Here is a 49,863-nt window from a genome sequence, read left to right on the forward strand (position 1 = left end):
CAGAAGAAGCAGAAGAAATCGCAGAAGAAATGCGCGCCGCCGCAATGGCTGCCCGCGCAGCGTCTAAGAAGCGCTAAATTTCGGATCCCGCGCCGCCATCTGCCGCAGGGCTGCATGGCGGGCGAATTTATGGGTCATGACCTTACGACGCGCAGGGGCCAGCTTTGATTCGGGTCCCATGCGCACAACTTCGCCGCCATAGCTGTCAGCGATAATCAGACCTGTATCATCGGGTAAAAGGTCCGTTGGGAAATCGGCATCGACCGCCCAAAAGAACCGATCACACCATTCCAGATAGCCCTGCCATTTGTTGTCGGACTGAAAATCTGCGCGACTGGATTTGCATTCGACCACCCAAATTTCGCCTTTAGGCCCCAGCGCCATAACGTCGACGCGCAAACCGCGGGTCGGAACCAATTCCTCGACCGTGACGAAATCATAGGTCAGCAAATGCCGACAAACCCCACGGGCAAGCAATTGTCCGGGCATCATCAGGCGGTCATCTGGCATCTCTAGGGTCATGCCGGAAACATGAACAATAGGTGAACATTGGTCAAGTCATCTTGCGGGGCTTGATTGACGGAAGGCTGAGGACTATCTGCACCCTTGGCGAGTTTCTGCTCTTCACGTGCGCAAGCCCTTACATTCCAGTGGCCTTAAGCAAATCCGAGGGAGCTGGCTCTGTCCTTGCCCTGGCCTGGTTATCTGGCGCCCACCTGTAAAAACAGGTCCTCGGGAATAAAGGGTGCACGGTTGCTGTGGTTCTCGCCACTTTCCCCCACACAAAAAACTAAGGGCGCCCTAGCGGACGCCCCTTAAACTAATCGCAGCGGGATTTAGTGACGCAGATTGCGCGCACGGTAGGTGCGTTTCGCCTGAACGGGCACGCGGACCAAAGCAGGCTCACGGATCATGCTGTGCTGACGCAGACCACCACGTGGTTCGTCATCATCGTCATTCATATTCATGATGCGGATCGCAAACTGAACACCCGCAAAGACAATGCCGTTGAACAGCCACAGCAGGAATACGGCCAATAGGCCCTCTTTGGAGCTGGTGACGAGATGCGCGAGGTTCGCGATGTTGAACCAGAGGAGCAGACCCACAAACACCGCCGAGACGATGAAACCGATGATCACCTGAGTGATATACATCTTGATAAGTTTGGGCATGGTCGCACCTCCGTTACAATTCTGAACGTAGTCGCTTCCCCCCGCGCTGCAAGGGGATTCGCCAAAATGAGCAGAGTTGTCGCAGGAAACGGCGGTGAACCGCCTGTTAGAACGCCTCAGGGCGTGCTTCGCGGGCCATGTGGTCCAGAACAGCGTTTACGAATTTAGGTTCGCGACCTTCTGGAAAGAATGCCTCAGCAACCTGAACGTATTCCACGATGGCCACTTTGGGTGGGGTATCGCCAGCCACCAATTCAGAGCCAGCCGCACGGAACAACGCACGCAGGGTCGGGTCGATGCGATCAATCGGCCATTTCGCAACCAACGCGCGGTCGGTCATTTGGTCGATCTTGGCCTGTTCGTTCACAGCAACGTCGACAATCGAACGCAGGACTTCGATGTCGCCATCTTGCAGCGTGTCGCCCTCGATCGTTTCGCCGAACCGATAGTTCGCAAATTCACGCACGACCGCTTCGACAGTCTGGCCAGAAACTTCCATTTGGAACAGCGCCTGAACCGCGTAAAGACGCGAGGCTGATTTCATCTTGCGGCGTTCGTTATTGGAAACGTTCATGGCTTGCGCAGTCCTCAGGCCTTTTGGGCCAGCAATATATCGTTGGTGAAGCCGATCTTGCCGGCGCGGCCCCACTTACGGCCCAAGGCGATCAGGTGCAAGGCCGCAGCGGCAGCACCGCCTCCTTTGTTTTGATCTTTAGGATCTGACCGAACGGCAGCTTGCTCATAATTCTCGACTGTTAGGATGCCGTTCCCAATGCAGTGGCCCTGAAGCCCGAGCAAAGTGATGGCACGGCTCGAATCATTACAAACCGTATCGTAATGGGTGGTTTCCCCACGGATCACACAGCCCAGCGCGACATATCCATCAAAGTTCGACATGCGTGCGGCGATCCCGATCGCGGTCGGAATTTCGAGCGCACCTGGCACTTCGATTACCTCATAGGTGCCACCAGCGGCCTCAATCTCGGCCTTTGCGCCCGCGACCAGACCATCGGCGATGTCTTTGTAATAGGGTGCGACGACGATCAGCAGCTTGATCGGGTCGTCGAACTCAGGCCGATCAAGGATATAGTGCGATGCGCCAGCCATCAGTTTGCTCCGTCAATCATGCGAGTGCCGACAATCTCTAGACCATAGGCATCAAGGCCAACCACCTTGGGTTGGGGCGAATTCGATAGCAGTGTAATACGCGACAGGCCCAACGACGACAAAATTTGTGCACCCAGCCCATATTGGCGGAGCGTTTGCGGTGATTGGCCTTCCTCAGGAACCAGTTTCATTTGAAGATCACGCAGCAAAACAACGGCCCCACGCCCCTCAGCTGCAATGGTTTTCATCGCCTGCGAAAACTCGAACGCGCGACCCTCGTGGCCGACACCGACCATATCCAGCATCGGATCAAGCGAATGCATCCGCACCAAAACGGGCTCGTCACCGCTAATGTCGCCTTTGATCAGGGCGATATGCTCTGCACCTTGGGTCTGATCGGTGTAAATCCGCATGGTCCAATCGCCGCCGAACTCTGACGTGATTTGCTGTTCGTCCCGCAGTTTGACGAGGTTATCATGGCGACGACGATAGGCTATCAGATCGCTGATCGTCCCGATCTTGAGGTTATGCTTCTGCGCAAAAGCAACCAGATCAGGCAGACGGGCCATTTCGCCGTCTTCCTTCATGATCTCACAAATCACGCCCGAGGGGTTCAAACCAGCAAGGCGGGAAATGTCGGTGGCAGCCTCTGTGTGACCAGCACGCACCAACACACCGCCATCGCGCGCACGCAGCGGGAAAATGTGACCGGGGGTCGCGATATCGGCAGGACCTTTAGAGGCATCAATCGCCACAGAAATCGTCCGCGCACGGTCACCTGCGGAAATGCCCGTCGACACACCCTCTCGCGCTTCGATCGAGACAGTGAAGGCTGTTTCATGACGTGACGAATTGGTCGATGCCATGAGCGGCAGGCCAAGCTGCGCGATACGTTCGCTCGTCATGGTCAGGCAAATCAGGCCACGCCCGTGGGTCGCCATAAAGTTCACCGCATCAGGCGTTGCCATCTGCGCGGGGATCACCAGATCGCCTTCGTTCTCGCGATCTTCGTGATCGACAAGGATAAACATCCGACCGTTGCGGGCCTCATCAATGATCTCTTCAATGCTCGAAATGGCATCTTTGAGTTCCCGTTCTACTGGGCCTGCGGCTTCGAATTTGGTCGACATAGTACTTCCCGATCTTGTTAGGCGATCATAAGGGGTTAGGCTGGAAACAGAGGCCAGACTTTGCGGTAGGTCAAACGCGGGTCGGTTAGTCCCATTCCCGCAGACGCGCCACGTAGCGTGCCATCGTGTCGATCTCTAGGTTGATACGGTCTCCAACCTGAACATCGCCCCAAATCGTCACCTCTTTGGTATGCGGAATGACGTTGATCCCAAAGGTCGCGCCATCCACCTCGTTCACGGTGAGCGAAGTGCCGTTCAGGGCAACTGATCCTTTGGGCGCGATGAATTTCGCCAGCTCTTCAGGCGCGCGGAATGTCATTCGCGTGCTATCACCCTCGGTCGTCATGGCGATCAGGTCAGCCACGCCATCCACGTGCCCCGACACGATATGACCACCCAGTTCGTCACCGACCTTGAGCGCACGTTCGAGATTGATCCGTTTTCCAACGGCCCATCCACCAAGGTTCGTCTTAGCAACGCTTTCCGCGCTGATTTCAACGTCGAACCAGTTCTGTGGCTCACGCCCCAAAGCCACGACCGTCAAACAGCAGCCATTGCACGCAATCGAAGCGCCCAAGTCGATACCATCCACGTCATAAGATGTCCCAATCCGCGCACGCAAATCGCCGCGCTGTTCCAGTTCGAGAACTTTGCCAATATCCGTGATGATGCCAGTAAACATGGGTCTGCCTTTCCAAAGTTGGCCAAGTGGTATCGTTCCATCAGGCCCCAGACAAGGGCAAGGGTAGCCTCGTAAAACCATCGGACCAGCATCACCCATGGAAAAGGTCTTATTTATGCCTTATCCACAGGGTAATCTGCGCAGATGCAGGTAATTTTATAGAAGTGCACCCTTTTTCACGTGACCCAAAGACCGAACCGCCATTTCCTGTTTTTGCAGGGTCCTCACGGGCCCTTCTTCCATCGGCTTGGGCTCATGCTCCGTCGTGCGGGGGCAGAGGTGTGGCGGGTTGGCTTTAACGCAGGCGACCGCGCGTTTTCGTTCGGCGACCGTGGGTTTATTCCATTTACGGGCGCGCCATCTGACTGGCCTGATACCTTTGCAGCCCTCGTCGCTGAGCATCAGATCACCGATATCGTCCTTTATGGCGATGTGCGCCCCATCCACGCGCAGGCTGTGAAAGCCGCTCAGGATATGGGCCTCACTATTCATGTCTTCGAAGAGGGCTATATGCGGCCCTATTGGGTCACCTACGAACGCGGCGGGACCAATGGGAATTCGCGCCTCATGGACATGACCATCGACCAAATGCGTCAGGACCTTGAGCGCTCTGACATGGACGTTCCAGAACCGCCTGCGCATTGGGGTGACATGCGCCAGCACGTGTTTTATGGGGCGCTCTACCACTGGTTCGTGATTTTCCGAAACCGCCAGTTCCGCGAGTTTGCGCCCCATCGTGACCTTAGCCCGCTGCATGAAGCTATACTGTATACGCGCCGCTTGCTGCTCATGCCGTTCATTTCTCTCCATCGCATGCTTGCAACCGCGCATGTGCGATTTGGCGGCTTTCCATATCACCTTGTCCTGCTTCAGCTAGAGCACGACTCAAATTTCCTCCGCCATTCGCCCTTTGCATCAATGGAGGATTTCCTGCGCGTCGTGATCGAAGGTTTTGCCCAAGGCGCGGGACGGCACCACCACCTCGTGTTCAAAGCACACCCGCTGGAAAACGACCGCTCGCCCACGCGCAAGAACATCAACCGCATCGCCAAAGAATTCGGCGTTGGGGATCGCATTCACTACATTCGCGGTGGAAAGCTGGCAAAGCTCTTGGATCACGCTCGCACGGCTGTGACGGTCAATTCGACCGCCGCCCAGCAGGTGCTCTGGCGGTCGATCCCGCTCAAGGTTTTTGGCAACGCGGTCTATGACAAACCAGAGTTCGTCTCGACCCTGCCACTGCCTGATTTCTTTGCGCAACCGGGGCGTCCAGACAATCGGGCTTACCGTGATTATCGTCAGTTCTTACTTGAAACGAGCCAAATTCCCGGCGGGTTTTATTCGTCCCGCGGGCGCCGTCAGTTGCTACGGCAGGTTGTGGACATGATGCTCGACGACGAAGATCCTTATGATGCGCTTCGGTCTGGAAAGATCGCGCCGAGGCAGTCCTTGCGGATTGTGAACTAAACACTACTACCCCTAGTAGCCCGCCACCCACTCGCGGCAGGGTGGCAACAGGTTGCACGCTTTGGTGTTGCAGACTGGATTTTATTCACAGACTTCGGTAACTTACTCTCAAAACTTGAGGCAGATAATAATAGGTCGAGGAGACCGAGCAGTGAGCACCCTAAGTTTGCGCCTTGCCCGAGGTGCGGCACTTATCGCCGCATGTTCCCTTTTGGGAGCCTGTGGTTTGCCGCGTTCTGGCCCGAATAAAGCTGAAATTTTCGCGGGTTCCGTCATGCGCGAAGGCGATGCCTTTGTGTTGATCGTCGATGACCGCGTAAACCGCATTGCAAGCGTTTCGCCCGCGCTCGGATTTTCGAGCTCGCTTGAAAACGCCGCGATCCTAGGGTCCGACGTCATCAGCGCAGGCGATGTTCTCGGTCTGACGATCTGGGAAAACGTCGATGATGGCCTTTTGGTGCCCCAAGGACAGAACGCAACCGTTCTGAACGAGCTTCAAGTTGATGGCGCTGGGTTCATTTACGTGCCCTACGCGGGCCGCGTTCGCGCTGCTGGCAACTCGCCCGAGCGTATTCGCCAGATCATCACCGAAAAGCTCGCAGAGCAAACCCCCGAACCGCAAGTTCAGGTGCGTCGTTTGGCTGGTGACGGTGCAACTGTGACCGTTTCAGGCCGCATCGGTGGCCAAGGCGTCTATCCGATTGAACGCCCAACTCGCACCCTCTCATCGATGATCGCTGCCGCTGGCGGCGTAGCCATCGAACCAGAAATCGCGCAGATCACCGTGATCCGCGGCGAAGCGAGCGGAACCATCTGGTACGAAGACCTCTTTGATCACCCAGCTGCGGACATCGCGTTGCGCGCAGGCGATCAGATTTACGTCAAAGAAGACAGCCGAACCTTTACCGCACTTGGAGCAACTGGCGCGCAAAGCCGTGTTCCGTTCGAATCCAAAGCGATCTCTGCGATTGAGGCCTTGGCGACGGTTGGCGGCTTGCAAACTGCTGCAGCCGACCCAACTGGCGTCTTTGTGTTCCGCAACGAACCCGCCGAAATCGCGAACCAGCTTTTGGCTCGGACCGATTTGATCGGCACCCAGCGTGTCGTCTACGTGCTAGATCTGACACAACCGAATGGCATGTTCATGGCCCGCGACTTTGCGATCCGCGATGGCGACACCGTTTACGTCACCGAAGCGCCGTTCGTTCAGTTCAACAAGGCTATTGCGGCAGCGACTGGCTCGCTCACCGCAGCCGACACCGCGCGCTCTGCGTTCACGCAGTAATGCACGCGCCCGATTGGACACCCGCCGCCGCAGGGGACACCTTGCGGCGGCTTTTTGTCTACAACGGCGGGTTTCTCACCCAAAAACGCGTCAGGCGTATTCTGCAGTTGGCAGGTTACGACATCAGCCTCGGCAAACCGTCAGAGGGTGATCTGGTCGGCGTCTGGGGGCAAAGCCCAACTGCCCCGCGTGGCGAGGCCATTGCTGCCCGCACAGATACTCCCATCATCCGTGTTGAGGATGCGTTCCTGCGCTCAATCCACCCTGGTCGAGACGGCGAACCGCCGCTCGGCCTCTGCATTGATGACCTCGGAATTCACTTTGATCCCGAACAGCCTTCTCGGCTGGAACGGATTTTGGCGGAACATCCCCTCGATGACACGGCCTTATTGAACCGTGCAAGGGCGGGGATCGAGCGGATACGCGGGAATGAACTGTCGAAGTACAACGCTTTCGATGTAACACTCTCTGCGCCAGAGCCAGGCTATGTTCTGGTCATTGATCAGACCGCAGGCGACGCAAGTGTTACTGCCAGCCGCGCGAACCGTCACACGTTCCAAGAGATGTTGTTTCAGGCCCGCGAAGATCACCCCAACGCGCGCATCGTCATTAAGACCCACCCAGAAACTGCGGCAGGGCATCGGGGTGGACACTTCCGTCCCGACGATTGCCGGGACGGGATGGAGCTATACGACGCGCCCGTTTCGCCATGGGCGCTGCTGGATGGAGCGATCGCCGTTTACACTGTGTCCTCACAGCTTGGGTTCGAGGCGATCATGGCGGGTCACCGCCCGCAAGTCTTTGGTCAGCCGTTCTATGCAGGTTGGGGCCTGACAGACGATCACACGCCGCTGTATCGCAGGCAAAGGCGCCTCACGCGGGCACAGCTTTTTGCCGTGGCCATGATCCTTTATCCGATTTGGTTTGATCCCTACCGCAATCGGCTTTGTTCGTTTGAAGATGCCCTGACCACGCTGGAAGCCGAAGTTCGCGCCTATCGCGAAGATGGTCAAGGCTGGGTCGCGGCAGGTATGCGCCTATGGAAACGCGGGCCGCTGCAGAAGGCATTTGGTCTGCACAAGCCATTGATCTTCAATTCCAAAGCCCCTGTCCGTGCGGCACAAAAATCAGGCCGTCCGCTGATGGTCTGGGCAGGGAAAACCACTCCCGACTTAGACGCTGCAGGCGCTGTGCGTGTCGAGGATGGTTTCATTCGGTCCCGTGGACTGGGCGCGGCCCTTACCCCCCCGCTCAGCCTCGTTCTGGATGATCAGGGGATTTACTATGATCCGAGCCGTCCATCGCGGCTCGATGCCATTATTAATACGACCGCTCTAAATGACGACCAGCGCCGACGCGCTGACGCCCTCATCGCGCGGCTCACCTCTGACGGTGTCAGCAAATATAATTTGAACGGCACTGCGCTGCCCGCTGACCTACCCGCTGGACGGCGCATCCTTGTCCCTGGACAGGTCGAAGACGACGCATCAATTCGATTGGGCGCGGGCGACATCAACACCAATCGCGCTTTACTGAGCGCCGTGCGTGCTGCCAATCCTGACGCGGTGATCCTCTATAAACCGCATCCAGATGTGGAGGCGGGATTGCGCGTTGGGCAGGTTTCAGACGCCAAAGATTTTGCTGATGTGGTTCTATCTGGTATCGACGCCGTGACCGCGATTGAAGCCGTAGATGAGGTTTGGACCATGACCTCCACGCTCGGGTTCGAGGCATTGCTAAGAGGCAAACGCGTCGTCACATTTGGCCAGCCATTTTATGCAAGCTGGGGCCTTACCCAAGATCGCGGAATGCCTGTCGCGCACCGCATTGCGCGCCCCGACTTGGCAACCTTTGTCCATTGCTGCCTGATCGACTACCCCCGCTATTTCGATCCCGTGACAGGACGCCCCTGCCCTGTCGAGGTTGCCCTCGACCGCATCAAGGACGATACGGTCACGACCAGCAGCGCAGGTCTAAGGGCGTTATCGAAATTACAGGGGCTATTGGCGAGCTATGCGCATTTGTGGCGCTAAGCCCGACGCGACCAGCGACTCATGACGTCAGCGCCAACTTGGGTCACTTCGATCAAGTCAAAGCGCGGGGCATCTGACAGGCTATCAATACCCATTGCCGCCAAAGCTGGCATGCCTTCAGCACCGATGCCCATACCCGCAGAAAAGACGATTAACTCGTCGACCACATCCGCTAACAACAGCGACGCGGCCAAGGTGCCGCCCCCTTCGCAGAACACGCGGGTCAATCCGTTTTCGGCCAGTGCGGAAAGAGCCGACGTCACGGATACCCGCCCCTGTTCAACCTTGCACGGCAACATCTTCACGCCCGCATCATGCCACGGGGCAAGCCGCGATGTGGCGTCTTCTCCGTGGCACAGCCATACAGGAATATCCTTCGCGGTGCGGGTCAGGTCACAATCGTCTGGCAGATCCATACGTCGCGAAACCACGACGCGGACAGGCTGAACCGACACGCCCATATCCCGAACGGTCAAAGATGGATCATCAGCGCGGACCGTCCCTGCCCCAACCATCACCGCATCATGCCGCGCGCGTTGTGCATGCACCATCCGACGGGCCTCGGGACCAGTGATCCACTTACTCTCACCCGTTGCCGTCGCAATGCGTCCATCCAGCGTGCAGGCCAGTTTCAGCGTAACCCACGGTCTCGATTGAGTAATTCTGCTAAAGAACCCGGCATGATCACGGCGGGCCTCAGCCTCACAAATGCCCGTTGTGACGTCGATCCCAGCTGATTTTAGAATATCTATTCCGCGACCCGCGACACGAGGGTCAGGATCAGTGCAGGCAACGACAACTCGCGTGATCCCCGCCTCAACCAAGGCGTTCGCGCAAGGCGGCGTTTTACCGTGATGTGCGCAGGGCTCTAGGCTGACATAGGCGGTCGCGCCGCGTGCCCTGTGGCCCGCTTGGGCGATGGCAACGGTTTCTGCATGAGGCCGACCGCCATCAGCAGTGCGACCACGACCAACGATTATGCCGTCATTTACCAGAACGCATCCGACCGCGGGGTTCGGCCAGACACGCCCCATCCCACGCCGCCCCAAGGACAGCGCGAGACGCATGTATCTTTCGTCGTTATCTGGCGTCACTTTTCAGGCGAAGTCGCAGGACGCAGTTCGTCGATGAACTTGTCAAAGTCGTCCGCAGCCTGGAAGTTCTTGTAAACGCTAGCAAAACGCACGTAAGCGACCGTGTCGATCCGCGCGAGGCTTTCCATAACGATCTCGCCGATGATTTTCGACGAAATGTCTGTCTCGCCCATGCTCTCCAGTCGGCGCACGATGCCAGAGATCATCTGGTCCATACGTTCAGGCTCAACTGGGCGTTTCTGCAGCGCGATACGGATCGAACGTTCTAGTTTATCGCGATCAAAGTCCTCACGGCGACCGTTGGATTTGATGACGACGAGATCGCGCAGCTGCACGCGTTCATAGGTGGTAAAACGCCCGCCGCAGGCTGGGCAGAACCGCCGACGACGGATCGCAACGTGATCCTCTGCCGGTCGGCTATCTTTTACTTGAGTGTCGACGTTTCCACAAAACGGGCAACGCATGGGCCTGTCCTCTTACCGCTCATTCTAGGGTTAATCCCTAGTTATCCACAGGCACTATAGGACCGATAACTAGATTTGGGTAGAGTCAATTTGGACACACCAGATGATGTGGCGATTAGGACTCACCCAAGAATTGCGCAACAACGCGACGATCATGGGGCCGATCCCGATGCTCAAACAGATAAATCCCCTGCCACGTACCCAACATCGGCACGCCTGCGATAACTGGAATGCTGATCGAGACAGGCATCAAGGCCGCCTTGATATGCGCAGGCATGTCGTCGGGGCCCTCATAGGTATGCGTAAGGTAAGACATCGACGGATGAGTTGTCGGCGGCACCAAACGCGCGAAGAACGCTTTGAGGTCCGTTTGCACTTCGGGGTCGGCGTTCTCTTGGATCAAGAGCGAACAGGAGGTGTGCTGAACAAAGAGCGTCAGAAGCCCATCACCTTGACCATGGCACCAGCGCTTTACGTCCCGCGTGAATTCATAAAGGCCCTGCCCGCTGGTCGAAATCTGAAACAAAGTATGGCTCAACTATAGCCCCCTTTTAGACCACAGACTGCGCCCAAGCGCCGATCCCATAGGCAACAACCGTCAACGCCGTCCGTAGGCCATTTATCACGAAAAAGCGCCTATCGTAGGACTTAACGCCAATCGTGCAGATCGTCAGTAGAACCGCAGCAAACGGTAGAATGATCCACGGAGTCACGCCCATAAACCCAAGGATGCCCAGCGCAATCAGGATCAAACCGCCGATCATATCGCCCCCTTAGACGAAAAAGGCGCCCCGAAAGGCGCCTCGTTCTTATTGATCCAAGAAGCTGCGCAGCTTGCGCGAGCGGCTCGGGTGTTTGAGTTTCCGCAGCGCCTTGGCTTCGATCTGGCGGATACGTTCGCGGGTCACGCTGAACTGCTGACCAACCTCTTCGAGAGTGTGGTCGGTGTTCATACCGATACCGAAACGCATACGCAGAACACGCTCTTCGCGCGGGGTCAGCGATGCAAGAACGCGGGTGGTGGTCTCTTTCAGGTTTTCCTGAATAGCCGAGTCCAGCGGCAGGATCGCGTTCTTATCCTCAATGAAATCGCCGAGCTGCGAATCTTCTTCGTCACCAATTGGCGTTTCGAGCGAAATCGGTTCCTTAGCGATTTTCATCACTTTACGAACCTTATCGAGCGGCATTTGCAGCTTTTCGGCCAATTCTTCTGGCGTCGGTTCGCGACCAATTTCGTGCAGCATCTGACGACCCGTGCGGACCAGTTTGTTGATCGTTTCGATCATGTGAACTGGAATACGGATAGTGCGTGCTTGGTCTGCGATCGAGCGGGTGATCGCCTGACGGATCCACCATGTCGCATAGGTCGAGAACTTGTAACCACGGCGATATTCGAACTTATCGACCGCTTTCATCAGGCCGATGTTACCTTCCTGAATAAGGTCGAGGAACTGAAGACCACGGTTGGTATATTTCTTCGCGATCGAGATAACGAGACGGAGGTTCGCCTCGACCATTTCTTTTTTGGCCTGACGCGCTTCTTTTTCGCCCTTCTGAACCTGCTGAACGATGCGGCGGAATTCAGAGATATCAACACCAACATACTGGCCAACCTGCGCCATCTCAGCACGCAGTTCTTCAACCTTATCGGTGAATTTCTCAACGAACATTTGCCAGCCGCGACCCGGCTTTTCGTTCATACGATCCATCCAAGTCGGATCGAGTTCAGCGCCGCGATATTCGTCGATGAATTCGCGGCGGTTGATACGCGCTTGGTCGGCGAGTTTAACCATGTTCGAGTCGATCGACATAATGCGGCGGTTGATGCCGTAAAGCTGGTCGATCAGCGCTTCGATACGGTTGTTGTGAAGGTGAAGCGAGTTCACTAGTTCAACGATTTCCGAGCGAAGTTTCTGATACCGATCTTCGTCAGCCTCAGAGAACGATCCATCCTCGTTCAGGGTCGCCGACATACGGGCGTCTTGCATGTCGGACAGGTCAGCAAAGTCGCGTGCGATGATTTCCAACGTTTCGAGGACACGCGGTTTGAGCGCGGTTTCCATCGCGGCCAGCGACATGTTGGCCTGTTCATCATCATCGTCATCGTCGTCAGAGCGGATCGGGTTACCGTCCGCATCGTATTCTTCTTCTTTTTCTTTCGAACCAGCCTCGGACGACACAGTCGAGGTGTCGACAACAGGCTCATCGCCGTCTTCGTCGAGTTGGTTGCCAAATGTCGCCTCGAGGTCGATCACATCGCGCAGCAGAATGTCTTCGGACAGAAGTTCGTCGCGCCAAATGGTGATCGCCTGGAATGTCAACGGGCTTTCGCAGAGCCCGAGGATCATTGTGTTGCGACCAGCCTCGATCCGTTTTGCAATCGCGATCTCGCCCTCGCGGGACAGCAATTCAACACTGCCCATCTCGCGCAGATACATACGAACAGGATCGTCCGTGCGGTCCAACTTTTCGGTTTCACCACCCGAAAGAGCCACGTCACGATTGCCACCAACAGCAACCAGATCTGTGCCGCCTGCGTTGTCCTCTGACTCTTCTGATTCTTCTTCTTCGGTGACCTGAATCCCCATTTCAGAGAGCATCGACATCACGTCTTCGATCTGGTCAGAAGAAACCTGATCCGGCGGGAGCACAGCGTTCAACTGATCGTAGGTGATATACCCACGCTCGCGCGCCTCAGCGATCATCCGTTTAACCGCCGCCTGACTAACGTCCATGGAGATCTCGTCGTCCTTGTCGTCAACCTTGTTGTCGTCGGTATCTTTGGCGGCCATGAAATGCTCCTAAGCGGTTCAGCAAGTCTGTGCTGATTCGGTTAAAGTCGAATCAACGGTTTCGCGGGGTGATTCGCAACCTCTTGGCCACGATTTTTCACCCATTAATTAGGTTCTGGGCTTTTTACGACCCGATTTGGCAGGATCGAGCGATTCGAGCACCTTGAGGAAGTCGTTCCGTTCGTCCTTTGACAATGACAGCCCATTGTCTGCGGTCACCGTTTCCGTCGTGTCGTCCACATCACGCTGCGTTGTGGGATCAACTGCTAGCGCGGATACACCCAACCGCCACGTCAAATCCTCTCTATCTTCAGCTTCAGCGATCTCAACCTGCGCCTCCAAAATTTCCATGGAGTGCCCACGCAAGGCCTCAAGCTTCATGAACTCTTCCTTGACCGAGTTATACGCAAACTCGTTATCGCCAGCGCGTCGAATCGCGGGGGTGATCTTTACGTGGCGCTCGGCAAAGAGGCTTTCAAGGGGGCCAGCCCCAATTTGATCTTCGATGCGGTCGCGCAAATCATCTTCCCCGACTAACCGCAAAATAGCGTCCCGCAGGGTTCTGTTGCGCTGGTCCTGACATTCCATCCGTTCAAGCTGCATCTCGAATGCGGGCACTTCGGTCGGATTGGCGATCAGAATGGCGAGGATCACCGTCTCACGCAGGTGAATTTGATGATCGTCCCGTTGAACCAACTCTGAACGTTTTGCAGAAGCGCTCGGCGCGATGACGACCGATTTACCGGGCTGCCATGGTTTGCGCGGCTGGAACGCGGGCCGTCTGTTCGATCCAAACAACTCATACCGAAGCTCTTTGATCGCTTCGCCATAATGGTGACGGATCGACGGATCTTGGATCAGTTTAATCTTTTCACGGAGGGATTTATCCAAAGCCGCCCGACGTTCGGGACTATCGAATACCTTCCCATCCGTTTCGCGTTGCCAGAGCAAACGCACCATCGGCATGGCACCGTCCAGCACCTTTTGAACGGCCCCTGCCCCTTTGGCGCGGATCAGATCATCAGGGTCCATCCCGTCAGGCATCACGGCGAACCGCAGTGATTTACCCGCCTCAAGCACAGGAAGCGCAAGATCAATCACGCGCATCGCAGCACGAATACCTGCCGTATCACCATCAAGGGCAATGATCGGCTCGTCCGCCATGCGCCACATGAGTTGTAACTGGTGATCCGTCACAGCGGTGCCCAACGGGGCCACGGCCCCAGTGAAACCAGCCTCGGACAGCGCAATCACATCCATATAGCCTTCGGCAACGATCAGCGGCTGCCCCTTGCCCGAGGCCTCGCGGGCGTTCTTGTGGTTAAACAGATTGCGCCCTTTGTCGAACAAATCCGTCTCTGGACTGTTGAGGTATTTGGCGTTGTCGTTGGGGTCCATCGCCCGACCACCAAAGGCAATGGCACGCCCGCGCACATCGCGGATCGGGAACATGATCCGATGACGGAAAACGTCATAGGGCGCTTTGCCTTTGTCGGAGGGTTTGGCGAGCCCCGCGCCGATCAGCAAATCGGGCGAAATCCCTTTGGCGGACATCGCATCGAATAGGTTTTGCCACCCTTGCGGTGCAAAGCCTATTTCCCAACGCTCCTGTGCAGCCTCAGACAGCCCACGTTTCGTCAAATAGGCACGCGCCTCGGCGGCAGCACCCGTTCGTAATTGAAGGCGGTAGAACTTTACCGCTTCTTCCATGACCTCGGCCAATTGGGTTCGATGGTCCGCTTTTACCTGAGCACGCGGGTCACGTTCTGGCATCGGCAACCCAGCTTCACGGGCCAAAATCTCGATGGCCTCCATGAAGCTGACGTTTTCCGTTTCACGAACAAACGAAATCGCGTCGCCTTTGGCGTGGCACCCAAAGCAGTAGTAATAGCCCTTGCGGTCATCGACGTGAAACGACGCGCTCTTTTCTTGGTGAAAGGGACAGGGTGCCCACATGTCGCCCTTGCCTGGATTGGACTTCTTATTGTCCCACATCACTTTGCGGCCAACCACTTGGGTCAGCGACAGGCGTGTGCGCAATTCATCCAAAAAACCAGGGGGCAGACTCATAAGGCCAATATCGGCGCTGGACCCGCGCAAGTCCAGCGGTCGGACGCAGAAGGTTGGGGGTAAGTTTTCCGACGGCGTTATCCGTTTGTTTACGAATTTGCACAAATCTGGCCGCCACAAATGCCCGCTTTTGACGGGGATCGCACTCACCAGCCCGGTGACGCGACTCATTTATTGCGACTCACTCATATGAACTATCGACTAAACGCGCCTGCACTTAGCGCGCAGCACGTCGGTTTGCCCGCCGACCGCCGCATTTCCATCGATAATCAGGAAACAAAGGGCGTTCAGAGACCCAACCGTCCACCCTGACCACACAATAGGACCAAAAGTGGCCAGTTGCTGCCCAAATTCTGCCACTCTCTAAAGGATATAAAGAGAGCCAACGGAGGTGGTACTCCCACCAAAAAGCAGTGAAGCCCCCGAAAGGTCGGTCAATAATGAAGACATTGGAAACACAGACGCAGACGATTGCATCTCGCATCGCTCGCCACCTGCGTAAATTCCAAACCCGTGAAGATGGCACCATGGTCATTTTCGCGGTTTTCATGCTGATCTTGATGCTTCTCGTGACTGGCATGGCCGTAGACTTTATGCGTATTGAATCGACGCGCACCCGCATGCAGGGCACGCTTGACCGCGCGGTTCTGGCCGCTGCTGACCTCGGCCAAACTCTGCCGCGTGAACAAGTGGTCCAAGACTACATGGACAAGGCAGGTCTGGGTGACGCCCTTCAAGGCACGCCAACCGTGACCGAGGGACTGAACTTCCGCGAAGTGTCCGCCGTTGCGCAAGCGACGGTCCCGATGATGTTCTCTGGCCTTGCTAAGATTCTGGATGCCGACGCGACCGTGCATGAATCGATGACCGTTCCTGCCACTTCTGTCGCCGAAGAACGTGTATCCAAAGTAGAAATTTCGCTCGTCCTCGACATCTCGGGTTCGATGGAGAGCAACAACCGCATGACCAACTTGCACACGGCGGCGACTGAGTTCGTAAACACCGTTCTAAAGGACGGAAACGAAGACCTCGTATCCGTGTCGCTGATCCCCTATTCCGAACATGTGAACCCTGGGCCAGACCTGTTCAACTTGCTGAACGTCCGCAAGGTTCACAACTATTCGCACTGCATCGAATTCGACAACGACGAGTTCACCAGCACATCGCTGAGCCTGACTGAGCGTTATGATCAGATGCAGTATTTCCAGTGGAACTATAACGGCAGCTATCGCTACGGGAACGACCTCTCTGAAACCGTATGTCCGCGCTGGGACTACGAACGGATCAACCCATGGGAATCCAACCGCACCGAGCTGGTGACGCAGATTAACAACCTCAGAGGCCGCGCTGGTACGTCGATCTTTTTGGGCCTGAAATGGGGTGCTGCGCTGCTCGACCCATCGACCCGACCTTTGCTGACCAGCTTGGTGGGCAGCAACAAAGTAGACAGCAACTTTGCCGGTCGCCCAGCGTCTTACACCGACACCGAAACGGTTAAGTTCATCATTCTGATGACCGACGGCGAAAACTCAACATCCAGCCGTATCCAAAGCTGGGCCTATGACTCTGACAGCGATTACGCACACTGGAGCCGCTATAACTTTAACTGGTACCTCGACAACTACGTATCGAGCTGGAAACACGGTCAATATTCCTACCTGAAATACAACCGTTCGCTCGGCAACGAGTTGATGGACGACATCTGCGACGCCGCCAAAGCCCAAGGTATCGTGATCTGGACCATCGGCTTTGAGATCCCAGACCCCGTCGGCAATCAGGTCTTGGCCGATTGTGCGACCTCACCCAGCCACTTCTTTGACGTGGACGGCATCGAAATTTCGCACGCGTTCTCTGCAATCGCGACCCAAATCAACAACCTAAAGCTTACACACTAATGAAACAACTGCTTCAAAATCTCTGGTCTGGACTGATGCGCCCGCTTTCGCGGTTCGCACGGGATGACCGTGGGACAGCTACAGTTGAATTCGCGCTTATTTTTCCTGTCTATATCGTTCTTTTGTTATCAGCGTTTGAATCCGGCATGTTGATGACCCGCCAAGTCATGCTTGAACGTGGGCTAGAAATGGCCATGCGTGACGTGCGGATCGGGGCTATGTCGCCCGTCACCCACGACAGGTTGAAGAATGCGATTTGCAACAACGCGGGAATTATTCCGAACTGCGCCGATGCGTTGAAGATCGAGATGCGTCGCGTTGATCTGCTGAATTGGACCAACATTCCTGCCGCGGCGGATTGTATCGACCGCAATGACCCAGCCGCGCCTCTGGTTGCCTTCCAACAAGGTGGCGCCAACCAAATGGTCGTCGTTCGGGCCTGCGCTCTGTTTGATCCGGTATTCCCGACACTTGGCCTGGGCGCACAAATCCCACGCGAAACTGGCAATGAATACGCACTCGTGTCGCGCTCTGCATTCGTGAGGGAACCATGAACATGTCCCATATTTTCCGTCGGTTCCGCGATGACGAACGTGGCAGCATGGCGATCGAGACCGTCCTGATCTTTCCGATCCTGTGCTGGGCTTACCTTGCAACGTTTGTATATTTTGATGCCTTCCGCATTCAGAGCACAACGAACAAGGCCGCTTACACAATCAGCGATCAGGTGAGCCGTGAGACGGGCTATATCACACCTAACTACATGACTTCGTTGTATAATCTGCACGAGTTCTTAACCTCGTCTAACCACCCGTCAAAGCTAAGGTTGAGCGTTGTTCGATATACCGACGACAACGGCTATGACGTCCGTTGGTCCCAAGGTCGCGGTGGTGCAGGCACGCTCACCAATGCGGGTCTGGCTGACATTTTGGACAAATTGCCCGTGATGCCCAACAACGAGGTTATCATCGTCCTGCAGAACTGGCTTAGCTACGAGCCGATGTTCAGCGTTGGCCTCAGCGCTTTTGAGTTCGAGAACCTGATCGTGACACGTCCCCGTTTTAACTCAGCTCAGCTTTGCTGGAATTCCCAAGAGAACGGCGGCGTGACGACAGCGACCTGCTAATTGGCGCAGGGGGCCTGTGCAAAGCGGAGTGGCTCTGACAGATTGATGGATGCTCTGAGCGGGACTAACTCTTGCTCAAAGGAGATACATCATGTCCATCAGACCCACCCTCGAAGCCCGTCGCGCGACACCCCATATGGAAGGTGCGGGCGTTCGACTTCACCGCGCTTTTGGTTTCCAAGACCCGAGCGAGCTCGACCCGTTTTTGATGTTCGATGATTTTCGTGGCGATCATCCGGATGATTATATCCGCGGTTTTCCATGGCACCCCCACCGCGGCATCGAAACGATCACCTACGTTCTGAACGGCACCGTTGAACATGGCGACAGCCTCGGGAACACAGGCACTTTGGGCGCTGGTGATGTTCAATGGATGACCGCTGGATCGGGCATCCTCCACCAAGAGATGCCGAAGGGGAACATCGCGGGCCAAATGCATGGCTTCCAGCTTTGGGCGAACCTGCCGAGTCACCTCAAGATGACCGCGCCCCGCTATCAGGACGTTAAAGGCAAAGAAATCCCCGAAATCATCGACGACGATGGCACCCGCGTCAAAGTCATCATCGGTGAATTCTGGGGCAAACGCGGCCCTGTTGATGGCATCGCGGCTGACCCGCAGTATCTGGATATTTTTGTGCCCGCAGGTGTCCGCAAAACGTTTAAGGTCGACACCTATCGCCGCGCATTTGCCTATGTATTCCAAGGTGCTGGCGCGTTTGCGGATGCGTCAAAACCCGAAGGGGTCCTCCTCGAAAAAGAGGTGATGGGCGAGGAGGTGAACATCCGAGACATGTCAGGTAACCGCACCTTGATCCGCTTTGGCACTGGTGACGAAGTGACTGTGCAGGCAGGCGAAGAAGGTATTCGGTTCTTGCTGATCTCTGGCGCACCAATCGAAGAACCTGTCGCATGGCACGGCCCGATCGTGATGAACACCAAGGAAGAAATCCGTCAGGCCATCGCAGATTTGCGCAATGGCACCTTCATCAAACCCGCCCACTGATGCGGGGATGCGTCGGTCAGGCCGTTACTGACCGACGCACAATACCCCAATAAATCTCTTCGATCTCGCTCAGCGGCAAACGCCCGCCTTCGCGATACCATTGCGGGATTGCGGTCAACATGCCGATCAACGCGATAGAGGTAATACGCGGGTCGGTGATCATGAAATAACCGCTTTCCTTGCCCGCCTTCAGGATACCCGCGAGGATCTGTTCGTAGTCACGACGACGCCCTTCGATCACGGCAAAGTTGTCAGGATCGAGGTTCCGCAATTCCATGTAGGAAATGAAAACCTGCTCAACACGCGGAACGTGGAACAGGATGTGAAAACGAATAAACGCCTCGAGCGCGGCCCAAGGCGGCCCAGAAAGATCAACGTCTTTCAGCGCCTCCACCAGATCGTCCATGTGATCCAGCACGATATCGAACAAAAGGCTCTGTTTGTCGGCGGTGTAATTGTACAGTGCGCCAGCTTGCACACCGACCTCAGCTGCGATCTGGCGCATCGACACAGCCGCATAGCCATGCTGCGCGATCAGCTTGAGCGCCGCCTCCCGAACCTTGGGTCCAGTAATGTCTGAATGTGAGCCTTGTTTGCGCGCCATTCGCCAACATTAACTGAACAAATGTTCATTTGAAAAGCCTGATCTGACCTTGCCCCTCAAATGCAACCAGAGGTAAGGTTCGAAGATCACAAACCGTTGGATTGGTCATGCGCCTCGTACTCCTTTCGCTTTTGGTGCTTTTGCCTGCCTGCGCAACCTTTCCCGCGCTGGAAAAGGCCATCGATCCCGCCGCGGCCAAAGCGGCTTTCCCCGACTTTGTTCCGTTCGAGACATTTGGCACGATGGGCGATGACCAAACCGCCGCAGAAATGGCCGATGACCTAGCCCTTCGCGCAACCGTTCTGCAAAATCGGGCCGAACAATTGCGTAACAGCGCAGTTCAATAGCACCTGCGCGTTGCAGTGACCGCAAGGACGCGGTAACAGCGGGGTGTTCAAAATACAAAAAGCGGAATCCCATATGTCTGACACCCTTCGCCTTGGTATTGCCGGTCTCGGAACGGTCGGTGTTGGCGTCATCCGCATCGTCGAAAAACAGGCGGCACTTCTGGCCCAGCGCACTGGGAAAACGATTGTGATCAGCGCTGTAAGTGCAAGGTCCAAAGACAAAGATCGCGGCGTCGATCTATCAGGCTACGCGTGGGAAGACGATCCTGTCGCTCTCGCTACTCGCGACGACGTCGACGTTTATGTCGAACTCATGGGCGGTGAAAATGGTCCCGCAAAAGCATCCATTGAGGCAGCGATTGCCGCTGGCAAAGATGTCGTCACCGCCAACAAGGCGTTGCTGGCACATCACGGCCAGTCCATCGCAGAACAAGCCGAAGCCAATGGCTGCGTCGTGCGCTATGAGGCCGCCGTCGCAGGCGGCATCCCTGTGATTAAAGCCCTGACCGAAGGTTTGGCTGCAAACGGCGTGACCCGCGTGATGGGGGTCATGAACGGCACCTGCAACTACATTCTTACCCGCATGGAAGACGCCGGCCTCTCGTACGAAGAGGCCTTTGCCGAAGCGGATGGTCTGGGCTACCTCGAAGCCGATCCGAATTTGGACGTTGGCGGCATTGATGCGGGTCACAAACTGTCGATCCTTTCGGCCATCGCCTTTGGAACACAGGTTGATTTTGACGGTGTCGAACTCGAAGGGATCGGCGCGATCACCATCGAAGACATCCGCAATGCTGCCGACATGGGCTACAAGATCAAACTTCTGGGCGTTACCCAGATGACAGGTCGCGGCCTTGAACAACGCATGTCGCCTTGCCTCGTGCCCGCGACCTCGCCCTTGGGGCAGTTGGTTGGCGGCACGAATATGGTCGTACTCGAAGGTGACGCTGTTGGACAAATCGTCCTTCGCGGTGCTGGTGCTGGCGAAGGCCCGACTGCGAGCGCGGTAATGGGTGATGTTTGTGATATTGCACGTGGCCTGCGCCTCCCGACGTTTGGGCAACCTGCGAACACACTGCGCTGTGCGAAATCTGCACGCGCCGCGATCCCTGCGCCCTACTACCTCCGCCTGTCGCTCTTGGACAAACCTGGCGCGATGGCAAAAGTGGCGAGCGTATTGGGCGACGCGGGTGTATCTATCCACCGCATGCGCCAACACGACCATGATGGCACCCACGCTCCTGTCGTGATTGTCACCCACAAAACCACCCGTCAGGCTGTCGATCAGGCGATCGAAGGCTTTGCCGCGACAGGCGTCGTTTCGGGGGCACCCGTCGCCCTACGGATCGAACAGGTCTGATCCCTAATTTCAGTGCAAAATGTCAAAGGCAGGGTGAAAACCCTGCCTTTTTGGTATCAGAGAAAAGAAATTTTGAACCAAAGCGATTTTAGGGAAAAACTGTTAGCGCCCACAGCCTTGCCCCCATAGGCTTGCCCTGCGTAGATGCACCCGAATGTTACTTGAGGACTTTTGACATGTCGCAGACCACTGAATTCCACGACCGTATGCTTTCGCTCGGGCTTGCCCGCGTATCTGAGGCTGCGGCTCTCGCATCGGCGAAACTGATCGGGCGTGGTGACGAAAAAGCTGCCGACCAAGCTGCCGTAAACGCGATGCGGGATCAGCTGAACAAACTCGACATCAAAGGCGTCGTCGTCATCGGTGAAGGCGAACGTGACGAAGCGCCAATGCTCTACATCGGCGAGGAAGTGGGCACGGGCGAAGGCCCCGCTGTAGATATCGCGCTTGACCCACTCGAAGGCACGACCCTTACGGCAAAAGATATGCCCAATGCCCTGACCGTCATTGCGATGGGTCCGCGCGGCTCGATGCTGCACGCCCCTGACGTCTACATGGAAAAGCTCGCCATTGGACCGGGTTACAAAGCGGGCGTCGTGACCATGGACATGTCCCCATCCGAGCGCGTTTCCGCACTGGCCGCCGCCAAAGGCTGTTCGACCGAAGACATCACCGTTTGCGTTCTCGAACGTCCGCGCCATGACGAAATGATTGCTGAACTGCGCACTACAGGCGCAGCGATCCGCCTGATCACCGATGGTGACGTTGCGGGCGTTATGCACTGTGCCGAACCTGAAAAAACAGGCATCGACATGTATATGGGTTCTGGCGGCGCACCCGAGGGAGTTCTCGCTGCTGCGGCGCTGAAATGCATGGGCGGCCAGTTCTTTGGCAAACTGTTGTTCCGCAATGACGACGAACGTGGCCGCGCTGCCAAAGCTGGCATCACCAACTTTGACCGCGTCTATACCCGCGATGATCTGGTCAAAGGCGACGTGATCTTTGCAGCGACAGGTGTGACCGACGGCAGCCTCTTGGCTGGGATCAAACGCGAACCAGGGTATCTGACTGCTGAAACGATCTTGATGCGGTCCAAAACGGGTTCGATGCGTCGGATGACCTACACCAACCCCATCTAAATCCTGATCGGGCCAGAGCATCGCTCTGGCCCTTTTCATATCATTGCGCCGCTTTGCTCTCTGGGCGATAAGCGAGGCATGAAAGCATTTCTCAACGTCGAACAATCCGCAACGGGCCGCCGCTGGATTGGCCCGAGCATCGAAGAAGATCGCCTTGCCGAAGCGATGGAACAGGCGACAGGCCTGCCCGCGCCGGTTTGTCGGACATTGGCACGCCGTGGCGTTGAACCGCATGAAGCTGACAGTTTTCTTGCGCCGACGTTGCGGGATCTTCTCCCCGATCCGCTGACCTTGCTCGACATGGAAAAGGCGTCCGAACGCTTTATCACCGCGCTTGACCGCCGCGAAAAGATTGCCGTTTTTGCGGATTACGACGTGGATGGCGGCACCTCTGCCGCGCTTCTGCTAACATGGCTAAAGGCTATGGGACACCGAGCGACGCTCTATATTCCCGACCGCATTGATGAGGGCTATGGCCCTAATGAGCCCGCAATGGAAGCGCTCGCCAAAGATCACGACCTGATCATTTGCGTTGACTGCGGCACCCTCTCGCATGGTCCCATTGCCGCCGCAAAGGGCGCGGATGTGATGGTCCTCGACCATCACTTGGGCGCTGAAACTCTGCCCGACTGCGTTGCCGTCGTGAACCCCAACCGCCAAGATGAAACAGGCGAACTCGCCCATCTCTGTGCGGCGGGCGTCGTCTTTATGATGCTCGTCGATGTGAACCGCCGTCTACGGGCAAAGGGCGTGACTGGGCCAAACCTGATGTCATTCCTAGACCTCGTCGCATTGGCAACGGTTGCGGACGTGGCCCCGCTGATCGGCGTGAACCGTGCGTTCGTGCGTCAAGGCCTCTCCGTCATGGCGCAACGCGACCGCATCGGCCTAACAGCATTGGCGGATGTCGCTGGTATGGACAGCGCGCCGACGTCCTATCACCTCGGTTTTCTTCTCGGCCCTCGCGTCAACGCGGGCGGTCGCATTGGTGCTGCTGATTTGGGCGCGCGCCTTTTGGCGACAGATGACCCACGTGAGGCCGAAAGCCTTGCCAAACAACTGGACCAGTTGAACCGCGAACGCCGCGAAATCGAAAACGAAGTGCGTGATCTGGCGCTTTTGCAGGCCGAAGAGCGAGGGTTTGATAGCCCTCTGGTTTGGGCCGCGGGCGAAGGTTGGCATCCGGGCGTCGTCGGCATCGTGGCAAGCCGTCTCAAGGAAACCACCAACCGGCCGTCCATCGTGATTGGTTTTGACGGCGACATTGGCAAAGGTTCAGGCCGTTCGGTGACGGGTATCGACCTCGGTGCGTCGATCCAGAAGCTCGCGATGGAAGGGCTACTGATCAAGGGCGGCGGTCACAAAATGGCGGCGGGCCTGACGGTGCATCGGGATAAACTCGACGCCGCGATGGAACGGCTGGCCGAACTTATGGCGCGCCAAGGTGCTGACCGTTTGGGGCCCGCTGACCTACGGCTAGATGGGATCCTCATGCCCGGTGCTGCCACGGTTGAATTGGTTGAACAGATCGAAAAGGCTGGACCGTTCGGCGCATCGGCCTCTGCCCCTCGGTTCGTTTTCCCAGACGTTCAAATCCATTTCGCGAAACGAGTCGGCGCAAATCACCTAAAGGCCACATTCGGCGACGGGCTTGGCGCACGAATCGATGCGATTGCCTTTGGTGCGTTTGATGGCCCGATCGGACCGATGATCGAGGGACACAACGGCGCACGGTTCCACCTTGCTGGGCGGTTAGAAATCAATATTTGGCAAGGCAGACAGAGCGTTCAGCTACGTCTCGAAGATGCGGCACCCGCTGGGAAATAATTTTTTACAAAAGCCTCTTGCGGGCGGTTCACACAATACGTAAAAGCCGCCTCACGCACAGAGTGGCCCGTTCGTCTATCGGTTAGGACGCCAGGTTTTCAACCTGGAAAGAGGGGTTCGATTCCCCTACGGGCTGCCACTTTTCCCCCAACATTACGATTAGACGACAGACGGAACGATCCGCCTGCCTCTCGTTTTGCGTTACAGCCCCAGAATAGCTTTGATCGGTGCGACGAGCGCGTCACCAATGGCCGCTGTGTTTGCTGCATCCAGATGCACCCCATCAATCGGCGACGCCTGCGCGACCGTGCCCGCGTCAAAGAACGCGACGCCCAGTTCCTCGGCAGCGGCTTTATACATCGGAGCAAGCAGTCGGGTTTCCGCGACATCGCGGCCGCTGCCCGTTTTGCCATCTGGCCCAATCACGCAGGGCGGAGGTGCCACGAATAGAATTTTCGGAACAGAGCCAGACGCGCCATAGGGATAATGCTGGATGATTTGCGCCAAGCGTTTCATCCCCGCAGTGGCCCCAGTTGCGGATCCGCAGACGTCGGTTTTTAGGTCATTCGTGCCGAGCATAATTACGACGAGGTCCAGCGGCGAATGGCTCTGCAACAGGATCGGCAGCACCACAGCCCCGTTGCGATCACAAGGACCCGTGTGATCATCAAATGCCGTCGTTCGACCGCCCAGCGCCTCAGAGATCACTTCGACTCCAAGGCGTCCTGCAACGATGTTAGGCCACAGATACTCTGGCGCATGTCGTGCGGCATCTTCGGGGCGGTGCCCCCACGTGAGACTATCCCCAAACGCTAAAACCCGTGTCATCGGCTCCCCCTGTAGACTGTTCGCACTAGGTGCCGATTACTCCAGCTTTTCGAAGTAGATGCCAGCAATATGTTCGGGGCTTAGAGAATTGGGAGAGCCGCGGGATGGATCAGCCGACGCGCTGACCCTTTACCCAAACACCGTGGATGGTGCCTGTTCCATCAACCCGTTTTACTCGGATCACGTCAGCGCGTTTCCCAACCTCAATGCGACCACGATCGGTTAGACCGACGGCCTTGGCCGGTGCGGCGGTAACAGTGCGAACACCACGCGCAACATCGCCCCAAAGATCACCCAGCAACAAAGCCGAAGATAAAAGCGCACCAGGGACATAATCCGATGACACAATGTCCAAGAGGTCTGCCTCGGCCAACACATGCGCAGCCACGTTGCCAGAGTGCGACCCACCACGGATCAAGTTCGGAGCCCCCATCATCACGGCGATTCCGTGATCGTTGCAGGCCTGCGCTGCCTCAATCGTTGTCGGAAACTCTGCAAAGGTCACACCGTATTGCTTTGACGTCACAACGTGTTCGGCAAGGGTATCATCATGGCTCGCCAGTACGGCCCCCAAACGACGTGCGCCTTCAACGGACGCTGCCTCATGCGCGGTGCCGAATTTCTCTTTCAGTGCCAACTGATGGGACACGTGAACATCAAACTCATCATCCGACATGCCATGCTTGCCCTGATAATATTCTTTCAGCTTATCAAGGTTCCGAAACTGTCGTGCGCCCGGTGTGTGGTCCATCAGGCTGACGATCCCGACGCGGTCTTCGGCGGTGAAACTGTCCAACTCTTCGATGAGCGTCTCAGAACAGGTTTCCGCACGCAGGTGAATATAGTGCGAAATGCGCAAGGCATTGCGGGACCGCATATCCAAAAGCTCGGTCGCAACCTCGCGCGCGTATTTTTTGTAGTCACCCGACTTCTTCGTCACCGACCCAACCCGCAAGGCGTCGAACACGGTGGTGATCCCGACCGAGCATAGCTCCGCATCGTGAGCGATGATCGCGGCCTTATGGGGCCAGTCGACCTTGGGCCGTGGCTCGAGGTGGCGTTCGAGGTTGTCGGTGTGCAGCTCGATCAAACCTGGCATCACGAGGTCACCCTCGCAGTTGATCGCTCCCGTCGGGACCGAGCGCCCTTCGCTAATATCAGCGATTTCGCCATCACGGATCACAACGGTGCCCGCCACCACAGTTTCGGGCAGAACAACAGTTGCGTTTGCAAGGATTGTTTCGGTCATTTGGAAGATCCTAGAATTCGGGTGTCGACGTAGACAGGTCACATCCCATCGGTGCGTCACAGCCATATGACACGCGGGAAATTTTCATTTGAAATCGGCAAGAGCCGCGAGGAAGCGCGTAATGCCTTCGGCCTCGGTGCCGTCATTGACGACGACCGTTGCATCAATCCCCTCGGGCAATTCGAACGTTGCGCGTTTGAGACGGTTTTCGATATCGGCACGGGTTTCACGGCCACGGGCCGAAAGGCGGTCAGCGAGAATATGATCAGGGGCTGTCACGACGATGACCCGTAGATCAGGGAAAACAGACGTTGCGAGGCCCAGCGCCTGACGCGATCCGTTGAACATCACGAGGGGAGCCGTCGTCTGATCCTTTGGGATGCCGTAGCATAGGCCATGCGCATCCCAATCGAGGGCGAACTCTCCGTCAGCCTTCCGCGCAGCAAATTCATCAAAGGTCACGCCTTCGAAATCTTCGCTTCCCGCTTCAGTCGGGCGGGTAATCACTCGACGCACGAATTGGATATCAGGCCGCGCAGACAGAGCACCCGAGATCAACGTATCTTTGCCCGCGCCAGATGGCCCTACGACAGCGATGATCATGCGGCCGCCTTTGGCGTAAAACCCGTAACGTCCACCACACGATCGCAAACTTGGTTCCGCGCACCCTCATCGTGGAAAATCCCGATGATGGCAGCGCCCCGCGCCTTTGCCCCCTCGATCAACGACAGAACCACATCACGGTTCCGCGCATCCAAACTGGCCGTCGGTTCATCAAGGAGCATCGCAGGATATTCATGGGCAAAGCCACGTGCGATATTTACGCGCTGCTGTTCCCCCCCCGAAAACGTCGTGGGCGAGAGTGACCAGAGCCGTTCGGGGATATTGAGCATCGTGAGCAACTCCTCAGCCCGTGCATGTGCCTCACCTTCGGGTTTGCCCAAGGCCAACAACGGCTCTGCGACCACCGTGCGGGTCGGCACACGAGGTACCACGCGAAGGAACTGGCTGACATATCCTAGCGTTTCACGGCGCAGGCGAATGATCTCGCGCGGGGTGGCGGTGGCCACATCAACGCCTCCAATACGGATCGAACCAGAGGCTGCGAGGTAGTTCCCGTAAATCATCCGCATAAGCGTAGATTTACCAGCGCCCGATTGACCCGTGAGCGCCACACATTCCCCAGGTTCGACCCGCAGGTGAGCACCAGCCATGACAGGAATGACTGCGCCCCCTTGATTATGCAGGGTGAAGCTTTTTGAGAGGTTTTCGATCTCGATCATGGTCACACCTGCAAGACGGAAGAAACAAGAAGTTGGGTATAGGCGGCCTGCGGATCATCGAGCACCTGATCGGTCAGCCCGTGTTCGATCACGTGGCCATCCTTCATTACCATCAAACGGTCGGCCAAAAGGCGGGCTACCGCAAGGTCATGGGTCACGATAATCACAGAAAGCCCCATGTCACGCACGAGCCCCCGCAGAAGGTCCAAGAGACGCGCCTGCACAGACACATCCAGACCACCTGTTGGTTCATCCATGAACACCAGTCGGGGCGAAGTAACGAGGTTCCGTGCGATCTGCAAACGCTGCTGCATCCCGCCCGAGAATTGGCGCGGACGGTCGTCAATGCGTTCGCCTGCAATCTCAACGCGGCCCAGCCAATCGGTCGCGGTTTCGCGGATATCACCGTAGTTCCGCGCACCAATTGCCATCAGACGTTCGCCAACATTGCCGCCAGCAGAAACACCCATCCGCAAACCATCGCGCGGGTTCTGGTGAACAAAAGCCCATTCGGTGCGGGACAGCACGCGACGTTCAGGTTCTGGCATAGTCAGCGTATTGCGCCCACGGTAGAGGATCTTTCCCTCGTCCGCCTGCATATGCCCCGCCAAACATCCCAAGAGCGTCGACTTACCCGACCCAGACTCCCCCACAATGCCGAGCACTTCACCCGGCCAGAGGTCGAAACTAACGTCGGCACAGCCGATCCGCTGACCATAGCGTTTGGTTAGGCCATCAACGCGGAACAACGGCTGATCGAGCGATACATCATGCATGGTCATGCCGCTTCTCCTTCTGGTGACAGGCGGCCTGTGTGACCCTCGTCCTGACGGGTGGTGCAATAGCTGGTGTCGGAACACACAAACATGCGGCTGCCTTTGTCATCGGTGATCACTTCGTCGAGGTAGCTGACCTCTGATCCGCAAAGATCACAGGCGTGATCCGCCTTGCTCGGGTCAAAGGGGTGATCCTCGAAATCAAGGCTCACGACATCGGTATAGGGTGGAAGCGCATAAATGCGTTGTTCACGCCCAGCGCCGAACAATTGGATCGCAGCATTGCCACCCAGTTTCGGGTTATCGAATTTCGGGATCGGCGACGGGTCCATGACATAGCGACCCTCGACCTTCACGGGATAAGCGTAGGAGGTCGCAATCGCGCCGTGGCGGGCGATATCCTCGTAGAGCTTCACATGCATCAACCCGTATTCTTCGAGCGCATGCATACGACGTGTTTCGCTTTCGCGCGGTTCTAGGAAGCGGAGCGGCTCTGGGATCGGCACCTGATACACGAGGATTTGTCCCTCGGTCAGTGCGACCTCTGGAATGCGGTGACGGGTCTGAATGACGGTCGCCTCTGCCGTGGTTTCCGAGGTTTGAACCTGCGCTGTCCGTTCAAAGAACTTGCGGATCGATACGGCGTTCGTCGTATCGTCAGCCCCTTGGTCGATTACCTTCAGAGTATCCTCTGGCGTCAGGCACGCTGCAGTGACCTGAACACCGCCCGTGCCCCAGCCATAAGGCATCGGCATTTCTCTGCTTGCGAACGGCACCTGATAGCCAGGGATCGCGAGGCCCTTGAGAAGCGCGCGGCGGATCATCCGCTTTGTCGCTTCGTCCAGATAGGCAAAGTTATAGGCCTGATCGGTCATTCTGCGGCCTCCTTGACCTGAGCATCCGCAGCTTCGCGGCGGAGTTTTCGGATGAGTTCCAGTTCGGATTGGAAGTCCACATAGTGCGGCAGCTTGATATGCTCGAGGAAGCCCGTCGCCTGAATGTTGTCGCAGTGATAAAGGACGAATTCCGCGTCTTGGGCAGGTGCACCGACGTTGTCTTCGCCCAGTTCTTCCCAACGGAGTGCACGATCCACGAGGCTCATCGAGATCGACTTGCGCTCTGATTGACCCATGACCAAACCGTAGCCCCGCGTGAATTGCGGTGGTTCGGATTTGGAACCCGTGAATTGGTTCACCGTCTCACATTCAGTCAGTTCGATCTCTCCGATCTCAACGGCAAAACCAAGTTCGGGGATTTCCATCTCGACCGCACAAGTACCGATCCGCAATTCGCCGACAAAGGCGTGCGTGCGCCCGTAACCACGCTGGGTCGAATAGGCCATCGACAGGACAAACCCTTCATCGCCACGCGCCAAAGCCTGCAAACGCAGCGGGCGATCCGCTGGCATTTCGAGAGGTTCGCGAGTGAGGTCAGGCGGTGTTTCAACGCCATCGGACAATGGTTCCATCAGCCCATCTTGGTCGAGGAGCTGCAGGATATGCGGCGCGACAACGGCCTCCGCCTCTTTGCGCAGCGCTTCTGGTGCCTCGCCATCCGCCATTAGTTTGAAATCGAGCAAACGGTGCGTGTAATCGAAGGTCGGCCCGAGTATTTGACCACCCGGCGCGTCCTTAAACGTCGCCGAAATGCGGCGAATGATATCCATGCGATCCGTCTCAACCGGAACAGACGCCCCAAAGCGCGGCAGGGTCGTGCGGTAGGCGCGGATCAGGAACACCGCCTCAATCAAATCGCCCCGCGCCTGTTTGATCGCCAGTGCAGCCAGGTCGGGATCGTATAGCGAGCCTTCGGCCATCACACGGTTTACGGCTAGCGCCATCTGCTCGCGGATTTGGGCGACGCTCAGTTCAGGAACCGAACGATCCCCACGACGTTCATCGGAAAGCCACTGGTGCGCCGCATCAATCGCGCGTTCACCGCCTTTGGTTGCAACATACATCAGAGAGCCTCCACTTTCGTGCTACGCGGAAGGGCCGACAATTGGCTGCCCGCAGTGAAGTAACAGTCAAAACCCAACGGGAATTGCGCACTATTGGTGACAACGGTATCGATGTTGGGCAGATAGGCCGCCTGTGTCGTCTCGATCCCAGGTCCAGTCAGTGTGGCCGTCGGTGCCGATATATCCTCGCATTCAACGATCAATGTTGCGGACCGATCTGGATATTCTGCGGTGCCGATTGCGAACTGCGATACGGGCTGCAGCGCGTCCCACGTGCCAATCGCGAAATCGGCATCACCCGCCGCGACGAATGGGGCCGAGCAGTGAAACGCGATCCATTTGCGGACGGCTTCAGTATCGTGGCTTTGAGCGATGAAAATCGGTGTCGTCGCATCCGCGAGTGTCAAAAGGATCGCGCCAGCGGCGGGCGACAATGGTGCGGGCGGGACCGCGCCTGCGATTTGCTGAATACGCCCCGGACGGGCCATCGCTTCGAGGCAGGCACGAAACGCATGGGCGCTGTCTTGGGCTGGGTTAGAAAATCCACCCGATAGAACTTCGGCTTCGAACATCAGTCTTCTCCCCGAACCATTGTGAAGAACTCGACCTTGGTCGCTGCGGCTTTCTCTGCGCGAGAGGTGCGTTTCTCAGCCTCTTCCGCACGAAGCGGCGCGAGGATGGTCACATCGACTTGCTCCACGCCTTCGGTTTGCATCAGCGCATCAACAATCGCCGCGCGTGTCGCGTGGCCCTGATCGCGCCCTTGGACATAGGCGTGCCCAACCGTGCCATCCGACAGTTTGAGCGCACAGCGCGTCACGGTCATCTCACCGAGGTTAAACGGCGCACCTGTCGCGCCGATCCGACCGCGCACCATCGTAGTGCCAATCTCGGGACGGCGCAGCCAATCGTGCGCAGGAAGATCGGGCAACAACTGTTCGAGCCGCTCTGGGCGAGCACGCGCTAGTAGGCCCATGTATGATTTGCGGGTGTCTGTGGTCAGTGTGGACATCTTGACGATTTGTCTACCTATCTATACAACTAGACAAATATTGCTAGATTCGTCGCCATTTCGCAAATGAAGGTTTCATGACACGCAAAAATCCTGTGTGGCTGTCGATTGCCCAAACTCTCAAAGATGAAATTGGCGAAGGCCTTTATCCCGCGGGAGCAAAGCTCCCGACTGAGGCGCAATTATCGGCGCGGTTCGGCGTCAATCGTCACACCGTGCGCCATGCCCTCGCATCACTGAACGAAGACGGTATAACGGTGTCTCAGCGCGGGTCTGGCGTGTTCGTCGCTTCAAACCCGCCTGCCGACTACCAGCTCGGCGCACGTGTGCGGTTTCACCAGAACATCGCAGCGACGGGGCGTGCTCCGTCACGGCAAGTTATCCGCATCGAAACGCGCCCCGCTAAGGCCGAAGAACGCGAGGCTTTGGGCGTTGATATGGTCCATGTGGTCGAAGGGATTTCGTCGGGCGATGCTCTGCCCATCTGTCACTTTATCTCTGCCCTGCCCGCCCAACGGTTTGCAGACCTGCCCCAGATCATGGAGACCGAACGGTCGATTTCCAAAACGCTCGAACAGCTAGGGGTGACCGACTACACCCGCCATTCAACCCGCATTACCGCGACCGTCGCCAAAGGGCCGCGCGCCGGCATGTTAAAGGTCAGCGAAGGTTCACCACTTTTGCGGACCGAAGCGATCAACGTCGACCGCGACGGTGCGCCGATAGAATATGGGTTAAGCTGGTTTGTCGGGGACCGCGTCGCGCTAACCGTTGCGAACGACGGGCATTAGCCCTCGTAACGCTCTAGGAACTCTTCGGCCCGCAAACGACGGAAATCGTTCAATGCGTCTTTGAGCCGATCATGGGGCCAATCCCACCACGCGAGGTCCAAGAGCCGATCCGCGACGGACTGTTCAAACCGCATTTTCACTGGCTGTGCGGGAACGCCAGCCACGATCATAAAGGGCGACACGTCCTTGGTCACGACCGCGCCTGATGCGACGACAGCACCGATGCCGATGGTGATCTCTGGCTTGATGATCGCCCCATGCCCAATCCAGCAATCCGCGCCCAACGAGCTCCGCCGTGATGCGCGGTGTTCAAAGAACGCAGGATCATCCTCGACGCCGTCGAAATAATAGGACGACCGATAGAGGAAATGGTGCTGCGCCGCATTCCGATACGGGTGATCCGTCGGCCCAATTCGCGTGAAGGCCGCGATATTCGCGAATTTACCAACCGTCGTGTTCGCCACGTCAGCATAGCGATCACAGTAGGAATAATCCTCGAACGTCGAATTCAGAACGCGGCTGCCTTTGCCGATTTCAACATAGGCCCCAAAGGTGGAATTGCCTATCTCGCAGTCGGGATGAACAAACGGTTCGGTCGCAGAGAGTTTCGGCATAATTACCCTTTGATGAATTTCTTACGGATCCAGCCCGAGATCGTGTCCATGATCATCACCGTCAGCACGACGAGGATCATGTAATAGCACACCTCTTCCCAGTCCTTTTGGGTGATGATCGCCTGCGTCAGCAAAAGACCGATACCGCCGCCGACAAGCGCACCAATGACAGTGGCCGAACGGGTGTTCGATTCAAAGTAATAGAGCAGCTGCGACAGGATCAGCGGGAGGACTTGCGGGATCACGCCAAAACGCATCCGTTGGATCATATTCGCGCCCGTGGACTGGATACCTTCAACCTGTTTGTTGTCGATGTTTTCCAGCGCCTCAGAGAAGGTTTTCCCGAAGGTCCCCGTATCCGTGAGAAGGATCGCCAAGGAACCCGTCATCGGACCCGGACCGAACGCACGGGACAGAATGACCGTCCAAATCAGACCATCAACCCCACGCAAGAAGTCGAACAGACGGCGGCATGTAAGGCGTAGCCAGACCGCAGGCGCAAAGTTCGACGCCGCGAAAAAGGCCAGCGGGAACGCGATCATCCCAGCCCCCATCGTGCCGATGAACGCCATCAGAACCGTTTCGCCCATTGCCCAGAACACATCGCCATGGCGCCACATTTTGTTGTTCCAAAAGCCGTCGATCATCGCGACAATGTTGGAATGTTCTGCGGTCACACGCGGTTCCCAAATGGCGAGCGCGATCAATTCTCCAACCGACTTGCCATAGAACGGACTGTCGAGGGTAAAGAAGAACAGCTCCCAGCCTGCTTGATAGCGGAACACTTCGGTCCGCGCAGGGGTCATAGAAAAGCGCCACTTGCCTTGATCGATGGACACGCGATTGCGAGAGACGCTCATCCACTCAGGAATATCTTTGCCATCAGGGAGCGTGAGCACCACAGCGCGCCCGTTCACTTGGGTCGTGATTTCACCAAAGTCGGGAAGATTGATGACGGCCATATTGTCGGGAAGATACTGAACAGACGCATCACCGTAGAGCGAAATAGTCGTGGTTTCACCCATCGCCACCCATTCTGGGCCTTCGCCTGCAGGGTATGTCCCTTTGCGTTCGCCCTCGACCGAGGCCACGACCTCACCAGACCGATTATCGCGCGTGATGTGGGTCTTGTAGGACCAAAAGTCACCAAGGAGGACCGCCGCGTTTTCAGGACGCGCACGTGACGCGAGGCCCGCGACGTCAAACGCGAAGAACACGTAGATCAGGTAGCCGAGGATCGCGAAGGGCACTGCAATGCTGCGCCATTTACGGAACCGAAAGGTGCCCTCGATGGACTGCTTCAAACCGACGGTATCGAAATTTTCAGATGCGGTGGTCATACCAATGCCCCTCCCTTTACCAGACGTTGACGGGCACGGTCAGACAAGTGGTCAACGATCATGATGGTCAGGAATAGGATCGCGAAAATCGCGACCACTTGATCGTATTTCCCCTGCCCCCACTGGAGCGCGGTTTTCAGGTCGTAGCCCAAACCACCAGCCCCAACGAAGCCAAGGATCGCAGATGCACGAATGTTAATCTCGAACCGCAAAAGTGCGTAGGAAGACCAGTTCGGCGCGACCTGAGGCATCACGCCGAACCAGATGCGCTGGAACCAATTGCCACCGACCGACGCCAGGCCTTCAACGGGTTTCAAATCCACGTTTTCTGCCGCTTCGGAAAACAGTTTGCCCAATGCGCCCGCCGTGTGGAACGCAATCGCGATCATCGCGGGGACAGGTCCGACGCCCAAGAGGAAGATCAAAACCAGTGCGATAACGATCTCAGGCACAGCGCGCATGGTATCCATGATGCGGCGGAAAACGGGTGTCAGGCGCGGCCAAAGGGCCAGACCACGCGTCGACAAAAAGGCCAGAACCATCCCCAAGAGTCCGCCGAACAAGGTCGCAATCGCTGCGATATTCAGGGTCTCGATTAGGGACGGAATAGCGGCCACGAATAGACGCGGCAGGTTCTGCCAGTTCGTGAAGGCCTCAGCGAAAATCTCTTTTGGGAAATCAAAAATGCGGTGCAAACCGGCTAGAAATCCGCCTGCATTGCGATCTTCGGCAACGGTGAACCCGCTCGCAAAAAGCACAAAGAAGAGCGCGACCAGAATGGCCCCATAAAGGCGGCGGCGGCGGACCAGAGCGAGATACTCTGCCGTGCCAGATACGGTGTGTGCCGTCATTAGTATGTCCCGGATATGAAAAACCCGAAGACAGACGAATGCTGCCTTCGGGTCATGGTTTGATTAGGAACCGTTAGCGATCTGCTGACGACGTACTTCGATGATGGTTTCGTAGTAGTCGTGAGTGATCGGAACGAAACCAGAGGTATCGCCAGCAGCAACGCCGTATGCGCAATCTGGGTCAGCAGCTTGCAGACCTTCGACCAGCGCGGTCATGGTTGTTTTTACGTCTTCCGGCAGTGCGTTGCGGAGAACAACAGGGCCTTCTGGGATCGGTTTAGACATCCAGATCTGAACGAGGTCGTTCATGTCAACGAGGCCAGCGTCAACTGCTTTGCGCAGAGCGCCCGAGTTGTAGCCGTCTTCCCAGTTGCCCTGACCGTCAGCCCACGTCACGCCAGCGTCGATGTCACCGTTGTTAACTGCAACGATGGTTTGCTCGTGGCCGCCGGTGAAGCGAACTTCGCCGAAGTAATCGCCGGATTCCATCGAGTGGCCAGTTGCCTGCGGAATTTCTACCGACGGGATCAGGAAGCCAGAGGTGGAGTTCGGGTCACCGAAGCCGAATACTTTGCCCTGAACGTCTTCGAGCGAGGTGATGCCGCTGTCAGCGCGTGCGAAACCGATCGAGTGGTAGGTGTAGGAACCGTCGAGGTTCGCTTTGACCAGAACTGGCGAAACAGCTTCAGGGTCGGTCAGGTAAACTTTTGCGTAACCCGAAGCACCGAGCCAAGCCATGTCGATGGTGCCGCCCAGAAGACCCTGGATAACGCCGTCGTAGTCAGCAGGAGCGAAGAGTTTAACGTCAACGCCGAGTGCTTCAGATGCGTAGTTCTGAAGGCAAGCGTAGGAGTTCATACGGTCCTGCGCGTTTTCACCGCCGAGGATACCGATGTTGAATTCAGTGATTTCCTGAGCGGCAGCAGCGCCAGCCAGAACGGTAGTTGCGAGTGCAACGGAAAGGATCTTTTTCATGGTCGTCTCCAAAGGGAACATATCATTCGAATTGGCGCGGCCATCACGCGGCCTTTGCCTGTGGCTACTCAGTCGCTCAATAGTGCGGCTGCGTATTCTGTTGCGGGAGCCAGCGACCCGATCTCTGTCGAGGTTGCGCTCTCGGAAAAGCTTTCGTCTGCCCCATAGATGTCGCGAGCAACGTCTTGGGTCAGTTGACTAGGGGTGCCATCAAACACGATGCGTCCGTCCCGCATCCCGATCACGCGGTCGCAATACCGACGCGCCGTATCGAGGGTATGAAGGTTCGCCATCACCATGCGGCCGTCTTCGACGTTGATGCGCTTGAGCGTGTCCATCACGATCTGCGCGTTCATCGGGTCGAGCGAGGCAATCGGTTCGTCGGCGAGGATGATCTTGGGGTCTTGCATCAGCGCACGGGCAATCGCGACACGCTGTTGTTGACCACCAGATAGCGCCTCGGCCCGCTTTGCGGCCTGTTCAGCGATACCCAAACGGTCGAGAATTTCGAGGGCGCGGGTGATGTCTTGGCTCGACCAAAGGTTTAGAACACTGGTCAGCGTAGAACGGCGCCCCAAAAGGCCATGCAGTACGTTCGACACAACATCCATACGCGGGACAAGGTTGAACTGCTGGAACACCATCGCGCATTGGCTCTGCCAGTCGCGTTTATCTTTGCCCTGCAGAGCCAACACATCAACGCCATCAACGACGATCTGACCCTCGGTCGCATCAGTCAGGCGGTTCATCATACGCAGATACGTCGATTTACCCGCACCAGAGCGGCCAATAATGCCTACGAACTGCGCGCCTTCGACAGAAAAAGAAATGTTGTCGACTGCCGCTTTGTCACCGAAGCGCTTGGTCACGCTGTTTACGTTGAGTTGCATACCATCCCCTGTGTTGCTTCGACGGGGGATACGCATGGTTTGTGACAGGAAATTCTCATGCCTATGAACCTTTAGCGACAGCAAAGATTCAGTTTTACGACACCTCAGCGCGTGGCCGCTGACTGCAAAACAGCGCGTGGGTCGTGATTTTACAGGAGTGTTACCGTTGCTTTAATCAGGGGTTACACAGGCCCTTCATGCGAATTCTGTCTTTCAATTTCCGACAGAGAGTTTCGCATGACCTTTAAATCCGTCTGCCTTACGTCGATCCTCGCTTTGGCTACTGGCCAAGCATCGGCAGAGATGAACTTTAACCGCATCGCATCGTTTGCGACGCCGCATAACAACGCCGATGCCTCTGCAGAATCCTCTGCCGAAATCATCGCCGCGTCTGACGATGGCATGACATTAATCTATACCGACAGCCCGCTGGGCGTTGTTGGTCTGATCGACATCACTGACGCGACAAACCCGCAGGCCAAAGGCAACGTGGACATGGGCGGCGAACCGACCTCTGTGACCGTCGTCGGCAACATTGCTTACGTTGCGGTGAACACTTCTGAATCTTATACCAATCCGTCGGGCAAGCTGGTTTCTGTAAACCTCGCTGACGGTTCAGTCACTGGTGAATGTGACCTCGGTGGTCAGCCTGACTCGACTGCGCACACCCACGCTGGCGATATGGTAACGGTCGCTATCGAGAACGAACGTGACGAAGACCTCGGCGACGGTCGCGTTGGCCAGATGCCTGCCGGCTACATGGTCACCGTTGGTCTTTCTGGCGATGCATTGGCTTGCGATAGCCTCGTAAAAATCGACGTCTCTGGCCTCAGCGACATCGCACCCGAAGATCCAGAGCCCGAGTTCGTCGACGTCAATAGCCTCGGCGAAATCGCAGTCACCATGCAGGAAAACAACTCGATCGTTATCCTGAACGCTGACGGTTCGGTTCAGAACGAATTCTCGGCTGGTTCTGTAGATCTGGTCAATATCGACGCAACCGACGAACGCGGCGCGCTGATCTTTAACGAAAGCCAGCCTGGTCGCCTACGCGAGCCGGACGGCCTTCAGTGGATCGACGATAACCACGTCATGATCGCAAACGAAGGCGACATGGACGGCGGTTCGCGTTCGGTTACAGTGTTCCACAAAGACGGCACTTTGGTTTGGGAATCTGGCAACGCCTTCGAAACCCCGATCATCCACGCAGGCCATTACCCTGACAAACGGTCCGACGCCAAAGGCGTTGAGCCAGAGGGCATGGAAGTCGCAACTTTCGGCGACACCACCTACGCCTTTATCCTGTCGGAACGCGCATCGACCATCACCGTCTACGACGTGACCGACGCAACCAACCCTGTCTTTAAACAGGTTCTGCCGTCGGGCATTTCGCCTGAGGGCGCGATTGCAATCCCAGAGCGCGGCCTGCTTGCCACCGCAAACGAAGTAGACCTTGGCGAAGACGGCGCAGCACGTGCACACGTCATGATCTACGAACTTCAGGACGCACCAGCAGCTTACCCGCAGCTGACCTCTGAAGGCGCTGACGAACTGATCGGTTGGGGTGCAATCTCTGGCATGGTCGCTGACGAAGACGGGATGATCTACGCCGTCAATGACAGCTTCTATGGCTACCAGCCGCGCATCTTCACCATCGACCCGAGCCAAACACCTGCTCGTATCATCGCAGCAACCGACGTGACCCGCGCAGGCTATCCGGCACAGAAGATGGACATGGAAGGTATCACGCTGGACGGCGAAGGCGGTTTCTGGATCGCATCCGAAGGCCGCACCGACCGTCTGGTTCCCCACGCGATCTACCACGTGAAGGCCAACGGCCAGATCAAAGAAGAAATCGCACTTCCAGCAGAGCTTCTGGCTGTTGAAAAACGCTTTGGTTTTGAAGGCATCACGCTGGTCGGCGACACCCTCTGGATGGCCGTTCAGCGCGAGTGGGCTGACGACGACAAAGGCTTTGTGAAACTGGTGTCGTATAACACCACCACCGAAGAATGGGGCGCAGTTCGTTATCCGCTGGACGCGGTTGAAACGGGTTGGATTGGCCTGTCGGAAATTCAGGCTCACGGAGACTACGTCTACCTGATCGAACGCGACAACCAGATCGGCGAAAACGCAGCCGTGAAACAAGTGACCCGCGTTGCTTTGTCCGAAATGGTGCCTGCGCCACTGGGCGGCGACCTACCCGTTGTCACCAAAGAAGTCGTCTACGACCTAATCCCTGATCTGGCATCGAACGGCGGCTACGTTGTCGACAAGATCGAAGGCATGGCAATCATGCAAGACGGCACCACATGGATGTCGACCGACAACGATGGCGTTGATGATAGCTCGGGCGAGACGTTCTTCTGGTCGATCGGCCAGTTCTAAGATCGCCATACCCAGAAACACGAAAAGGGGCGCAACCGCGCCCCTTTTTGCTACATCTGTGTGCCGTTATCGCGGCGGCAGACGTGTCGCCCCATCTAGGCGAATAACTTCACCGTTCAGATATGGGTTCTCGATGATCTGGCTCACCAAGAGGCCAAACTCGTCCGGCTGACCCAAACGCGCTGGGTGCGGCACGTTTTTAATGATCGCGTCGGTAACCTCTGTCGGTAGGCTCATCATCATTGGCGTGCCGAACAGACCCGGTGCGATCGCCATGACACGCACGGCCGATTGGGCCAGCTCACGCGCCAGAGGCAGACACATCGACGCCACGCCACCCTTTGACGCCGAATAGGCCGCCTGCCCCACTTGACCGTCCTGATAGGCTGCGGACGAGGTGTTGATGATCACGCCACGCTCACCATTTTCCAGCAACGGCAGGTCCATCATGGCACGCGTCGCATAGGACATCACGTTGAAAGTGCCGATCAGGTTGACGCGGATCACACGCTCAAACAGGTCAACGGCTAGCTTGCCTTCACGCCCCACCATGCGAGCAGCATTCGCAATGCCAGCGCAATTCACAACGACACGCGGTGCGCCAAGCTGAGATACGATGGTATCAATGGCGGCTTCGACCTGCGCCGCATCGCCCACGTCGACCTGAACTGATAGACCTCCCACCTCGGACGCGACCGCTGCCCCTGCAGCACTGTCAAAGTCCAGAATCCCGACCTTTGCGCCTTTGGATGCCAAATACCGCGCCGTTGCCGCACCTAGACCACTGCCGCCGCCAGTTACGATGGCCACCTGCCCCGAAATATCCATAAAGTCCTCCCTTAAACGTCCCGCGCATTAGGTCGCCCAAGCATTTGAGGTTCAATAGTTTCCTAACGTGACGGAAAGGAAACCTTGGCGGTCAAATCGACGCACCGATCGTAAGAGAAATCGGATCTAGCCCGTCGATCCCACCGCTAATCACATCTCCTGGGACAACGGGACCGACACCTTCTGGCGTGCCAGTTAGGATCACATCGCCAGCACGAAGGTGATAATATTTAGACAGATCAGCAACTATGTCTGCCACCTTGTGAACAAGCAGGGAGAGCGACGAGTCCTGTTTAAGGTCGCCGTTAACCGACAAATGGATGCGCTGATCGGTTGGCGTAAAATCAGTTGCCTTGGTGATGGTGGAAAACACCGCAGACTGTTCAACGTCCTTGCCCAAGTCCCAAGGCCGCTGTTTCACCCGTTCTTTTAGCTGCAAATCGCGGCGCGTCATGTCGAGCGCACAGCAATACCCATATATCGCAGCAACCGCTTCATCAGGCGTTGCTCGAGCAACGTCCGACCCGATGACCAAGGCCAATTCCATTTCATAATGGTAATTTTCGGTGCCCAGCGGATAAGCCGCCGTCGTACCCGACAGGATCGCAGCAGAGGACGACTTTGTGAAATAGAACGGAGCCTCGCGATCAACCTCATACCCCATCTCTTTGGCATGAGCGGCATAATTGCGCCCGACACAGAAGATACGGCCCACAGGATACTGCGCCGTTTCACCCTTTACGGGGACCGTGAGAGCCTCGGGCAACTGAAACAAGTGAGCGGTCATGGGAGGTCCTGATCTAGAAGGTAAAGGAACGGTGATAGCCTTAGACGTTCAATGTAAAATGATCCTGTGAGAACAGGTACATATTTTAGGCCGAAAGAGTGACTCTGGAATGAATATTTAAAACGAAACTGACGAGCAAAGGCGGTCCAGCCGAGTTACTGCAGCTTTCGATGGGCCAAACTTCATTTTCCCCCTTTTTGGGTCTACAAGATGCTGATATTGTTAATGAATTTTTTTTGGTTGCGGGGGAGCGCACGCTTTGTAGCCTACCCATATTATCTTGCTGTATTTGACGAAAAATGACCATCCAAAAAAGATCGCCTTCGACGCAAAGGAAGAGTTCCTATCTGAGGTCCACAATCAAATGTAAAAGCCAGCATTACTTGACTACCATTTCAATTTAGAACTGGTGACCTGCCCCCCGCGAAATCCCTCACGATGATGTAGAGTCTGCTTAAGCTTGAAGGAGCAGACGAATGCGAAAGAGCCGTTTTACCGAGGCGCAGATTATCGGGATGATCAAAGAGCAGGAGGCAGGGATGCCGACTGTGGAGGTATGCCGTCGCCACGGCCTGAGCCCAGCCACGTTCTACAAGCTGAAGTCCAAGTATGGCGGCATGGAAGTTTCTGACGCCGCCAGGCTGAAAGCGCTTGAGGATGAGAACGTCAAGCTCAAGCGCCTGTTGGCCGACACGATGCTCGACAACGTGGTTCTGAAAGATCTTCTGAGAAAGAACTGACGACGCTGAGCAAGCGACGAGAGGCAGCGCTCAAAGCTCTGCGAGATCATGACATCTCGCAGCGTCGGGCCTGCCGGCTTGTCGGTGTCGACCCAAAGACGGTCCGGCGCGAACGCCCGCCGGATTGCCCGGAGATCCGCAAGGAGATCCAGGAGATTGCCAGTAAGCGGCGTCGGTTCGGGTATCGCCGGATCGGGGTCCTGCTCGAACGAAAGGGCATGATCATGACCCACAAGAAACTGTATCGGGTCTACCGGGAGGAAGGTCTTTCGGTGAAGCGACGGCGTGGCCGCAAGCGAGCCCGCGGAACACGCACACCGATGCCGGAGGCGGCGCGCCCAAATGCGCGGTGGTCGCTGGACTTCGTGTCAGACAGCTTTGGTGCATCCCGCAAATTCCGCATCTTGGCAGTGATCGACGATTTCTGCCGCGAGAACCTGTGTCTCATGGCTGACACAAGCATCTCGGGAGCTCGTGTTGCCCGCGAGCTGGATGCGGTGGTGCGGGTGTATGGAAAGCCTGCCTGCATTGTCAGTGATAACGGCACAGAGTTCACAAGTCGGGCGATCCTAAAATGGGCGGATCAGAACGAGGTGCCGTGGCATTACATCGACCCCGAAAAACCACAGCAGAACGCCTTTATCGAGTCTTTCAACGGCAGCCTGCGCGACGAGCTGCTGAATGAGGAGATATTTGACAGTCTGGACGATGCCCGACGGAAGCTGGCGCTCTGGCGATATGACTACAATGCCGTCAGGCCACACTCGTCGCTCGGAAACCAGACGCCGCTGCAAGCGAGCCGGACGCTTGAGCAATTTGAGGGCTCCGCGCCCGACGCGCTTGCCCACAACGAAACCCTCGACTATCAAAATCAATCCCGCAGACTCTCGTTATGAACGAGGGACAGGTGGGGGGGCAGGTCACAGATGCAAAACGAATGCCTTCTTATCGCCAAATCAACAGGCAGCCTGAGCGAATGAAGCTGTAAAATAAAGGGGCGGCGGGAAGCGGTCATTCGCTGCAGGTGAATTTAAGAGAGGAGCGAATAAATTTCGCCTCAGTTATTAAAATTTTACCACTCAGCAGTTCGAGAAATTCAACGAACGAATGCCCCATAAAGACATATTAAAAATATATGTTTAATCACTTTTTTGACCTACATCAAATCATCCACGCCCAATTATATGCCATAAAATTGATGTATAATTTGGAGTACCAGATGACCAATTCTCTAAACCCTTCCATAGGCCGTCGCGGTTTTCTCGGACTTGCGGCAGGCGGAGCGGCTCTTGTTGTTTCGACCGCTGAAACACAAGCGGCGCCAATACCAACCAACGCAAAAATCGTGATTATCGGCGCTGGGGCTGGCGGTACTGCGCTTGCCAACCGACTTGTTGAACGGTTGGACGGAGCGCAAATCACCATCATCGATCCCCGCCCGCAGCATCTTTACCAACCTGGTCTATCGCTTGTCGCGGCAGGACTAAAACCCGCCGACTATGTTGTATCCCAAACGACGGATTGGTTGCCGTCTGGTGTCACCCTCATCGCAGAGAAAGCCGCCGCAATCGATCCTGATCTCAAAACGGTTGCAACAGAGAGCGGGCAGGTTCTGACCTATGATTTCCTAGTTGTCGCACCGGGTCTGGTTTTGGATCACGATGCCATAGACGGGTTCAGTCTCGATATGGTCGGCACCAACGGAATCGGCTCTCTCTACGCAGGCCCAGAGTATGCAGCCAAGACATGGCAAGCGGCCTCCAAATTTACCGAAGAAGGCGGCGTCGGCCTCTTCACCCGCCCTGCGACGGAAATGAAATGCGCGGGCGCTCCGCTCAAACATACGTTCTTGATTGACGACATCGCTCGCCGCGCGGGCAATGCAGGAAAAATGGATGTCCACTACATGGCGAATAACAACAGCCTGTTTGGTGTGCCCATCGTCTCAGAAAAGGTCCGAATGCTGTTTGGGGATCGCGGTATCACGCCGAACTATTCGCACGTCCTCAAATCGATTGATGCAGGCGCAAAGCGCGCGACCTTCACAACCGAAAATGGTGAAGTCGAGCTCGACTACGATTATCTGCATGTGATCCCGCCACAGCGCGCACCCGAGGTTATTCGGCAGTCTGGGCTCTCTTGGGCTGACAAATGGACCGACCAAGGCTGGGTTGAATGTGACAAGACAACCTTACGCCACCTACGCTATCCCGACATTTGGGCCCTCGGCGATGTTGCGGGCGTTCCAAAAGGGAAAACAGCAGCCTCAGTCAAATGGCAGGTCGTTGTTGTCGAGGACCAGATCGTGTCGACCATTGCAGGCGCTGATCCCACAGAGACCTACAATGGCTACACCTCTTGCCCCATGATCACGCGCGTCGGTCGGGCGATGCTGATCGAATTCGATTACGAAAACAACCTCACGCCGTCCTTCCCCGGCATCATCGCCCCGCTAGAAGAGCTTTGGATTTCGTGGCTGATGAAGGAGGTCGCACTCAAAGCAACCTATAACGCCATGCTTCGTGGCAAAGCCTAAGGAGACGTCAGATGAAAGAGATGACCCTTTCCACCTTTCTCGCAGTATTCGAGGAAATCTTTGGTCGAGGCTTGTTCTGGGCAATGGTTGCAGCCGCAGTCATCGTGACTGCGCTCTACCTCTTTGTTTTGATCCGCGATCGCTCGGTCTCTTGGACAAAGTTCCTCTACGCTCAAATCTCTATGCCATTTGGATTTGTCGGGGCAATTTGGTTCGTAATGGCCATGACCCATTCGCACCTGACAGACCTCGGCGGTCCCGTCGATTTGATTGTCTTTTTGATGGTTGGCGTCGGAGGTGCAATCGGAGCAGCAGTCCTCGTTTACACGCTTGAATCCCTGGTATCACCTCCTAAAAAACCTGAATAATTGGTTCCCAATTCACGCCCCCGAGCAGATTTTCTCGGGGGCTTTTTTGTGCCAACAGCACATATATCAACATTCTCCGCATTAGTTTGGCACACGATTTTTCGACGATGTGCCATTCCACATAAGCAAGATCACTGAAAAGACGAACGGCGGTCCATTGATCGCCAAAATCACTTGATCGAACATATCTCCGGGTCTCTGCCGATTGCGAATAGACTACGCCCTATGCGGCAATAAAAATGGAGGCGAGTGAACCCGCCTCCATAGAGCGCCACAGGGAACGCGTGACGATTATGCGTCGTCTGCCAACCGTTTATCCTCACGCAGTTCGAGCCACATGGCGTTCATAACTGCAAAGATAGCGGCGAGCGGAAGTCCGAGGATCCAAGCGAAATACCACATAAAGATATCCTTTCCCTAGTAGAGAGAGTCACCGTGTTCGATCACATCTTTCTCGGTGACTTTGCCCCAAAGCACTTTGTAGACCCATGCTGTATAGGCGAGGATCAGGGGCATGAAGATCAATGTCACAACCAACATGATGAACAAGGTCATGTGAGATGAAGATGCATCCCAAACGGTCAGCGATGATCTTGGATCAGTCGATGACGGTAGGATGAACGGAAACATGGTTAGGCCGACACTCGAAATCATGCCAAAGATTGCCAGTTTGGAGGTGAGAAGCGTCGAAATTTCGTGACCCGAGCGAAGACCACGGATTGTCAACAAACCGCCAGCCATACCCATGATTGGGGCGATCATGATCCATGGGCGATCGTTATATGCATTCAACCAACTTCCACCCTTAGCCACTTCGGACAAAAGTGGGTTCGAAGGGCCTGCCGGATCAATCGTATTTACGAAGCTGTATCCGTCAATCCCAAAGGCCAGCCAAAGGCCTGCAATGACAAAGCCTATACCTGCAACAGTTGCCCCATATACACCGTAAGTACGAGCACGTTCTACAATCACCCCCTCTGATTTAAGAGAGAGCCATGCAGAGCCATGCATAACCAACATGCCGACAGAGACAACGCCAGTGAGAAGTGCAAAAGGGTTCAAAAGTCCAAAGAACTTCCCTGCAACACCGCCCTCATAAATGGAATGAAGGTCAGGGGTTAAGTGAAATGGAACACCCTGAAGGACGTTACCGACCGCTACGCCGAAAATCAGCGCAGGGACGAAACCGCCAGCGAACAAGGCCCAATCCCAAGCGGAACGCCAAGAAGTAGATTCCCGTTTAGATCGGTATTTAAAGGCAACAGGGCGTACAATGAGCGCCGCCAAAACGACCCACATTGCGAGGTAAAAGCCTGAGAAGCTAACTGCGTAAAGAGGTGGCCAAGCAGCAAAGATTGCTCCACCACCGAGAATGAACCAGACTTGGTTGCCTTCCCAGACCGGTCCGACGGTATTGATAACCATACGTCGTTCCGTGTCAGACTTAGCTACGAATGGAAGCAACGCCCCCACACCCATGTCAAATCCATCAGTTAACGCAAACCCGATCAGGAGCACTCCAAGAAGCACCCACCATATCAGGCGCAGGATATCAAAGCTGATAAGTTCATGCAGGATCATAGCTATTACTCCGCAGGGGTTGCGATTGCATCTGGCTCACCGACGGTGATCATGCGACGACGATGAACATCCATCCATTCATCCGTTTCCTTCACGTCCATATACGGGCCTTTTTTGATGTATTTGATCATCAGGCCCATCTCGACGATGAAGAGGACGGTGTAGAAAAGAACAAAGCCTGCAAGCGTCATTGCAACTTCAGTTACCGAAAGAGAGCTAACGGACAATGCAGTTGGCAAAACGCCATCTACTGTCCAAGGCTGGCGACCAAACTCCGCAACAAACCATCCCAACTCGGCCGCAATCCAAGGCGCTGGGATCATAATCACAGCCAAACGAAGCGCCAATTTCGGGAATTTCATGCCTTTAAACGACGCAAGGTAGAAGAAGTAGAGCATCAATCCGATAAAACTGAACCCAAGTGCCACCATGATCCGGAAAGCCCAGAACAGAGGCCAAACTGTCGGAACAGTATCATCTGCCGCCATCAAGATCTGCTCTTCGGTCGCTTCGCGTGGATCATCAACATAGCGTTTTAGAAGAAGTGCAAAACCAAGATCATCGGAGTGTTCTTCAAACTGGGCGCGAGCTTCGTCACTGACATTATTAAGGTCAGCACGAATTTCCATCAAAGCATCATATGCTATGATGCCAGAACGGATACGTTCTTCTGCTTGGTGAACAAGATCCTCGATCCCAGGAATTTCAGTTGTCAGTGAACGAGTCCCAATCAGCCCCATGACCCACGGAATCTCAATGGCATACTTCGTTTCGCGTGCCTCTTGATCGGGAAGGCCAAACGCAGTGAATGGCGCTGGAGCTGGATGGGTTTCCCACATTGCTTCGATCGCAGCCAATTTCATTTTCTGTGTGTGGCTGGCCGAATATCCAGATTCATCGCCCAAGACGACAACAGACAATGCTGCAGCAAGACCAAAGGACGCTGCAACTGCAATTGATCGCCGAGCCAATTCAGTATGTCGGCCCTTCAGCAAATACCAAGCAGAAACACCCAAGACGAACACGGCAGCGGTGACATAACCAGCGGATACTGTGTGAACGAAGCACGTCACCGATTTCTTGTCTAAGTAGTACCAACGGTTTTCCTCCTGGCCAATAACCTATCGGCTCAATGCGACAAATTTACCTTCAGTGTCTGAAAGTTTCCTGATTAACAACCAGATAGCCGCTGGATTTCTTCCACTAACGCTTCAAGGGCCACCGAAGTAGCTTGCTGTCTAACCGCAGCACGATCGCCTTCAAAATGGAGGGAGAGCACTTTGATCCCGAGGTTCGAAGCAACTCCGATGAACACCGTTCCTGCAGGATTTGGTCCGACCGGATCAGGCCCTGCGGCGCCGGTAGTCGAGATGCCAATCACAGAGTTGACGTCCTTTGCGCACTTCAAAGCCAGCTTCCCTCTGACGCCCTCTGCCATTTGTGCCGCAACCTCAGCATCCACCGCGGTTTGGGTGGCAATTAGCTGCGGGCTAACCCCCAGCAACTGTTCTTTGAGTTCACCTTGGTAAGCGACCAAACCACCAAGAACTACATCTGATGCACCTGGGGTGTCGATCAAGCTGGCCGTCAGTTGACCCCCGGTTAGCGACTCAGCCACGGCGAGAAATAGACCGCAGTCTCTGGCCGCGTCGATGATGTTCACTTTACGGGCCTCAGATAGTGAATACCGGTCCACACCGTGAGTGCGACTGCCACGTAGATGACTATGTCTGTCAGCACAAACCACCAGTCACCCAAGAATCCAAACGGTGCGACAGCCATGCAGACACCGACGATCTGAATTACCGTTTTGAGTTTGCCTCCGCCAGAGGCAGCGATTACGCGCTTTTTCGCAACCACCAAGCGGAAAACGGTGATTCCGAATTCACGGACCAGAATGACAATCGTTGCCCACCAGGGAACGGCATCCTGGATCGAGAGAACGATCAGGGCGCCTGACAAGAGAGCCTTGTCGGCAATTGGGTCAAGGATCTTCCCGAGATTTGTAATCAAATTACGTTTGCGGGCAATTGCACCATCTATGCCATCTGTTGAGGCAGCAAGAATCAAGATGATGAGTGCAACGAGTCGGTCAACCGCCGAATCCCAGCCGACCATCATCAACCACAGCACCAACGGCACCATCAAGATGCGGGCTGAGGTAATCAGGTTTGGGGTCTGACGGTACAGAAACGATCTAGAAGTCATCACGTCTTCCAGTCAGTTGCCAGGCATCCTCGTCACCATCGTCTTCGTCCGCAGCATCACCGTCGAACACGGCGGTGGTTTGGCCGCTCAGTCGAGCAAGGAGCTGAGGTAGTTCGTCCGGCTTCACAAGAACATCGCGAGCCTTGGAGCCTTCAGAAGGGCCGACCACTCCCCTGGACTCTAAAAGATCCATCAGGCGGCCAGCCTTTGCAAAACCAACACGTAATTTGCGCTGCAGCATCGAGGTCGAGCCGAACTGCGAGTTCACAATCAAGTTTGCCGCTTGCAGCATAAGGTCAAGATCGTCGCCAACTTCAGAGTCGATGACCCGGTTGGCCTGAACTGCCGTTACATCGTTGCGGTACTCAGGTTCCATCTGCTGCTTGACGTGTGCTACGACCCTGTGAAGCTCATCTTCTGCAACCCAGGCACCCTGAACACGCACTGGCTTGTTCGAACCCATCGGAGCGAAGAGTGCATCACCTTGGCCGACCAACTTCTCGGCGCCAGGCTGATCCAAAATAACTCGGGAATCGGTAACCGAGGAAACCGAGAAGGCCAGCCTGGATGGCACGTTGGCCTTAATCAAACCGGTGACAACGTCCACAGATGGGCGTTGGGTTGCAAGCACCAAGTGAATTCCTGATGCACGAGCAAGCTGAGTGATGCGAACAATCGAATCCTCAACATCTCTTGGGGCCACAATCATCAGATCGGCAAGCTCATCAACCACGACAAGCAGGTATGGGTAAGGTTGCAGCTCGCGCTTCGAACCTTCTGGCAGCGAGACCTCACCGGCAACAATTGCGCGGTTGAAATCATCGATGTGCTTAAAGCCAAAGCTCGCTAAGTCGTCGTAGCGAGAATCCATCTCCTTCACTACCCACTGCAGCGCCTCGGCCGCCTTCTTGGGGTTGGTAATAATCGGGGTGACCAGGTGCGGAACGCCCTGATAGGCGCTGAGTTCAACGCGCTGGGGGTCGATCAGCACCATCCGCACCTCCGCGGGAGTGGAGCGCATCAGGATGGACGTGATCATGGAGTTTACGAAGCTGGACTTACCGGCACCGGTGGCTCCCGCAACCAGCAGGTGCGGCATCTTGGCTAGGTTTGCTACCAGGTAGCCGCCCTCAACGTCCTTACCGACACCAATGGTGAGCGGGTGGGCACTGGCGGCGGCGTTCTTGCTGCGCAGCACATCGCCCAGCGAAACCGTCTCGCGGTCGGTGTTCGGGATCTCAATACCAATAAGGCTCTTGCC

General features: G+C 56.1%; 52 protein-coding genes and 1 tRNA gene (1 of these 53 running past the window's edge). 18 read left to right on the forward strand and 35 right to left on the reverse strand.

Going from position 1 to position 49,863, the window contains the following annotated elements:
• Positions 1-77 carry the 3' end of a DUF6324 family protein gene (locus AC1QQ2_RS03420; protein ID WP_067551101.1) on the forward strand. It extends 118 nt beyond the left edge of the window, so only the last 77 of its 195 coding nucleotides appear in the window; the start codon falls outside the window, past its left edge; the stop codon is at positions 75-77.
• Here the strand turns inward: AC1QQ2_RS03420 and AC1QQ2_RS03425 are convergent.
• The 6 genes from AC1QQ2_RS03425 to AC1QQ2_RS03450 form a co-directional block, all read right to left on the reverse strand.
• Positions 64-510 (reverse strand): MmcB family DNA repair protein, encoded by a 447-nt coding sequence (locus AC1QQ2_RS03425; RefSeq protein WP_105234508.1) that lies wholly within the window; start codon positions 508-510, stop codon positions 64-66. The genes AC1QQ2_RS03420 and AC1QQ2_RS03425 overlap by 14 nt on opposite strands.
• Before the next feature lie 326 nt (positions 511-836).
• Positions 837-1,172, reverse strand: coding sequence for a hypothetical protein (locus tag AC1QQ2_RS03430; RefSeq protein WP_105234507.1), 336 nt, complete (start codon positions 1,170-1,172; stop codon positions 837-839).
• A 106-nt stretch (positions 1,173-1,278) separates the two neighbouring features.
• Positions 1,279-1,746 (reverse strand): transcription antitermination factor NusB, encoded by a 468-nt coding sequence (gene nusB / locus AC1QQ2_RS03435; protein ID WP_067551110.1) that lies wholly within the window; start codon positions 1,744-1,746, stop codon positions 1,279-1,281.
• Between the two features lie 14 nt (positions 1,747-1,760).
• Entirely contained in the window at positions 1,761-2,279 is a 519-nt protein-coding gene (locus AC1QQ2_RS03440; protein WP_105234506.1) for a 6,7-dimethyl-8-ribityllumazine synthase, read from the reverse strand.
• On the reverse strand, positions 2,279-3,409 hold the full coding sequence (ribB, locus tag AC1QQ2_RS03445; protein ID WP_479712080.1) for a 3,4-dihydroxy-2-butanone-4-phosphate synthase: 1,131 nt from the start codon (positions 3,407-3,409) through the stop codon (positions 2,279-2,281). The genes AC1QQ2_RS03440 and ribB overlap by 1 nt, the downstream gene beginning before the upstream one ends.
• Positions 3,410-3,494: 85 nt before the next feature.
• Positions 3,495-4,091, reverse strand: coding sequence for a riboflavin synthase (locus AC1QQ2_RS03450; protein WP_479712081.1), 597 nt, complete (start codon positions 4,089-4,091; stop codon positions 3,495-3,497).
• A 255-nt stretch (positions 4,092-4,346) separates the two neighbouring features.
• Here AC1QQ2_RS03450 and AC1QQ2_RS03455 point away from each other — a divergent pair, with 255 nt between their 5' ends.
• The 3 genes from AC1QQ2_RS03455 (at position 4,347) to AC1QQ2_RS03465 (ending at position 8,876) form a co-directional block, all read left to right on the forward strand.
• Complete coding sequence (locus AC1QQ2_RS03455; RefSeq protein WP_479712082.1) at positions 4,347-5,558, forward strand: capsule biosynthesis protein; 1,212 nt, start codon at positions 4,347-4,349, stop codon at positions 5,556-5,558.
• Between the two features lie 151 nt (positions 5,559-5,709).
• Complete coding sequence (locus AC1QQ2_RS03460) at positions 5,710-6,843, forward strand: polysaccharide biosynthesis/export family protein (RefSeq protein WP_479712083.1); 1,134 nt, start codon at positions 5,710-5,712, stop codon at positions 6,841-6,843.
• Positions 6,843-8,876, forward strand: coding sequence for a capsular polysaccharide biosynthesis protein (locus tag AC1QQ2_RS03465; RefSeq protein ID WP_479712084.1), 2,034 nt, complete (start codon positions 6,843-6,845; stop codon positions 8,874-8,876). Before AC1QQ2_RS03460 ends, AC1QQ2_RS03465 begins: the two co-directional genes overlap by 1 nt.
• On the opposite strand, the gene ribD is transcribed toward AC1QQ2_RS03465, so the two are convergent.
• The 6 genes from ribD to dnaG all read right to left on the reverse strand — a co-directional run bounded on the left by ribD (position 8,873) and on the right by dnaG (position 15,296).
• On the reverse strand, positions 8,873-9,943 hold the full coding sequence (gene ribD / locus AC1QQ2_RS03470) for a bifunctional diaminohydroxyphosphoribosylaminopyrimidine deaminase/5-amino-6-(5-phosphoribosylamino)uracil reductase RibD (RefSeq protein WP_479712122.1): 1,071 nt from the start codon (positions 9,941-9,943) through the stop codon (positions 8,873-8,875). The genes AC1QQ2_RS03465 and ribD overlap by 4 nt on opposite strands.
• 23 nt (positions 9,944-9,966) lie before the next feature.
• Entirely contained in the window at positions 9,967-10,434 is a 468-nt protein-coding gene (gene nrdR, locus AC1QQ2_RS03475; RefSeq protein WP_067551134.1) for a transcriptional regulator NrdR, read from the reverse strand.
• Positions 10,435-10,549: 115 nt separating this feature from the next.
• Positions 10,550-10,972 (reverse strand): secondary thiamine-phosphate synthase enzyme YjbQ, encoded by a 423-nt coding sequence (locus AC1QQ2_RS03480; RefSeq protein ID WP_479712085.1) that lies wholly within the window; start codon positions 10,970-10,972, stop codon positions 10,550-10,552.
• A gap of 13 nt (positions 10,973-10,985) precedes the next feature.
• Positions 10,986-11,198, reverse strand: coding sequence for a hypothetical protein (locus AC1QQ2_RS03485; protein WP_479712086.1), 213 nt, complete (start codon positions 11,196-11,198; stop codon positions 10,986-10,988).
• Positions 11,199-11,243: 45 nt separating this feature from the next.
• Positions 11,244-13,226: an RNA polymerase sigma factor RpoD gene (gene rpoD, locus AC1QQ2_RS03490; protein ID WP_479712087.1), complete on the reverse strand. Its 1,983-nt coding sequence runs from the start codon at positions 13,224-13,226 to the stop codon at positions 11,244-11,246.
• Between the two features lie 108 nt (positions 13,227-13,334).
• Positions 13,335-15,296: a DNA primase gene (gene dnaG, locus AC1QQ2_RS03495; protein WP_479712088.1), complete on the reverse strand. Its 1,962-nt coding sequence runs from the start codon at positions 15,294-15,296 to the stop codon at positions 13,335-13,337.
• A gap of 440 nt (positions 15,297-15,736) precedes the next feature.
• Here dnaG and AC1QQ2_RS03500 point away from each other — a divergent pair, with 440 nt between their 5' ends.
• From AC1QQ2_RS03500 to AC1QQ2_RS03515, 4 genes are all read left to right on the forward strand, one after another.
• Positions 15,737-17,191, forward strand: coding sequence for a TadE/TadG family type IV pilus assembly protein (locus AC1QQ2_RS03500; protein ID WP_479712089.1), 1,455 nt, complete (start codon positions 15,737-15,739; stop codon positions 17,189-17,191).
• Positions 17,192-17,226: 35 nt separating this feature from the next.
• Positions 17,227-17,745 (forward strand): TadE/TadG family type IV pilus assembly protein, encoded by a 519-nt coding sequence (locus AC1QQ2_RS03505; RefSeq protein WP_479712090.1) that lies wholly within the window; start codon positions 17,227-17,229, stop codon positions 17,743-17,745.
• Positions 17,742-18,317 (forward strand): TadE/TadG family type IV pilus assembly protein, encoded by a 576-nt coding sequence (locus tag AC1QQ2_RS03510; protein WP_479712091.1) that lies wholly within the window; start codon positions 17,742-17,744, stop codon positions 18,315-18,317. The genes AC1QQ2_RS03505 and AC1QQ2_RS03510 overlap by 4 nt, the downstream gene beginning before the upstream one ends.
• Positions 18,318-18,408: 91 nt before the next feature.
• Positions 18,409-19,320 carry a pirin family protein gene (locus AC1QQ2_RS03515; protein ID WP_249944372.1) on the forward strand — a complete coding sequence of 304 codons (912 nt, stop codon included), beginning with the start codon at positions 18,409-18,411 and terminating at the stop codon, positions 19,318-19,320.
• Between the two features lie 16 nt (positions 19,321-19,336).
• On the opposite strand, the gene AC1QQ2_RS03520 is transcribed toward AC1QQ2_RS03515, so the two are convergent.
• Entirely contained in the window at positions 19,337-19,924 is a 588-nt protein-coding gene (locus AC1QQ2_RS03520; protein ID WP_479712092.1) for a TetR/AcrR family transcriptional regulator, read from the reverse strand.
• A 107-nt stretch (positions 19,925-20,031) separates the two neighbouring features.
• Here AC1QQ2_RS03520 and AC1QQ2_RS03525 point away from each other — a divergent pair, with 107 nt between their 5' ends.
• The 5 genes from AC1QQ2_RS03525 to AC1QQ2_RS03545 all read left to right on the forward strand — a co-directional run bounded on the left by AC1QQ2_RS03525 (position 20,032) and on the right by AC1QQ2_RS03545 (position 24,736).
• Positions 20,032-20,271, forward strand: coding sequence for a hypothetical protein (locus tag AC1QQ2_RS03525; RefSeq protein ID WP_479712093.1), 240 nt, complete (start codon positions 20,032-20,034; stop codon positions 20,269-20,271).
• 73 nt (positions 20,272-20,344) lie between these two features.
• Positions 20,345-21,631 carry a homoserine dehydrogenase gene (locus AC1QQ2_RS03530; protein ID WP_479712094.1) on the forward strand — a complete coding sequence of 429 codons (1,287 nt, stop codon included), beginning with the start codon at positions 20,345-20,347 and terminating at the stop codon, positions 21,629-21,631.
• Between the two features lie 176 nt (positions 21,632-21,807).
• Complete coding sequence (glpX, locus tag AC1QQ2_RS03535; protein ID WP_479712095.1) at positions 21,808-22,770, forward strand: class II fructose-bisphosphatase; 963 nt, start codon at positions 21,808-21,810, stop codon at positions 22,768-22,770.
• A 78-nt stretch (positions 22,771-22,848) separates the two neighbouring features.
• Positions 22,849-24,597, forward strand: a complete 1,749-nt coding sequence (recJ, locus tag AC1QQ2_RS03540; protein WP_479712096.1) for a single-stranded-DNA-specific exonuclease RecJ — start codon at positions 22,849-22,851, stop codon at positions 24,595-24,597.
• A gap of 64 nt (positions 24,598-24,661) precedes the next feature.
• Positions 24,662-24,736: transfer RNA gene (locus AC1QQ2_RS03545), tRNA-Glu, on the forward strand.
• A 62-nt stretch (positions 24,737-24,798) separates the two neighbouring features.
• Here AC1QQ2_RS03545 and AC1QQ2_RS03550 read toward each other — a convergent pair.
• From AC1QQ2_RS03550 to phnG, 9 genes are all read right to left on the reverse strand, one after another.
• A complete protein-coding gene (locus AC1QQ2_RS03550; RefSeq protein ID WP_479712097.1) occupies positions 24,799-25,425 on the reverse strand; it encodes an SGNH/GDSL hydrolase family protein in 627 nt (208 codons plus the stop codon).
• 109 nt (positions 25,426-25,534) lie between these two features.
• Positions 25,535-26,674 (reverse strand): alpha-D-ribose 1-methylphosphonate 5-triphosphate diphosphatase, encoded by a 1,140-nt coding sequence (locus AC1QQ2_RS03555; protein ID WP_479712098.1) that lies wholly within the window; start codon positions 26,672-26,674, stop codon positions 25,535-25,537.
• 84 nt (positions 26,675-26,758) lie between these two features.
• Positions 26,759-27,277 carry a phosphonate metabolism protein/1,5-bisphosphokinase (PRPP-forming) PhnN gene (gene phnN, locus AC1QQ2_RS03560; RefSeq protein ID WP_479712099.1) on the reverse strand — a complete coding sequence of 173 codons (519 nt, stop codon included), beginning with the start codon at positions 27,275-27,277 and terminating at the stop codon, positions 26,759-26,761.
• Positions 27,274-27,957 carry a phosphonate C-P lyase system protein PhnL gene (gene phnL / locus AC1QQ2_RS03565; protein WP_479712100.1) on the reverse strand — a complete coding sequence of 228 codons (684 nt, stop codon included), beginning with the start codon at positions 27,955-27,957 and terminating at the stop codon, positions 27,274-27,276. The genes phnN and phnL overlap by 4 nt, the downstream gene beginning before the upstream one ends.
• A 2-nt stretch (positions 27,958-27,959) precedes the next feature.
• Positions 27,960-28,733 carry a phosphonate C-P lyase system protein PhnK gene (gene phnK / locus AC1QQ2_RS03570; protein WP_156529548.1) on the reverse strand — a complete coding sequence of 258 codons (774 nt, stop codon included), beginning with the start codon at positions 28,731-28,733 and terminating at the stop codon, positions 27,960-27,962.
• A 2-nt stretch (positions 28,734-28,735) separates the two neighbouring features.
• A complete protein-coding gene (locus AC1QQ2_RS03575; protein WP_105234416.1) occupies positions 28,736-29,608 on the reverse strand; it encodes an alpha-D-ribose 1-methylphosphonate 5-phosphate C-P-lyase PhnJ in 873 nt (290 codons plus the stop codon).
• Positions 29,605-30,693 (reverse strand): carbon-phosphorus lyase complex subunit, encoded by a 1,089-nt coding sequence (locus AC1QQ2_RS03580; protein ID WP_479712101.1) that lies wholly within the window; start codon positions 30,691-30,693, stop codon positions 29,605-29,607. Before AC1QQ2_RS03580 ends, AC1QQ2_RS03575 begins: the two co-directional genes overlap by 4 nt.
• Entirely contained in the window at positions 30,693-31,265 is a 573-nt protein-coding gene (phnH, locus tag AC1QQ2_RS03585; RefSeq protein ID WP_479712102.1) for a phosphonate C-P lyase system protein PhnH, read from the reverse strand. The genes AC1QQ2_RS03580 and phnH overlap by 1 nt, the downstream gene beginning before the upstream one ends.
• Entirely contained in the window at positions 31,265-31,705 is a 441-nt protein-coding gene (phnG, locus tag AC1QQ2_RS03590) for a phosphonate C-P lyase system protein PhnG (protein WP_479712103.1), read from the reverse strand. The genes phnH and phnG overlap by 1 nt, the downstream gene beginning before the upstream one ends.
• 77 nt (positions 31,706-31,782) lie before the next feature.
• Between phnG and phnF the strand changes: the two genes are divergently transcribed.
• A complete protein-coding gene (phnF, locus tag AC1QQ2_RS03595; protein ID WP_479712104.1) occupies positions 31,783-32,496 on the forward strand; it encodes a phosphonate metabolism transcriptional regulator PhnF in 714 nt (237 codons plus the stop codon).
• On the opposite strand, the gene AC1QQ2_RS03600 is transcribed toward phnF, so the two are convergent.
• The 5 genes from AC1QQ2_RS03600 to phnC all read right to left on the reverse strand — a co-directional run bounded on the left by AC1QQ2_RS03600 (position 32,493) and on the right by phnC (position 37,166).
• Positions 32,493-33,110 carry an LbetaH domain-containing protein gene (locus tag AC1QQ2_RS03600; protein WP_479712105.1) on the reverse strand — a complete coding sequence of 206 codons (618 nt, stop codon included), beginning with the start codon at positions 33,108-33,110 and terminating at the stop codon, positions 32,493-32,495. The two genes, phnF and AC1QQ2_RS03600, sit on opposite strands and share 4 nt — an antisense overlap.
• A gap of 2 nt (positions 33,111-33,112) precedes the next feature.
• The gene (gene phnE, locus AC1QQ2_RS03605) at positions 33,113-34,450 is read right to left on the reverse strand and encodes a phosphonate ABC transporter, permease protein PhnE (RefSeq protein ID WP_479712106.1); all 1,338 of its coding nucleotides are present in this window, start codon (positions 34,448-34,450) and stop codon (positions 33,113-33,115) included.
• A complete protein-coding gene (phnE, locus tag AC1QQ2_RS03610; protein ID WP_479712107.1) occupies positions 34,447-35,301 on the reverse strand; it encodes a phosphonate ABC transporter, permease protein PhnE in 855 nt (284 codons plus the stop codon). The genes phnE (AC1QQ2_RS03605) and phnE (AC1QQ2_RS03610) overlap by 4 nt, the downstream gene beginning before the upstream one ends.
• Positions 35,302-35,364: 63 nt before the next feature.
• Entirely contained in the window at positions 35,365-36,276 is a 912-nt protein-coding gene (gene phnD, locus AC1QQ2_RS03615; protein ID WP_479712108.1) for a phosphonate ABC transporter substrate-binding protein, read from the reverse strand.
• Between the two features lie 68 nt (positions 36,277-36,344).
• Positions 36,345-37,166, reverse strand: coding sequence for a phosphonate ABC transporter ATP-binding protein (phnC, locus tag AC1QQ2_RS03620; protein ID WP_479712109.1), 822 nt, complete (start codon positions 37,164-37,166; stop codon positions 36,345-36,347).
• 237 nt (positions 37,167-37,403) lie between these two features.
• Between phnC and AC1QQ2_RS03625 the strand changes: the two genes are divergently transcribed.
• Positions 37,404-39,554, forward strand: a complete 2,151-nt coding sequence (locus AC1QQ2_RS03625) for an esterase-like activity of phytase family protein (RefSeq protein ID WP_479712110.1) — start codon at positions 37,404-37,406, stop codon at positions 39,552-39,554.
• A gap of 66 nt (positions 39,555-39,620) precedes the next feature.
• On the opposite strand, the gene AC1QQ2_RS03630 is transcribed toward AC1QQ2_RS03625, so the two are convergent.
• Both AC1QQ2_RS03630 and AC1QQ2_RS03635 read right to left on the reverse strand, forming a co-directional pair.
• Positions 39,621-40,382, reverse strand: coding sequence for an SDR family NAD(P)-dependent oxidoreductase (locus tag AC1QQ2_RS03630; RefSeq protein ID WP_479712111.1), 762 nt, complete (start codon positions 40,380-40,382; stop codon positions 39,621-39,623).
• Between the two features lie 91 nt (positions 40,383-40,473).
• Entirely contained in the window at positions 40,474-41,169 is a 696-nt protein-coding gene (locus AC1QQ2_RS03635; protein WP_479712112.1) for a fumarylacetoacetate hydrolase family protein, read from the reverse strand.
• 476 nt (positions 41,170-41,645) lie between these two features.
• Here AC1QQ2_RS03635 and AC1QQ2_RS03640 point away from each other — a divergent pair.
• From AC1QQ2_RS03640 to AC1QQ2_RS03650, 3 genes are all read left to right on the forward strand, one after another.
• Positions 41,646-42,805, forward strand: a protein-coding gene (locus AC1QQ2_RS03640) for an IS3 family transposase (RefSeq protein WP_479712113.1) whose coding sequence is annotated in 2 segments (ribosomal slippage) — positions 41,646-41,898 and positions 41,898-42,805 — 1,161 coding nt in all. Because the reading frame shifts where the segments join, the coding sequence is not laid out codon by codon here.
• A 323-nt stretch (positions 42,806-43,128) separates the two neighbouring features.
• Positions 43,129-44,445 carry an NAD(P)/FAD-dependent oxidoreductase gene (locus tag AC1QQ2_RS03645; protein WP_479712114.1) on the forward strand — a complete coding sequence of 439 codons (1,317 nt, stop codon included), beginning with the start codon at positions 43,129-43,131 and terminating at the stop codon, positions 44,443-44,445.
• 11 nt (positions 44,446-44,456) lie between these two features.
• Positions 44,457-44,813, forward strand: coding sequence for a DUF5368 domain-containing protein (locus AC1QQ2_RS03650; RefSeq protein WP_479712115.1), 357 nt, complete (start codon positions 44,457-44,459; stop codon positions 44,811-44,813).
• Between the two features lie 291 nt (positions 44,814-45,104).
• Here the strand turns inward: AC1QQ2_RS03650 and cydX are convergent, their stop codons facing one another.
• The 6 genes from cydX to AC1QQ2_RS03680 form a co-directional block, all read right to left on the reverse strand.
• Entirely contained in the window at positions 45,105-45,215 is a 111-nt protein-coding gene (gene cydX / locus AC1QQ2_RS03655) for a cytochrome bd-I oxidase subunit CydX (protein WP_438985970.1), read from the reverse strand.
• 15 nt (positions 45,216-45,230) lie between these two features.
• Entirely contained in the window at positions 45,231-46,394 is a 1,164-nt protein-coding gene (gene cydB / locus AC1QQ2_RS03660; RefSeq protein WP_479712116.1) for a cytochrome d ubiquinol oxidase subunit II, read from the reverse strand.
• Positions 46,395-46,399: 5 nt separating this feature from the next.
• A complete protein-coding gene (locus tag AC1QQ2_RS03665; protein WP_479712123.1) occupies positions 46,400-47,512 on the reverse strand; it encodes a cytochrome ubiquinol oxidase subunit I in 1,113 nt (370 codons plus the stop codon).
• 53 nt (positions 47,513-47,565) lie between these two features.
• Entirely contained in the window at positions 47,566-48,057 is a 492-nt protein-coding gene (locus AC1QQ2_RS03670; protein WP_479712117.1) for a CinA family protein, read from the reverse strand.
• The gene (pgsA, locus tag AC1QQ2_RS03675; protein ID WP_479712118.1) at positions 48,054-48,602 is read right to left on the reverse strand and encodes a CDP-diacylglycerol--glycerol-3-phosphate 3-phosphatidyltransferase; all 549 of its coding nucleotides are present in this window, start codon (positions 48,600-48,602) and stop codon (positions 48,054-48,056) included. The genes AC1QQ2_RS03670 and pgsA overlap by 4 nt, the downstream gene beginning before the upstream one ends.
• Positions 48,592-49,863: DNA translocase FtsK (locus AC1QQ2_RS03680; protein ID WP_479712119.1), on the reverse strand; the 1,272-nt coding region annotated here is incomplete at its 5' end. The genes AC1QQ2_RS03680 and pgsA, both read right to left, overlap by 11 nt.

The organism is Aestuarium sp. (assembly GCF_023253315.1).
In the GTDB taxonomy this organism is placed as follows: Bacteria; Pseudomonadota; Alphaproteobacteria; order Rhodobacterales; family Rhodobacteraceae; genus Marivivens; species Marivivens donghaensis.

Coding starts and splice junctions, on each gene's coding strand:
- AC1QQ2_RS03555 (WP_479712098.1), bottom strand. CDS start 26,674: ATGACCGAAACAATCCTTGCAAACGCAACTGTTGTTCTGCCCGAAACT.
- phnH (WP_479712102.1), bottom strand. CDS start 31,265: ATGTTCGAAGCCGAAGTTCTATCGGGTGGATTTTCTAACCCAGCCCAA.
- AC1QQ2_RS03525 (WP_479712093.1), top strand. CDS start 20,032: ATGCGCCTCGTACTCCTTTCGCTTTTGGTGCTTTTGCCTGCCTGCGCA.
- AC1QQ2_RS03510 (WP_479712091.1), top strand. CDS start 17,742: ATGAACATGTCCCATATTTTCCGTCGGTTCCGCGATGACGAACGTGGC.
- glpX (WP_479712095.1), top strand. CDS start 21,808: ATGTCGCAGACCACTGAATTCCACGACCGTATGCTTTCGCTCGGGCTT.
- phnE (WP_479712106.1), bottom strand. CDS start 34,450: ATGACCACCGCATCTGAAAATTTCGATACCGTCGGTTTGAAGCAGTCC.
- cydB (WP_479712116.1), bottom strand. CDS start 46,394: ATGATCCTGCATGAACTTATCAGCTTTGATATCCTGCGCCTGATATGG.
- AC1QQ2_RS03440 (WP_105234506.1), bottom strand. CDS start 2,279: ATGGCTGGCGCATCGCACTATATCCTTGATCGGCCTGAGTTCGACGAC.
- AC1QQ2_RS03550 (WP_479712097.1), bottom strand. CDS start 25,425: ATGACACGGGTTTTAGCGTTTGGGGATAGTCTCACGTGGGGGCACCGC.
- AC1QQ2_RS03650 (WP_479712115.1), top strand. CDS start 44,457: ATGAAAGAGATGACCCTTTCCACCTTTCTCGCAGTATTCGAGGAAATC.
- phnK (WP_156529548.1), bottom strand. CDS start 28,733: ATGCATGATGTATCGCTCGATCAGCCGTTGTTCCGCGTTGATGGCCTA.
- AC1QQ2_RS03580 (WP_479712101.1), bottom strand. CDS start 30,693: ATGTATGTTGCAACCAAAGGCGGTGAACGCGCGATTGATGCGGCGCAC.
- rpoD (WP_479712087.1), bottom strand. CDS start 13,226: ATGGCCGCCAAAGATACCGACGACAACAAGGTTGACGACAAGGACGAC.
- ribB (WP_479712080.1), bottom strand. CDS start 3,409: ATGTCGACCAAATTCGAAGCCGCAGGCCCAGTAGAACGGGAACTCAAA.
- phnD (WP_479712108.1), bottom strand. CDS start 36,276: ATGAAAAAGATCCTTTCCGTTGCACTCGCAACTACCGTTCTGGCTGGC.
- AC1QQ2_RS03625 (WP_479712110.1), top strand. CDS start 37,404: ATGACCTTTAAATCCGTCTGCCTTACGTCGATCCTCGCTTTGGCTACT.
- nrdR (WP_067551134.1), bottom strand. CDS start 10,434: ATGCGTTGCCCGTTTTGTGGAAACGTCGACACTCAAGTAAAAGATAGC.
- AC1QQ2_RS03500 (WP_479712089.1), top strand. CDS start 15,737: ATGAAGACATTGGAAACACAGACGCAGACGATTGCATCTCGCATCGCT.
- AC1QQ2_RS03530 (WP_479712094.1), top strand. CDS start 20,345: ATGTCTGACACCCTTCGCCTTGGTATTGCCGGTCTCGGAACGGTCGGT.
- AC1QQ2_RS03465 (WP_479712084.1), top strand. CDS start 6,843: ATGCACGCGCCCGATTGGACACCCGCCGCCGCAGGGGACACCTTGCGG.
- phnN (WP_479712099.1), bottom strand. CDS start 27,277: ATGATCATCGCTGTCGTAGGGCCATCTGGCGCGGGCAAAGATACGTTG.
- AC1QQ2_RS03635 (WP_479712112.1), bottom strand. CDS start 41,169: ATGACCGCTCACTTGTTTCAGTTGCCCGAGGCTCTCACGGTCCCCGTA.
- AC1QQ2_RS03515 (WP_249944372.1), top strand. CDS start 18,409: ATGTCCATCAGACCCACCCTCGAAGCCCGTCGCGCGACACCCCATATG.
- pgsA (WP_479712118.1), bottom strand. CDS start 48,602: ATGACTTCTAGATCGTTTCTGTACCGTCAGACCCCAAACCTGATTACC.
- AC1QQ2_RS03630 (WP_479712111.1), bottom strand. CDS start 40,382: ATGGATATTTCGGGGCAGGTGGCCATCGTAACTGGCGGCGGCAGTGGT.
- phnE (WP_479712107.1), bottom strand. CDS start 35,301: ATGACGGCACACACCGTATCTGGCACGGCAGAGTATCTCGCTCTGGTC.
- AC1QQ2_RS03600 (WP_479712105.1), bottom strand. CDS start 33,110: ATGCCGAAACTCTCTGCGACCGAACCGTTTGTTCATCCCGACTGCGAG.
- phnC (WP_479712109.1), bottom strand. CDS start 37,166: ATGCAACTCAACGTAAACAGCGTGACCAAGCGCTTCGGTGACAAAGCG.
- phnL (WP_479712100.1), bottom strand. CDS start 27,957: ATGATCGAGATCGAAAACCTCTCAAAAAGCTTCACCCTGCATAATCAA.
- AC1QQ2_RS03450 (WP_479712081.1), bottom strand. CDS start 4,091: ATGTTTACTGGCATCATCACGGATATTGGCAAAGTTCTCGAACTGGAA.
- ribD (WP_479712122.1), bottom strand. CDS start 9,943: ATGCGTCTCGCGCTGTCCTTGGGGCGGCGTGGGATGGGGCGTGTCTGG.
- AC1QQ2_RS03485 (WP_479712086.1), bottom strand. CDS start 11,198: ATGATCGGCGGTTTGATCCTGATTGCGCTGGGCATCCTTGGGTTTATG.
- phnF (WP_479712104.1), top strand. CDS start 31,783: ATGACACGCAAAAATCCTGTGTGGCTGTCGATTGCCCAAACTCTCAAA.
- AC1QQ2_RS03505 (WP_479712090.1), top strand. CDS start 17,227: ATGCGCCCGCTTTCGCGGTTCGCACGGGATGACCGTGGGACAGCTACA.
- AC1QQ2_RS03575 (WP_105234416.1), bottom strand. CDS start 29,608: ATGACCGATCAGGCCTATAACTTTGCCTATCTGGACGAAGCGACAAAG.
- nusB (WP_067551110.1), bottom strand. CDS start 1,746: ATGAACGTTTCCAATAACGAACGCCGCAAGATGAAATCAGCCTCGCGT.
- dnaG (WP_479712088.1), bottom strand. CDS start 15,296: ATGAGTCTGCCCCCTGGTTTTTTGGATGAATTGCGCACACGCCTGTCG.
- AC1QQ2_RS03430 (WP_105234507.1), bottom strand. CDS start 1,172: ATGCCCAAACTTATCAAGATGTATATCACTCAGGTGATCATCGGTTTC.
- AC1QQ2_RS03455 (WP_479712082.1), top strand. CDS start 4,347: ATGCTCCGTCGTGCGGGGGCAGAGGTGTGGCGGGTTGGCTTTAACGCA.
- AC1QQ2_RS03425 (WP_105234508.1), bottom strand. CDS start 510: ATGCCAGATGACCGCCTGATGATGCCCGGACAATTGCTTGCCCGTGGG.
- AC1QQ2_RS03520 (WP_479712092.1), bottom strand. CDS start 19,924: ATGGCGCGCAAACAAGGCTCACATTCAGACATTACTGGACCCAAGGTT.
- phnG (WP_479712103.1), bottom strand. CDS start 31,705: ATGTCCACACTGACCACAGACACCCGCAAATCATACATGGGCCTACTA.
- AC1QQ2_RS03645 (WP_479712114.1), top strand. CDS start 43,129: ATGACCAATTCTCTAAACCCTTCCATAGGCCGTCGCGGTTTTCTCGGA.
- recJ (WP_479712096.1), top strand. CDS start 22,849: ATGAAAGCATTTCTCAACGTCGAACAATCCGCAACGGGCCGCCGCTGG.
- cydX (WP_438985970.1), bottom strand. CDS start 45,215: ATGTGGTATTTCGCTTGGATCCTCGGACTTCCGCTCGCCGCTATCTTT.